Genomic DNA, 57,671 nt, shown 5'->3' on the forward strand with positions numbered 1-57,671 from the left:
TCTTTTCTACCAACACCTGATTTAAATTCTAATTCACAATTCAAAGAACTTATAACTTCTAAAACTCTTAAATATTTTTTTACTATATTTGACATAGATATTGTTTGTTTTACGACTTCAAGATACTCCATTTCAGTATCTTGACCAATATCTAATCAATTTATTTTACTTCAAATAATTACACCCAACGGGTAATTTTAATGAACATAAAAATTTCAAATAGTCACTTAACTGCAACTATAAATCTGAAAGGAGCTGAACTAACATCTGTAGTAAAAAATAGTTCAAAAAGAAATTATTTATGGGAAGGAAATCCTAAATACTGGGCAAAACACGCTCCAATTTTATTTCCAATAGTTGGCACGCTAAAAGATAATTGCTACACATACAAAGAAACTACCTACCAATTAAGCCGACATGGATTTGCTAGAGACATGAATTTTGAGTTAATTCATCACACAGAAAGTGAAGCACATTTTTCTTTACAATTTTCAACGGAAACGTTGCTAGTTTATCCTTTTGAATTCGAACTGCAAGTTAAATATACTTTAGTAGATAATAAATTGGTAATTGGTTATCATGTAACAAATAACAGTATATGCGAAATGCCGTTTTCAATTGGCGGACATCCAGCTTTTGCTTTAGCAAAAAACATTGAAAACTACTCTCTTTTTTTTAAAGACGATAGTAAACTAACGAGTTATACATTAAAAAATGATTTGTTGTCTGAAGAAAAGCAAGTAATTGAATTAAAAAATAAAAGCTTAGCGTTACACTACAATTTGTTTGTAAATGATGCTTTAGTTATTAAAAGTATGAACTCAAAATCGATAACCGTAATGGAAAATGAAAAACCAATTTTACATTTTAATTTTCAAGATTTTCCGAACTTTGGCATTTGGACAAAACAAAATGCACCTTTTATTTGCTTGGAACCTTGGCTAGGTTATGCAGATACTGACACCGCTTCCGGTAATATCAAGGAAAAAGAAGCTATCCAACTGCTTCAGGTTAATTGCAGCAAGGAATTCTGTTATAGTATTGAAATTTTATAAATTTACACAAATCCAGAATTATGCTAGTCATTAACTTTCACCCTTTTCAAAATTTAGAGACAGAGCGATTATTATTGCGCCGTTTACACGAAAATGATTTTGAAGAAGTACTTGCGCTTCGCGGCAATCCAGAAGTTATGAAATACATACCGCGACCACTGGCAAAAACTAAAGAAGATGCGCTTGCTCATCTTGTGCAAATTGAAGATAAAATACTAAATAATACGGGAATTAACTGGGGAATTACCTTGAAAGGAAATCCTAAAATTTTTGGCATCATCGGAAACTATAAAATTGACAATAAAAATCATCGTGCAGAAATAGGTTATACCTCATTACCCGAATTTTATGGTCAAGGCTATATCACTGAAGCTATTAAAGCTGTAGTTACTTATGGTTTTGAACAAATGAATTTACATGCTATAGAAGCTAATATTGATCCAAGAAACAAAGCTTCTGAACGAGTTTTACAAAAAAATGGATTTGTAAAAGAAGCGCATTATATTGAAAATGAGTACTGGGAAGGAGAATTTTTAGACACTGTGATTTATTCTTTATTGAAAAGAAATTTCAAGAAATAGCTATTTTAATTTTGGAAGCGTTTTAATGTATAATTCTTCTACTTTTTTTCTTGCCCAATCTGTTTTTCTTAAAAAGGTTAAACTTGATTTGATGCTAGGATTTTCATTGAAGCACTTTATTCTTATTAATTCTCCTAGCGTGTCAAAACCATAAAAGTCGACAAGCGTTTCCACTATTTTTTGAAGGGTTATACCGTGTAGAGGATTTTTTGAACTGTCGTTATCCATGGTGTAAATTTAGCGATTAAAACAATAAAAAAACCATCCGAATAAAACGGATGGTTTTTGATTTAAATTTATTTTTTTATTGAACCGCTAAAAATGCATTCACATTTCCAAAACCAAATTGAGAACTACGATTAGGAAATAAATTAGCCGATTGTCTCATTTTAGTTAGTACTTGCTCTCTAGTCCACGACGGGTTTTTAGACCAAACTAAAGCTGCAATTCCCGCAGTTGTTGCAGTAGCAACAGATGATCCGCCAACATAGTCGGTCTGATTTTCATAGTAACTACTGATGGGTACCGTGTTACCAGTAGAAGCTCTTTGCATAGCTACTGTAAATTCAACTTTACCGCCAGTATGGCAATTGCTACATGCTTGCAATGTGGTTCCTTCTCTAACGCCAGTTACAGCAACTGTTTCAGGCATCCAAGCTGGGAAAATAACCCCGACAAAAGTGGTAAAACTTGTGGAGGTTCCGGCAGCACAGAAAATTAGTTTTCCTCTTGCATGCGCAAATTTTATAGCGTCTTCTATTTTACCTACGGAAAACATATGTCCCATTGACATTGATATTATTCTTACGTTGGTATTATTACCTAAAGCGGTGAAAGCTTTTTTAACTGCTTCTTGCTCTTGAAATCCATCAATAACAACATTGGTAGCCGCGCGATAAGTCACTAAATTTGAATTATAGGCCACTCCAACAGGTAAACCTCGATCTTTTCGTGGTGCAGCAGCTACAGAAGCCATGCTTGTACCATGTCCGCATAAATCATTTACACCATCTGTTGTAGTGCTCCAAGGCCAAATCGAGTCGATGTAAACACCATTTTTTTGAATCGTCCTTCCAGTAGAAAGTCCATTATTAAAATTAGAACCCAACAGCGACTGGTTTGGAGAAACACCGGTATCAATTATTCCTATCGTAATACCTCTTCCTGTGCTAATATTCCATGCATTGGGTATGTTGTGTCTGGTAAATGTCCATGGCACTTTAGCATTTGGCGTTGTAGTAGTGAAGTCGGCAGTGGCTAAAACTTGTGACTCAAAACCACAACCAGAGCTTGATGAGGAGTTAGTTGAATTGGAAAAAGAACCTGTACGGTTTTCAGCATCGCGAACTTGTATATAACTGTAATCAGCTGGTTCGATATATCGTATAAATTTAGATTTTCTTAATGCGATTATTGTTTCTTGCTTTTCAATGATTACATCCATTAAATTTAAATCAATGTCTGCAGCAATTAGAATTTTGTCTACAGTAGATGTCTCATATCTCATTATGATTTCTAACAAATCACTTTGCATTTTAGTGTTATTAGTGGTTTTTAAACGTTCAAAATTGCTCTTAGTATTCCCAAAGCCAATTGTTACGATATTATTTCCGTTTACAATTGCGCTCCAGAGCAAATGAGACGATGCTTCACTCCAATTGAATACACCTTTTGTAGTAAGACTTTCATCAATTTTAGCATTAATTTGACTAGGTGTTAAAGGGTTTTTCTGGGACTCTTCGATTACAATAGCACTTTCACTTTGATCTTCTTCTCTTGAACAAGCTGTAAAAATCAGTAATAAAACTAGGGAAACTTTTAGTGTTTTTTTTAAGCATAGTGTTGGTTTTTATTGGTTTGATTACTGCAATTTAGAACTTTTTTTGCTACAACGTATAAAACGTGATATTATTTTATTTAAAACTTGAAAAGCAAATTTTAAAAAACATAGTTTCATCTTTAAAAATTTAATTGTTATATTGAAATTATACAATTGTTACTACATTTGCAATCCTATGTTAAAAACGGTCAACATCCTAAACAAAAGAGCACGATTTGATTATGAAATAATCGAAAATTACACTGCTGGAATAGTTTTAACAGGAACCGAAATTAAATCAATTCGACTTGGTAAAGCAAATATAACTGAGGGTTTTTGTGAATTCAACAATCATGAATTATTTGCCATTAATACTCAAATCGATGAGTATTTATATGGAAATCAGTTTAACCATAAAGCTAAAAGTGAACGTAAACTATTACTTAATAGAAGAGAGTTAAAAAAACTAGAAAGAGCTTTAGATACCAAAGGATTGACTATTATTCCATTACGCCTTTTTACTAATGAAAAAGGAATTGCTAAACTAGAAATCGGACTTTGTCGCGGTAAGAAAACATATGACAAGCGCGAGAGTTTGAAAGAACAAGATGTGAAAAGAGATATTGATAGAATAAAAAAAGCTTATTAGTTTTTATTTTCTAACAAAGGAACAAAACGACATTCTCCAAACTCATGTTTTTCAAATTGAGTTTCATTTTTTCGGATAAGCATGGTCATAATTTGTTTGTCTTTGCCCAATGGAATAACCAATCTTCCTCCTATTTTTAATTGCGCCATAAGTGCTTTCGGAATAATTGGCGCACCAGCAGTTACTATTATACTGTCAAATGGTGCGTAATCTGGTAAACCTTTATAACCATCTCCAAAAGACAAGAATTTAGGATGGATATTTAATTTAGGCAACAACGCTTTGGTAGTTTTAAACAATTCATTTTGTCTTTCTACAGAATACACTTTTGCTCCCATCGCCACTAAAACCGCTGTTTGATAACCTGAGCCTGTTCCTATTTCTAGGATTTTATCGCCTGTCTTTACCTGAAGTAACTGTGTTTGAAATGCCACTGTATAAGGTTGAGAAATAGTTTGATTTGCCGCAATAGGAAATGCTTTATCTTGATAAGCAAAATCTTCAAAACTAGAGTCCAAAAATAGATGTCGTGGAATCAACTTTATGGCTTCCAATACTCTTTTGTCCAATATTCCTTTTTCTTCTAGTTGCTTGGCTAATTGATTTCGAAGACCTTCGTGTTTACTTGTATTTTTCAATTTGGGCTGTTTTAAGTTCAGTAAAAATAAACGGAAAATATCAAAAAACAAATACCTTAGCTAAACTAACTTTTAAACCGAAGTTTCGGAACTTAAACTTTTAAAAATTAAACTAAAATGCTACTTTTGATAAAATTTATTTTTATGCTTAAAGTTGGCGTTTTAGGTGCAGGACATCTCGGAAAAATACATTTACGATTATTAAATCAATCAGATAAATACGAACTCGTTGGTTTTTATGACGAAAACCACGAAAACGGAGCGAAAATTGCTGCCGAATTTGGGTATAAACAATTTGATACCATTGCTAAATTAATTCATGCTGTTGATGTTATAGATATTGTAACTCCTACTCTTTCGCATTACAAATGTGCTAAAGTTTCCATCAAAAGTGGCAAACATGTTTTTATTGAAAAACCTATTTCTACAACTGTTGCCGAAGCTGAAGAAATTATTGCTTTAGCCAAAGAATACAACGTAAAAGGACAAGTTGGTCACGTAGAACGTTTCAATCCTGCCTTTATTGCTGTAAAAGATCAAATTGAAAACCCAATGTTTATTGAAACGCATCGTTTAGCAGAATTTAATCCTCGTGGCACTGATGTTCCTGTTGTTTTAGATTTGATGATTCATGATATTGATGCTATTTTGAGTGTGGTAAAATCAAAAGTCAAAGCGGTTCATGCCAGTGGCGTTTCGGTTTTGAGCCAATCTCCAGATATTGCCAATGCTCGCATTGAGTTTGAAAATGGCTGCGTTGCTAATATTACATCGAGTAGAATTTCCATGAAAAACATGCGTAAATCCCGTTTCTTTCAAAAAGACGCTTACATTTCAGTTGATTATTTAGACAAAATTTGTGAAGTAGTAAAAATGAAAGAAGCTCCTGAAGTTCCTGGCGATTTTGATATGATCTTGCAAAATGCCGAAGGCGAAAAGAAGCAAATCTATTTCAATAATCCCGAAGTAAGTCACAACAATGCTATCCTTGATGAATTGGAAACTTTTGCTGATGCTATCAATAACAATACAACTCCAATTGTAACTTTAGAAGATGGAACCGAAGCATTGCGTGTGGCGTATATGATTATTGATAGTATGAATGAAAAATAATTTTGTTTCAAGTTTAAAGTTTTATGGTTTTGTGTAAACCTGAAAACTGAAACTTTTAAAATTAGTAAATGAACCTTTCCCAAAATTTAATATATGAAATAAAAACTTTAATAGCTAATGCTAAGCAAACCGCTATTCGAAGTGTTGACCATCATAGAACGATTATGTATTGGCATATTGGCGAGCGAATTTTTAACGAAGAACAGCAAGGAAAAGACAGAGCAGATTATGGTAATTTTTTAATAAAGTATTTATCCGAACAACTGCAACCTGAATATGGAAGCGGATTTTCTGTAAGACAATTAGAACGTTACAGACAATTTTATAGAACTTTTCCAATTGCGTCCTCACTGCGGACGCAATTGAGTTGGACTCATTATAAATTACTTTTAAGTATTGATAATGAAGACAAAAGAGAATATTATATTGCAGAAACGGTAAAAAATAATTGGTCGGTTCGTCAAATGGAACGACAAGTAAATAGTCAATTATTTGAACGACTATTGTTGAGTAATGACAAAGAAAGTGTCTTGGCAGTTGCTCGAAATGAAGTTATTCCGACTAATCCAAATGAAATCATCAAAGATCCATTAGTTTTAGAATTTTTGAATCTAAAACGTGAAAGTGCTTATTATGAAAAAGATTTTGAACAAGCCATAATTACCAACCTTCATGATTTTCTTTTAGAACTTGGAAACGGTTTTTCATTTGTAGCACGTCAAAAACGAATTCATTTAGACGGTGATGAGTTTTATATAGATTTGGTTTTCTATAATAGATTATTGCAATGTTTTGTCTTATTTGAAATTAAAACACATAAATTGACACACGAAGATTTAGGACAACTTCAAATGTATGTCAACTATTATGATCGAGTTGAAAAAGTAGCTCACGAAAAACCAACCATAGGAATTTTACTTTGTGCCAATAAAAACGATGCTGTTGTAAAATATTCATTACCAGAAAATAACAATTCAATTTTAGCGAGTCAATACCAATTATATCTTCCAACCGAAGAACAATTACTGAAAGAAATTAGACGAGAAATAGAAATTTTAAAACATACAAACTAAACAAACATAATGAAAACAATAGCTGTAATAGGTGCAGGAACAATGGGCAACGGAATTGCGCATACTTTTGCCCAAAGCGGTTTTACCGTAAAATTAATCGATGTTTCTGAGAAATCGTTAGAAAAAGGAATGGCTACTATTGCGGCAAACCTTGATAGAATGGTTACTAAAGGAACAATCACCGAAGCAGATAAACACAAAACAATTGGAAATATAATCACATACACCGACATCAAAGATGGTGTTGTTGGATGTGATTTAGTGGTAGAAGCTGCCACAGAAAATGTAACATTGAAACTAAATATCTTCAAACAATTAAGCGAAGTTTGCAACCATAATGTGATTTTGGCAACCAATACTTCATCCATTTCTATTACTCAAATTGCAGCGCAAGTAGTTCATCCAGAAAGAGTAATCGGAATGCATTTTATGAATCCGGTGCCGATTATGAAATTAGTAGAAATTATTCGTGGTTACAATACTTCGGATGAAGTGACTAAAATCATCATGGATTTATCGGTAAAATTAGGAAAAATACCAACGGAAGTAAACGACTATCCGGGATTTGTAGCCAACAGAATTTTAATGCCAATGATCAACGAAAGTATTGAAACCTTATACAACGGCGTTGCTGGCGTTCAAGAAATTGATACCGTAATGAAACTCGGAATGGCGCATCCAATGGGACCATTGCAATTGGCTGATTTTATTGGATTGGACGTTTGTCTTTCTATTTTAAATGTAATGTACGACGGTTTCAAAAATCCAAAATATGCGCCTTGCCCATTGTTAGTCAATATGGTTATGGCTGGAAAATTGGGTGTAAAATCGGGAGAAGGTTTTTACGATTATTCCGAAAGTAAAAAAGCGGAAAAAGTTTCGAAGCAGTTTAAATAAAATTTTAACCACAAAGCGCACGAAGAAGGCACAAAGCACAAAAAATCTTCGTGACCTTCGTGAAAAACTTAGTAACCTTCGTGGTTAAGTAACATGAGCAAAATTATTCCCTTTAAAGCCGTTCGTCCAACTCCAGATAAAATTGGGTTAGTAACGTGTCGAAACTATGACGATTATAGTTCGGCTGAGCTTGCCGCTTGGTTAAGTTTTAATCCTTATTCATTTTTACACGTAATTCATCCTGCCTATATGCATTCGCAAAAAATCACTTTGGACAAACGTTTTAAAGGTGTTGCGCACAAATACCTAGATTTCAAAGAAGATGGCGTTTTTATGGAAGAAGAAAAGCCTGTTTTTTTTCTCTATGAAATTCAGAGTAAAAGCCAAACTTTCACAGGAATTGTTGCTGGGACTTCAATCGATGATTATAAAAACAATATCATCAAAAAACATGAAGATACGCTACAATATCGGGTGGAATATTTCAAAGATTATTTACATCAAACCCGTTTTAATACTGAACCAGTTCTAATCACTTATCCAGATAGTGATGTTTTAAACAATTGGATTTCTGAAAAGAAAAGAAGTCAACCTATTTACAATTATTCCACTACGAATAAAGAAAAACACCAACTATGGAAAATCGAAACCGATGAAGAAATTAATTGGTTAACAAAACAATTTGAAAACATTCCAGAATTGTATATTGCCGATGGACATCATCGTTCGGCTTCAGCGGAAATGTTATACGACCAAGATAGTCATTTAGGAAATGAGAATTTGAACTATTTTATGAGCTTTCTGATTGCTGAAAGTAATGTGAAAATATATGAATTCAATCGGATAATTCGCGATTTAAACGGCTATTCCAAAGACGATTTTCTCGAAAAACTTTCAGAACATTTTATCATCAAAGACAAAGAACAAGAATTATGGAAACCGCAAAGCAAATTCGAATTTGGAATGTATCTTGACGGAAGTTTTTATGCTTTATTTTACAAACAACAAAGTACTATTGAGCATATTTTAGACAATCTCGATGCACAAATTTTATACGATAAAGTTTTGCAACCACTATTGGGAATTGAAGATTTACGAAACGACGAACGCATTGAATACATTCCGGGAAAACAATCTATCGCTACGATAAAAGAATTGGTGGACGAAGGCGAATTTGAAGTTGGCTTTATGCTTTACCCAAGTGATATTTCAGAGATTAAGGCTTTGGCAGACAATGGATTGATTATGCCACCAAAGAGTACTTATATCGAACCAAAGTTCCGCAGTGGACTGATGGTTTATGAGTTGTAATTTTGATAAAATACATGAATTTATAGAAACACTGATATAAGAAGTTAGAGAAATTTTTAAAATTTTATGGATTTCTTAAATCAGTGTTCAAAAACAAATAGAATGAAATAAAATGCCAATAAAAGAAAATTTACTCCAAATAAAATCCCAACTTCCTAATCACGTAACACTTGTTGCGGTTTCCAAAACCAAACCTGTCGAAGATTTAATGGAAGCTTACCATGCTGGTCAGCGCATTTTTGGTGAAAACAAAATCCAAGAAATGACCGAAAAATGGCAGCAAATGCCAAAGGATATTGAATGGCATATGATTGGTCATGTTCAGTCGAACAAAGTAAAATACATGGTTCCTTATGTGAAACTCATTCACGGAGTTGACAGTCTAAAATTACTAAAAGAAATCAACCGTCAAGCTGTTCGTTGGCGAAAAAATGTAGATTGTTTATTGCAAATTCACATTGCTGAAGAAGAAACTAAATTCGGTTTAGATGAAAATGAATTAGAAGAATTATTAAATTCTGAAGAGTTTAAAAAAATGACAAATATCAACGTTATTGGTTTAATGGGAATGGCAACATTTACTGATAATCAAGAACAAATAAAACGAGAGTTTGACTATTTAAAATCATTATTTAACAAATATAAATCACTGAAAACTGACACGAGCGATAGCGAACTGGCGAAGCAAAACTGCCAACTGAATACTCTTTCTATGGGAATGTCTGGCGATTATCAATTGGCAATCGATTGTGGTAGTACTATGGTTCGCATCGGAAGTAGTATATTTGGCTCACGTTAAAACAACTTTAAACTTTTTAAACCTTAAACTTTAAACAAAATTTACTGTATACTCGACATAGAAACCACCGGAGGACAATTCAACGAAGAAGGAATTACAGAGATTGCTATCTACAAATTTGATGGACATGAAGTAATTGACCAATTCATCAGCTTGGTTAATCCTGAAAAACCCATTCAACCGTTTGTGGTGAAATTGACTGGAATTAATAATGCGATGTTGCGTTCGGCACCAAAATTCTATGAAATAGCTAAACGAATTATTGAAATTACGCAAGACTGCATTTTAGTGGCGCACAATACCTCATTTGATTATCGCATTCTGAGAACCGAATTCACTCGATTGGGATATGATTTTATAAGACCAACTCTCTGCACTGTAGAACTGTCTCAAAAACTCATTCCAGGACAAGTTTCCTATAGTTTGGGCAAACTAGTTCGAGCGTTGGGAATTCCGGTTACTGACAGGCACAGAGCAAGTGGCGATGCAATGGCAACGGTAAAATTATTTAAAATGCTGCTAGCAAAAGATGTCGCAAAAGAAATTTTGATTAGTTCTATAAAAGCAGAAATAAAAAAAGGATTGTCACCAAAATTACTGGATTTAGTAGAAAGTTTGCCAAGCAAAACTGGGATTTATTATATCCACAACGAAAAGGGTGACTTGATATACATCGGCAAAAGTAAAAATATAAAAAAGCGTATTAATCAACACTTTACAGGCACATCAAGAAAGTGTAAAAAAATTCAAGCCGAAGTATTTGCGGTTACCTATGAAGAAACTGGTAGCGAACTCATAGCACTACTCAAAGAAAGTGAGGAAATAAAAATAAATAAACCTATTTACAACAGAGCGCAACGCAAAAGCATTTTTCAATATGCATTGTATGCTGTGAAAGATGAAAAAGGCTACATCAACCTTAAACTGCTAAAAGCCGATGGTCGAAAAAAGGAAATCACATCATTTACTTCCATCAACGAAGCAAAAAATGCTATGTTCAGGATTACAGCGCACTATAATTTATGCCAAAAATATACCAACCTCTACGATACAAAAAACGAGTGTTTTCAATATAAAATAAAAGAGTGCGATGGCGCGTGTATTGGAAAAATTTCACCCGAAGAATATAACGAAAGAGTGGAAGAATTTATTCAAAAAAATAAATTTGAAAACGACAATATGGTCGTTATTGACAGAGGAAGAAGCATTGATGAACGCAGCGCTATTTTAATAGAAAACGGAATTTACAAAGGCTATTGTTTTTATGATTTAAACTATCAAATAAACAACATAGAAATACTCAAAAATATTATTATTCCCATGCAGAATAACCGCGATACGCGAACAATTATTCAAGGATATTTGCGACGAAATAAAGTCATGAAAATTGTAAAGTTTTAATTTTTTATTTGGAGCCAATCCAGCTTTCCGCTATATCTTTTATAAATTTGTAATCAGCAAACCGCTCATTACAAATTTATAAAAGGATGCCGCTACAATCTGGGCTAAAAAAATGCAGTAATTGAAAAAAAAATATCTCATAACCATTATTGGCCCAACAGCCATCGGGAAAACTTCCCTAAGCATTGCTTTGGCACAGCATTTCAATTGCGATATCATTTCTTGTGACAGCCGACAGTTTTTTAAGGAAATGAAAATTGGAACCGCTGTTCCAAATGAACAAGAATTAGCAAGTGTAACACATCATTTTATTCAAAACAAATCAATTTTCGATACTTATTCTGTTGGCGATTTTGAAAAAGAGGCTATTGCTAAGTTGGATGAATTATTTCTAAAAAATAATGTTCAAATTATGGTTGGCGGAAGCGGATTGTATGTTGATTCTGTCCTAAAAGGATTTGATGATTTTCCAGATATTGCCGAAGAAGTTAGAATAAAAATAAATACTGATTTTGAAAAATTTGGAATTGATTATTTACAACAAAAGTTGAAAGAATTAGACACTGACTATTATCAAAAATTGTCTGTTGACAATCCGCAAACATTACAAAATCCGCAACGGATGAAACGTTTTGTAGAAGTTTGTATTGGAACAGGAAAACCCTATTCAAATTTTATTGGTCAAAAGAAAAACCAGCGTAACTTCACTCCTATCATCATTGGTCTCGAAGCCGAAAGAGAAATTATGTACGATCGAATTAACCAGCGCGTTGAAATCATGATTAACGAAGGATTGTTAAAAGAAGTCGAAAATCTTATCCCAAATAAAAATTTAAATGCGCTTCAAACTGTTGGTTACAGAGAACTTTTTGACTTTTTTGAAGGAAAAACATCTTTGGAATTCGCCATTGAACAAATCAAAATGAATACACGCCGATTTGCAAAAAGACAATTGACTTGGTTTAAACGAACTGAAAATGCCATTTGGTTTGATTATTTAACGGATAGAAAAGAGATTGTTAATTCGATTGAATTAACCATAAATTGATACAACCATTTTGGAATTTTAGCATCTTTGAAATAAACTTACATGAAAAAATACTTTTTGCTAATTATATTTATCTCTTGTGTTTCTTGTACTATTCCTTATGATGCGGAAACAAGATTGGTATTTGAAACTAAATTGGTAGACTCGAACGATAATAGTTTGGAAGGAATTGACGTCGAAATTACTGTTAGTAATGGCAGTGGTTTTGGCTCTAGTAGTGAAATATTAAGCTTCGGGAAAACAAATAGTAATGGCGAGTTGCGATTAATTTTTCCTTCGCCAGAATTTGATCGTGGTTATGACCTTTCTGTAAACTCACCTTATAGTGATAATGAAAATTATGTTCCTTTTGAAATTAACAACATAGGTATCGAAAATTTTAATGGTTATAAATTAACTATTCCCAAAATTTATAGATTAACCTATGATGAAAGTGTTCAAGTTTATTTAGAATTTAATTCAATAAATAATTCAAATAAAATAACAAATGTATTTATTGATGGAATTAACTCGCCTTATAGTTCCTCTTTTTTAGACGAAGAAGAAACATTTTATATATATAATTTTTTTGCAAAAAAAAATCAAACAATTCAAATAAACTATACTGTAAAAAATATATCAGGTCAGTTACAAAATATATCTCAGGAATTGGTTATCAATGAGGAAAATATTAGTCAAATAATAAATTATTAAAATGGGAAATAAATTTTTAATTCTTTTGTTTTTATTTATTTTTCCTTTTTGTTTTTCGCAAGAAACAAAAGACAATAAACTCAACTTAAAAACATCGTTTTCAATTGGTTTTATTTACCCTATTGAATTTGGTTCAACAGCATTAGCTTAAGGTCATTCATCAAATTTAGGAGTAACAAGTTCACTAGGGATTTTAAAATATTCAAATTTTTCAGGTGGAATTGGGCTAGATTATATTTTCTACTCTGTTGAAGATAAACAGCTTATTGGAAACTATGGAAGCTCTAAACACAATTCTTATTTTTTTTACTTCAATTATGATTATCCTATTTCTAAAAAAATTTCATTAACTCCAAGTGTTGGTTACGGATATTCTGAATTGGTTATTAAAAAAAGTGGAAAAAGACGTGGCGCACAAGATGGAAAAGAATTTAGATTAGGCACATCAATCAATTATAATTTTGATAAACATAACGCTTTATGTTTATCAATTCTTTATGTAAATAATAAATATGATGTGAAAACGGAAGAAACTTTAGAAGATTTTTTTGGAAAATCAAATAGTATTCAAATTGGAATTATTTATATAACTAAATAGATCAAAAATTATAATTCATGCCCATTTCACACAACTTCAACTCTATTTTATACGAAGAAAAAGAAATCAACTTTCTTCAATGTTATCCAAACGGTTATTTGAAATACACTGATTTGTGCAATATTCTACAATTAACAGCAGCTAGACATGCTGAACTTGGCGGAATTAGTTTTAGCGATATGCAAGAATTTCATCAAGCTTGGGTTTTAAGTAGAATGCGAGTTGAGATAAAGCGTTTGCCTAAATGGCGAGATGTTATTACGATAAAAACTTGGATAAATTCATTGGAAAATTCACGCTCAACTCGTTGTTTGGAATTGTATCTTGATGACGAAAAAATAGTAGGATGTGAAACTTTTTGGGCTGTTTTTAACACACAAACTCGAAGACCCGAAAATTTAGCTTTACCTCATGAACATTTCGAAAAATATTCCAAAAGAGCAACATCTGAACCTTTCGGTAAAATAGATTTTCAACATGATATGACTACAGTAGCAAATCGTAGGATACAAATTTCTGATTTAGATATTGTCAATCACGCAAATAGTGTAAAGTACTTGGAATGGTGTATCGATTTAGTAGATTATGAAATAATTAAAAGTCAAAAAATTACCAGCTTTGAAATGAATTACCTCAAAGAACTATCATTAAAAGATGAAGTTGACATTAGTGAGAAAAATACTGAAACTGGTCTTATTTTTGTTGTTCACAGTAATGAGAAAGCTAACTTTGCTCTTCAAATAAATCTAAAATAAAATGGCTCCAATTTCTTGGAGCCATTTGCCTATTTTTTAACCACTAATCTAAAACCTTCGCCATGAATATTTAGGATTTCCACTTCTGGATCATCTTTTAAATATTTGCGAAGTTTAGCAATATAAACATCCATGCTTCGGGAAGTAAAATAATTATCTTCTCTCCATATTTTAGTCAAAGCCAATTCTCTTGGCATCAAATCATTTTCATAAATAGCCATCATTTTTAACAATTCAGACTCTTTTGGAGACAATTTTATTGGTTCGTTATCACCAAGTTTTAAGTAACGCAATTTTGAATTCAATAAAAACTTACCTATTTGGAATTCAAATTTGGCTGGCTCATTTTTAGTTTCAGTTGCTTTTCTTTGGATAATTGCTTTAATCTTCATCAATAACACATCAGAGTCGAATGGTTTATTCAAATAATCGTCAGCACCAACTTTATAACCTTTCAACACATCTTCCTTCATTGATTTAGCAGTTAAAAAAATCAAAGGAATATCTTTATTTTTTTCTCTAATTTCTTTAGCTAGAGTATAACCGTCTTTGTATGGCATCATGACATCGAGAATGCATAAATCAAAACTATCTTTCTTAAATTTTTCAAAACCTTCCATCCCATTTTTAGCCAAGGTTACCTCAAAATCGTTAAGTGTAAGATATTCCCTGAGGACAATTCCAAAGTTTTGATCGTCTTCAACTAGCAATATTTTTTTATTATTTTCCATAATTAATTAATTTATGAGTGGTATTTTTATTATAAATGTACTTCCTTTTCCTTTTTCGCTTTCGACGTAAATTTCACTATTGTGATCGTCTAGAATTCGTTTTACGTATGCCAAACCCAAGCCGTGACCTTTGACGTTATGTAGATCACCTGTATGCTCGCGATAAAATTTTTCAAATATTCTTTTTTGCGCCGCTTTCGAAATGCCAGTTCCATGGTCTTTTATCTTTATATAAATAAACTCCTTAACATTTTCAGTTAAAATTTCAATTTTGGGAGCTTCTGGTGAGTATTTTATAGCATTATCTAAAACATTAACAATTACATTTGTAAAATGAACATCATTTAAAAGAACTGTTGTTCGATTTGCCTTTAATTGTTTGGTTATTATTCCGCCTCTATCCTCTATGATTAGATGTACGTGCTCTATCGCGTCTTCAATAATGTCGTGAATATTACTTGACTCTTTTTTTATGTCTAGTTCTTTTTTCTCAAGTTTTGAAATTCTTAACACATTTTCAACCTGCGCATGCATTCGCTTATTTTCATCCCGAATCATCTGTAAATAACGCCTTACCTTTTCAGGATCATCAATAACTTTTGGATTTTTTATAGCATCTAAAGCTAAGTTAATTGTAGCAATTGGCGTTTTAAACTCATGCGTCATATTATTTATAAAATCGGTTTTAATTTCTGAAATCTGACGTTGTTTGATTAACTGACTTAATGCACTAGAATAAGCGATTATAATAATTAATGTAAAAATTATTGACAAAATACAAATTCCCATCAGTTCAGCAAAAAGAAACTTCTTTTTCTGAGGAAAGGTGATGAGTAATTGGTATTTATTATTGTTCTCATTATCAATAAAAATTGGAATTGAATAAGTTGAGGACTTGTCATATTTGAATCGCTCTGACTTTATTTTTGTGGCTAATCCGTTACTGTAAACACTAAATTCAAATGGAGTTTTCACACCATATTCGTTAAGTTCTTCCGTTAATAACTTTTGCAACAACTCATTAGAAACTCTTTCTTGTATTGACTTTAATGCGGCAATATCTTTATAAAAAATTTCGAATTGAGCATTATCTAATAAATCGAGTTTACCTGCTTTATCAATTTTTAAGTCTGGATTAATATTTTGTTTTATACTTGAATTATCAATGTTTTCATTGTAAACCTGTGTCTTCCGCTTGGAAGAGAAATTTTTTAGCTGCTTAACACTGTCAATTTTTTTATCAAAGAACGATGATGAAATTCCATAATCCTCGGAAATTATACTATTAGAGTAAATAATGGTTTCATTAGTTCTAGAGTCTCGCTGATAATAACCAAACTCCAAAAAATCACTTTTTTCAGGAATTTTGCCAGTGCTATCTTTTACCTTGTTGTATTTTTCATAAAAGGTATAAGCTTCATATTTTTGAACTTTATCGGCGACGTTTCCAAGTACTTGCTTAACATGATATTTAAACTGTTCTTCATTATTTTCGAATGATTTGTCAAACCAATAAACCTGTACAAGAATTATACCGATTAAAGATAAACTCATCAAAATTACTAATAATCGAAAAAACAATTTATTCATTAAGCAAATTTAATATTTTAACATTTATACTATAAATACATTAACCAAACATTAACATCTTATCAAAAAATTATTGATTGTTTAATTTTTTAAGAATTTCATCTACTTGATTTATAGTCTCTTTTTTAGTAATATTCCGAATAATAAAATGGCTTTTTGACATCTTTTCTTTATCAGTCCATTGGTTTTCTATTCTTTTCAAAATGCTTTCTCTATCTGTCTTATCACGCTTCAAAATTCTGTCAATTCTGGTTTCTAAAGGAGCTATTACTGTAATAATTGCGTCACATTTTTTAAAACTTCCACTTTCAAATAAGATAGCAGCTTCTTTTATTATAAAGGGGAAATCGCTATGCTTTTTTAACCATTCTTCAAAATGTGAAGCGACTAATGGATGTACAATACCATTAAGTTTTTGCAGCTTATCAGGATTATTAAAAACAAGTTTAGCGAGCATACTATTGTCAATATTGTCATCTTTTAAAACAGCATCTCCAAATTCACTACAAATTAACTCTTTCACTTCAGCTGATTTCATTATTTTTTTTGCTTCATCATCAGCTATGTAAACAGGGACTCCTTTCGACTGCATATAGTTTGCTATCATGGTCTTACCACTACCAATTCCGCCTGTCAATCCAATAATTTTAGTCATGATTTTACTTTAAAAAATAATTCAGGAAATGCAATTTCAGGCTTTTGTTTTAAAAGAATTACTTTGAAATAAGAGAGTAAAAAACCTGTTCCATATCCAAAAAATTGTATAGAAACGGCTACAACAGAAAGCAAACCTATTGTAACACTTTTATTTTGAATACCTGAAATTATTAATACACACAAATAGTAAAATGTAAAGCAAAAAACAGGAAATAATACTCCAAATAAAGCAAGTACAACCGATAGAAAAAAACCAATTATAAATAAAGATGGAAAGAAAAAAGTGAGTTTGCTGTATTGTGGATACCAATAATTTAGAATAGGTCGGGCTTTTCCAAATTTTGTAACTTGAACTGAAAACTTGTTCCAATCAATTCTCCTTTTATGATAAACAAAAACTTTTGGAAAAAGTCTAGTTTGAAAACCCAATTTCCATAATCGAATAGATAAGTCAGGATCTTCACCAGGATGAATATTCCCAAAACCACCTGACGCCTCGAATGCTCTCTTTGAAATTCCCATATTAAAGCTGCGAGGTTGAAATTTAGTAAGTTTTTCAGACTTACCACGAATTCCTCCAGTAGTCAAAAAGGAAGTCATTGCAAAGTTTATCGCCTTTTGGATATCTGAAAATGAAGGTAAAGCGTCATCAGACCCGCCAAAGCAGTCAACATAATTAATTTTAAGTTCGTTTCTAACTTCTGATAAGTACTGTTTAGGAATGATACAATCAGAGTCAAAAATGACAAAATATTCACCTTTAGCCTTCTTCATTCCATAGTTTCTAGAGTCGCCTGGTCCAGAGTTTTCTTTAAAGAAATAAGAAATAGTTAATACATCTCTAAATTTTTCAATAACATCTTGACATGGAATTGATGACCCGTCTTCTACAATCACTACTTCGAAAGCAGCACCATAATTTGAACAAGCTAAACTTTGAAGAAGCTCATAAATCTCATCTGGTCTATTGTAAACTGGAATAATTATGGAAAAAAACATAAATTAACTTTTAACAAAGATAAGTTTTATAAAAAAGAAAAACCACCTAAATTTTAGGTGGTTTAACAAGTAAAAAAGAGTAAAACTATTCTTTAATAACTCTGATAGTTTTTGACTGATTGTTGGAAAATACTTTAACTAAGTATACTCCGTTTGATAAGTTTGACATATCGACTTGCGCTTGATTAGCACCAACTGAATTAGCATTTACTTTTTGGCCTAATAAATTATAAATTTCAACATTTGAAATTTCTTGATTGAAAGATAAATTCAAAGTGTTTTTTACTGGGTTTGGATAGTATGTAAAATCATTGGTATCAAATATGTTAGTACTTAATGAAGCGTCAAATGCTGAAATACTGTATAAGCCTTGCGCACCATTATAACCGAATAATCTGATTAGCAAAGTGGCGCCAGGAGTTTGACCTGTTAAAACTAATCTCGATAATCCAAACGTGAACTCAGTAGCACCATCGTCATCACAACCAACTTGAGTTAATGATGTACAATTACCAGAATATACTGAAAATACTGTATCAACACCTGCTAGCGAAGAATGTGTACCTGTCTCTATTGTTAAAGATCCTGATGCAGGAACTACAACACTATACCAAACGTCTTTTGCCGTTGTAGCAAAATTGAGGTTTCCACAAGTTGGAATAGGAGTATTTGCGCTTAATGTAGCAGCAACATTGGTTCCATCTATATCAAAATCTGTAAAAACACCACCTGGAGTCAAAGCAATTGGTGCTGAACATTCGTCATTTGCAGGTGGTAAAGGCGCTGTAACAGTTAAAACACCACTTCCAAAAGTTGCTCCGTCCCAAAAGTTACCATTGTTTGGTGCACTCGCATTGATACCACCGTATACAAAAGCCCCACCATTTAATTGAAAACGAGTTGCATAGTAATATGTCCCTGGTGCTAAAGTAGTTCCAATTGCTAATTGATATTCGTCATTATTTCCAATACTTCCAGCATTCCATGTTGCAGGTGTCCAAGTTGTCCATGTATTTGGATTGGTATTAGTAGCATTAACTCCAACCCAAGCTTGAATTCCTGGAGCTTGACCAACGATATTTGGAGCTACATCTGTTAAACCAGCTTCGTAAACTTGACCAAAAACAGTCACATTTCCGCCTTGAGCAATTGTTGCTGTAGCTGGAAACTGTAAATTGACAAAATCTGGCAAATCAGTAGGCACAGCAGCCACAGCCAATGTATAATCCTCTGCTTGTCCAAAACCAGCACCTAAACATGGATCAGCGAAATTTGTTGTACCAAATATTTTTTTAACACGCATACGTGTAGTTCCAACAGTAGCACTTGGAGGTACTAGTAAAGATTGTGTCGCTTGCGCAGCATCAACACCTGTTGAATTTGTAATTGTTTGCGTAATTGGATATGATTCACCAGCATCAGCGAAATCACCGTCTTGGTTCCAGTCAGCAAAAACAATAAAACGATTCGTAAAATTTCCACCAGTATTTCCTTTCAAAGTAATTGTGTAAGACGAGCCAGCTGTAACATTACCTGTAATAGAGGTGAATACTTCATGACCTATTCCACCAGCTACTGACGCTGATGTTGCATTGTTGATTCCTGCAAAATTTACCAAAGTAATTGGTTCGACAGGATCAGTAGCCGCAGTAAATAACAACGGACCACAATATGGCGCAAAAGGATCAACAGAAGTAGTAAAACTGAATACAGAACAACCAGTTGCTTCACCAGCAACGTTTTTGGCAACTACTCTCCAATAATAAGTTGTTGTAGACAATAATCCCGTTACTGATCTTGTTAATGTAGCTTGATTACCAAGTAGAGTAGTTGGCGAAGGATTTGTATCTAAATAAACATCGTATGAACTTGCGGTTGAACCACTAGTTGCAGCAGTCCACGTTAAAGTCACAGATGGTGATGGACTAACTCCTGTTGCAGCGTTAAGTGGAGCTGTTAACACAACACAATTTGGTGCAGCAGTTGGCGCGGTATCATTTACAACATTGTCAAATAACAATCTGAATTTATCAGTTGATACTGCACGAAATCCAACAAAAATAGATTGCCCTAAATAAGGTGTTAAATCTATAGTAAATTGTGTCCAGTCATTTGGAGCATCTGCTTCGGGAGTTAAAACTACCGTAAAGGCCGCTGCAGTAGCCGTTGTATTTGACAACCTTACTTCATAAGCCTCAACAAAATTAGGATCTTGATTTTTAACGTAATACGTTAATCTGTCGTTCAGACCAGCAGTAACTGTAATTTGCGGAGTTACCAAATAATCGTCATGCGCTACAGCATCGAAATTAATCTGTGCTGCATTAGGAGCTGAAAATGCGGAACCTGGCGAACCAACACCAAAAACAAAAGTACTAGTCCCACCACCGTTTATAACAGACCAACCAGTCGGTGCGGTGGTGCCAGAGTCAAAACTTTCTGAAAACTGACCATACGAGGCCGTAATCATTCCTAAACAGGTTAAGAAAAAATAAGTAATTTTTTTCATTTAAATAAGTTTTATAGTTAATTGAGTATAAAAATAAGAAAATAAAAAAAAGCCACCTAATATTTAGATGACTTTTTATGAACGATTTTTAGTGAAATCCTAGATACTTGAAATCATAACCATTTCATTGGTATCAGCGGCGTAGTCAACGTTATCGAAACCAAATCCAAATAAGTTAAGAAAATCTTGTTTATAACCTGCTAAATCACCTATCTCAATAAGATTTTCTGTTGTAGCTTGTTCCCATAAACTTTTCACTTTCTCTTGGACATCTTTGCGCATTTCCCAATCGTCTATCCTAATTCTACCTTGTTCGTCCGTTGGAACGGCAGATCCAGTGTATAATCGTTGACTAAATAAACGCTGAATTTGCTCAATACAACCTTCATGAATGCCTTCTGCTTTCATTATTTTATACAGTAAAGAGATATACAAAGGAATAACAGGAATGGCAGAACTTGCTTGTGTTACTAATGCTTTGTTTACTGAAACATATGCTTTTCCATTTAACTCTTCCAAACTTGAAGTAATTTGAAATGCTGTGTCCTCAAGATGATCTTTTGCCTTACCAATTGTTCCTTTTCTGTAAACAGCTTCTGTAACCTCTGGACCAATGTAGGAATAAGCAATTGTTGTTGCCCCATTTGCCAATACACCATCATTTTTCATCGCTTCAATCCACATCGACCAATCTTCACCACCCATAACAACTACAGTGTTATCGATATCGTCTTGAGTGGCTGGTTCGATAGAAACCTGAGTAACATTACCTGTGTGGAAATCTACCGTTTTATTTGTAAAAGTTTTACCGATTGGTTTTAAAACGGAACGGTGCAAAACTCCTGTTTCTGGATGCAAACGAACAGGCGATGCTAAACTGTAAATAATTAAGTCGATTTGACCTAAATCAGCTTTGATTAAATCGATTGTTTTTTGTTTTATTTCTTTTGAAAAGGCATCTCCATTTATACTTTTAGCATATAACCCAACTTTTTGAGCTTCATTTTCGAATGCTGCTGAATTATACCATCCAGGTGTTGCAGTTTTTCCAATCGAGGGTTCCTTTTCAAAAAATACTCCAATAGTAGCAGCATCAGAACCAAAAGCACTTGTTATTCTTGATGCTAACCCAAAACCTGTTGAAGCTCCAATAACTAAAACTCTTTTGGGACCGTTAACATGACCTTTTGATTTAACATAATCAATTTGATTTTTAACACTTTTCGCACAACCATCAGGGTGCGCTGTCAAACAAATAAATCCTCGCATTCTTGGTTCTATAATCATATTCTCAATAGTTAATTAGTATAAATTTTAGTTATGTAAGAAAAGACAAAAGTAAAAAAATAAAGCAATTAGTTTAATAATGCTTTGGCATGGTTTAATGCAGACTCTGAAATTTGTTTGCCTGATAGCATTTCAGCAATTTCAATAATTCTTTCTTCTGGATTGAGTGATTTTAATTCTGATACAGTAGTTTCACCAATTATTGATTTATATACTTTAAAATGAGAGTTTCCTTTGGCAGCAATTTGTGGTAAATGAGTTATCGCAAAAACCTGCATTCTTTGGCTCATTGATTTCATGATTTCTCCCATTTTATTGGCTATATCTCCTGAAACACCTGTATCAATTTCATCAAAAATGATGGTTGGAAGTTTAGAATATTGAGATAAAATAAATTTTACGGCCAACATAATTCTTGACATTTCTCCACCAGAAGCTACTTTTTTTAAAGTGCCGAAATCAGTTCCTTTATTAGCAGAAAACAAAAATTGGATGTTGTCTTTTCCGTTGTAATGATAGTCGTTTGATGGTCCAATTTCAATTTTAAATCTTACATTTGGCATACCTAGTTGACCTAAAATCAAGATTAATTTCTCATTTAAAACCGGAATTACCTCTCTTCTACTATTGCTGATTTTAGCTGCAAAATCATCTAATTGAGTCTCTAGGGTATTAATTTCTAATTCTAAAGATGCTATCTCGTCTTCTAAAGACGTTAATGTATAGATTTTGTTTTGAAGTTCATTTTGAATTTCAATTAGTTCATCAACAGTTATGACTTGATGCTTTTTTTGCAAAATATAAATCAACTGTAACTTCTGATTTATAAGTTCAAGTTGCTCGGGGTCATTTAGCAAAGACTCTGACTCGCGTTCTAACTCTTTCACAACGTCGTCAAATTCAATTAAAATAGAATTCACTCTATCGGAAAGCAATTGATAATTGGCCGAAAAACTACTGTTTTTTAGAAGCACAGCTTTAAATTCTTTAAGATTTTTTATTAGGCCATATTCGTCCTCATTAGCCAAAACAAGTAACTTATCTAGATTTTCTTTGATGAATTCAACATTATTTAGCGCTTCATATGTTTTCTCTAAATGTTCTAAGTCTCCCGATTTCAGATTAGCAGCTACTAGCTCTTGATGTAAAAATTCATTATAATCCTTTTCTTTTAAAAAGTCAAAAAAGTTTGATTTTTTACTTTCTAATTTAGTCTTCTTTGTCTTGTATAATTTTAAAAGAGTATAAAAATCTGATAAAAGACTTTGGTTTCCTGCAATTGAGTCAAGAATATTGAATTGGAAATCATCATTTGACAACTCTAAAGTCTGATGCTGTGAATGAATATCAATTAAACGAAGGCTTAAATCCTGCAATTGTTGAAGGTTAACTGGACTATCGTTTACAAATGCTCTAGACTTGCCTGAAGGTAAAATCTCTCTTCTGATTATAGTTTCTTCTTCGAAGTCTAAATCATTAGCTTCAAATAAAGATTTCAAATTATACTTTCCAATGGAAAAATTAGCTTCAACAACACACTTTTCATCACAGTTCTTTAATGAAGACAAATCAGCTCTTTTACCTAAAACTAGTCCTAAAGCACCAAGTAAAATAGACTTTCCAGCTCCTGTTTCTCCAGTAATTATTGAAAAGCCGTCGACAAAATTAATATTTAATTTTTCTATCAGGGCAAAATTTTCAATATGGAGCGAAGTAATCATAAAAATAGGAAATGAAATAACTTTGTAAAAAAATAATCACTAAAGCTTAATTGCTGACCATTTACTCGAATTGAGTGGTGAAATTTTATTCAACGTATCAAGAGTTTTTGATAAAGAAATTTTTGGTCCACCAGACAAAATTGAAACCAGTTCGTCTGATTTAGCATCAAAAAATACTCTTGTTAAAAAAGCATTTGGCCTAACAGTATGTAGACCAGAAAGTATATCAATAGACTCCAAAATTTTACTTTTAGAAGTTTCTAAGTTAGAATTCATATTGTCTAGGCCTTCTCTATGATAGGAATACATTGTCTGTCTAAAAGCATCAAATGTTCCTGAAAGTAAATCTGATATAAGAAAAAAACGATTTTGATTTCCATCGTTCTGGTTCCATCCTTTGTATCCGCCTTGTTGCGCTACAGTCAGCACTTCAAATGCGGTTTGAAAGTAATTGGAACCACCGTTTAAAGAATAAGTATCAGCATCAAAACCAAGTATCATATAACTATAGAAAGCCAAAACCGACAATAAATTATTTTCATAGGTTGCAGGATTAAAAATCAAATTTTGAAACTCTACATAGTTGAAGCTGAAGTCACTATCATTATAATTAAAAACGGGTGAAGCATAAGTAGAATTGAAAACAGGTCTAGTAGATTGCACCTGTATCGTCGCTGAAAACTGATTTGAAGCATAGCTATTAACAATAATAACCATGGAACAATTAATCTTTTCGTTTTGTTTATATACTTCTCCTGTCCAATCTGTTTTGTTTACAAATTCTGAAATCGCTTTTTCCAGCGTTTTGAAAATTTGAATGTTTTCCATAGCTAACTGTTCGGTATTAACTTGAACCGTACAATTTAATTGCTGCGCTTGGGCAAATCCAAAAAGAAATAAGAAGAGAATACTAGCTATTTTTTTCATAATGCAAAATTACTTTATTCATAATATCATCTGCAACTTCCAACTTCAATTTTAGCGGCATTTTTTCTACAAGGAAATCTTTGGTTATAAAGGTAACCTTGTTTGTAGCAGCGGCAAAACCTGCACCTTTATCCTGAAGCGAATTTAAAACTATCAAATCTAAGTTTTTTTTCTGAATTTTTAACTGAGCGTTTTCAATTTCGTTTTCTGTCTCTAAGGCAAAGCCAATCAAAAATTGATTTTCTTTGATTTTTCCCAAAGAAGCTAGAATATCTTGTGTTTTTTCAAGTTCAACAGTTATAACTGCTTCGTCTTTTTTTATTTTTTGATTGAATGTAAATTTTGGTCTGTAATCTGCCACTGCTGCTGCACAAATGGCAACATCTACCGAATTGAAAAATTGATGACAGGCATCATACATTTCCTTTGCTGTGGTAACTCTTATTAATTGAATAGCAGAATTTGTGCTTTGTAGATGCGTTGGTCCTGAAATTAAAATTACTTCTGCTCCATATTTAGTTGCACTCTCAGCAATATCAAAACCCATTTTGCCACTAGAGTGATTACCAATAAAGCGCACAGGATCGATGGCTTCATAAGTTGGTCCTGCAGTGACAAGTAATTTTTTTCCTCTTAAAGGCAATTTATTACTAATGTCTCTTTCTATAAAGGATATAATATTTTCAGGTTCTGCCATTCTTCCTTCACCTGATAATCCACTGGCTAGTTCTCCGCTTTCGGCAGGAATAATGATATTACCAAACTGCTTTAGTGCATTAAAACTTGATACTGTAGACGGATGTTTATACATATCTAAATCCATTGCTGGAGCGAAATACACGGGACATTTAGCAGAAAGATATGTTGCAATTAATAAATTATCACAATTACCATTTGCCATTTTAGACAATGTATTGGCAGTTGCTGGTGCGATTAACATAAAATCAGCCCAAAGTCCTAGCTCAACGTGGTTATTCCAAAGGCCACTTTGTTTTGATTGTTCGCCATTTTGGCATAAATCATCTTCTTCATTGTAAAAGGTGGAATAAACAGGATTTTTCGAAAGCGTTGATAGTGTTAACGGCGTTACAAAATCCTTAGAAGCAGGTGTCATGATAACTTGAACATGTGCACCTGCTTTTATAAATAGTCTAACTAATGTTGCAGTTTTATAAGCAGCAATTCCTCCAGAAACTCCTAGTAGTATTTTTTTACCGCTTAAAACAGACATCTCGATTAGTCTTTGGTAGTATCTCTATAATATATTTTATCATCTAGCCATTCTTGAACCGCTAGCGCATGAGGTTTTGGCAATTTTTCGTAATATTTCGAAACTTCAATTTGCTCTTTGTTTTCAAAAATTTCTTCAAGACTATCATTATATGTAGCAAACTCTTCTAACTTTTCAGTTAATTCTTTTTTAATTTCTGAATTAATTTGGTTAGCTCTCTTGGCCATTATTGTTATTGCCTCGTAAACATTACCCGTGCGCTCTTCAATTGCCGTTTTATTGTAGGTAATTGTGTTTACCGGTGCATTTGTTTTCTTTAAATCCATGACGTTTTTTATTTAGAAAATTGTTTTAAATCGTTATCAATGCGGGCCAACATTTCATCAGCCTTTGGTTTATATTCTGAATTACTGTAATATTTAACTAAAGTGGCGTAGGCAGCTTTAGCTGAAAGTAAACGCTCTTCCATTTTTGATGGTATACTATTGATTGCCAAACTGTATGCTGACTCAAGCTTGTAAAACAAAGCTTTTTCTTTAAATGGTGTACCAGGATAATTAATTAAAAAGTTATCGAAAGCAACCATCGATGATTTATAATCAGAAATATTGTTATAAACCTTCGCATTTTCATAGGCTTTTAATTCTAATTTTTCTCTTAACTTTTTTGCAATAGCATTTGCCTCAGGTAAATTGGTAGATTCTGGATAAATATCTATAAAATCTTGGAGTTTCTCTATAGCTTTATACGTATCTGTTTGATCTAAAGTATATACTGGCGACAATTCTGAAAAACACTTAGCTCCACGAAAAGCCGACTCTTCAACTTTATCACTTTTTGGATAACTAGACACAAAAGATTCAAACTGATAAGCAGCTAGATAATATTGTTTAGTTAAATACAATGAATTGGCGTACATATAAAACATCCGTTCTGCTTGAGGCTTTCCTTTGTATGCTGGAGCAATCTGGTCAAATAATCTGATGGCATTTGTATATTTCTTTGCTTCATACATTTTAGTAGCTTCTACAAACTTAAAAGCAATATCTTCCGATTTTAAAGCCTTTTGATACTCGCTGCAAGACGAAAACAAAAATAGTATGGGTAATAAATATATAATGTTCTTCATTTTTCTTAGTAATTCGGCTGATTTATAAAGCATTAGTTATAATGTACATCCGAAGTTTGAGGTGCAAATTTAGTTATTAATTGTGGATTACAAAATATTATTTTTCTGTACAGAAAATCTACATGTTGGAAATTTTATTTGTAAAAATATTGAGCCTGTTCGCTAAATCTTCATTTACATTAACTAATGGTAATCGAACTGTATTTTCTGCTAAACCAAGCGCTTTGAATACTTCTTTAATTCCGGCAGGATTTCCTTGCTCAAAAATCATGTCAATAGAATCAGCTAGAAGGTAGTGCAGCTTGTAGGCTTCCTCTACTCTTTTATTCAAACCTAGATGAACCATTTCTGAAAATTGTTTTGGGAAACCTTCAGCAATGACCGAAATTACACCTGCACCACCAGCCAAGATCATGGGTAACGTAATCATGTCATCACCTGAAATGACCAAAAAATCTTTAGGTGCATTCTGAATCAATTTCATAGCTTGCACTATGTCGCCTGCAGCTTCTTTTACAGCTACTATATTTTTAAAATCACTAGCTAATCTTATAATTGTTGATGGCAACATATTACTAGCAGTTCTTCCTGGAACATTGTAGAGTATAACCGGAATTGGCGATGCTTCAGCAATGGCTTTAAAATGTTGATAAATTCCTTCTTGAGTTGGCTTGTTATAATAAGGCGAAACAGATAAAACAGCCACAAAATCAGAAAAATCTCTTATCCTTAACTCCTCAACTACTTCTTGAGTGTTGTTACTTCCCACACCAAGAACCAATGGCAATCGCTTATTATTTGTTTCGACAATGGTTTTTATAACCAGCTCTTTTTCCGCTTTTGATAATGTAGCCGTTTCGGCTGTCGTTCCTAATACTACCAAATAATCAATTCCATTATCAATTTGAAAATTTACAATAGCTTTTAGCGCTTGCACATCAACTGAAAAATCGTTTTTGAAAGGTGTTACCAGTGCAACTCCAGTTCCTATTAATGATTGCATTTTATATTTTGTTTAAAATTTTTAAATATTTGAAAAGTTCTTCTACAAATACTTTATAATTTTCAGCATTTGTATTAATCATAAAATGGTTTAATCGTTGGTCTATTGTAGCAAAACCAACCTTAAAACTTGCTTTTGATAGATGAGAAACGAGTAGTAATGCCACTTTTTCGGTATCGTAGTAGTTTATTAATAAGTCAAAATCTTCAGCAACAAAATCCTTAACTTCTTTTTTATCAACATTCGCATTCCATGTCAAATCTTTGTAACTAAAAATAGGATAATCGAAGGTTTCATTCTTCTTTATTTTATCTTTAAAAACTAGAATTTGAATGTTATTTTCTTTAATTCCATTTTGAATTAATTCTTGAACTAGCGACTCTCTTTCATAGAAGTAGGTTTCATCAAAAATAATCCCAACCTTTTTTATGATAGTATCAGTGGATAAATGTTTAACATTGGATAACCTATTTTTAACTATTTTTTTTGTTGAAAAATCCTTTAAAAAATTTAAAAACATAGTACTTTTACTTGATTTACAAATTTACTGAAATTAGTATCATAACCGATGGTAAAACTAAAAAACTATAACGTTGTAATGAAACTATTTGTTTTATTATTAACATTTCATATAGCAGTTTCCTGCGCAGAAAAAAAATATTTTGTTACCAAAATAGAAGGAAAACAAATAGGTGTCACGAAGGAATTTATCGAATCAATTCCAATTGAAGACATTATAAAACCTTACAGAAATAAAATTGATGCCGATTTAAATGCTGTCTTAGCAAACGCATCCGAAACTATTGATAAAAATGGCGAATGGCAAACTCCTATGGGTAACTTTTTATCTGATATCACTTTTGAAAAATCAAACAAGATCTTTCAATTGAGAGAAAAAAAATCAATCGATATTTGCCTATTAAATCATGGCGGCATTCGAACAATTATTCCAAAAGGCGATGTAACCGCTCGAAATGCCTATGAAATAATGCCTTTTGAAAATAGTGCGGTAGTCATTGCATTGAAAGGAGAACAAGTATTAGAAATGGTCAATTTTATTATATCCGAAAAAAAGCCACATCCGTTAAAAGGAATGACTTTTACAATTGATAATAATAATGCTCCAAAAAACATTTTGATTGGAGGAATTGCGCTAGACACGACTAAAACGTATTATGTTGTAACGTCAGATTATTTGGCAACCGGCAACGACAATATGTTATTTTTTACTAAAGGTGTTCAAAAATATGATTTAGAATATAAGTTGCGGAATATAATTATCGATTATTTCAAAGAAAATAAAGTTATTACGGCCAGTAATGATAAAAGAGTCATAAAGGAATAAAAAACCAATTCTGCCCACATGAAAAGAAGAGATTTTATTGAAAAAACAGTTGTTAGTTCAGCGTTTCTTGGACTTAGTGATTTAGCTCCACTTTATGCTAATTCTACCGAATTTTTGAATTCCAATTTCAAAACCCTTGACAAAAAGCACTTGACAATTCTACATACCAATGATGTGCACAGCTATGTTGACCCATTTCCTGCTAATCATCCAAAAAATCCCAATATGGGTGGTGCTGCTCGACGAGCTGCCATAATTGAAAGCATTAGAAAGGAAAATCCAAATGTGCTACTTCTTGATGCTGGTGATATATTTCAAGGAACACCCTATTTTAATTATTTTGGTGGAGAATTGGAATTCAAACTAATGAGTATGATGAAGTATGATATAGCCACCATAGGCAATCATGATTTTGATAATGGTATTGACGGATTATATGCACAGTTACCACATGCTACTTTTGAATTTGTTTCGGCGAATTACGATTTCAAAAACACCATTATGGATGGACACGTTAAACCGTATAAAATTTTAAATAAAAACGGAATAAAAGTGGGTGTTTTTGGTCTTGGTATAGTCCTTGAAGGATTGGTTGATAAAAAAAACTATAAAGAAACAGGTTATAATGATCCGCTTACAGTAGCTCAAGACATGTCGCGAATTTTAAAACACGAGCAAAAATGTGATTTGGTAATTTGTCTTTCCCACTTAGGTTACAAGTATAAAAATGAACCCGATAAAATTTGTGATACAAAATTAGCGACATTAACAAAAGATATAGACTTAATAATTGGTGGTCACACGCATACATTCTTAGATAAACCCACGGTATTAAAAAATAGTGAAGGCAACGATGTACTTGTAAATCAAGTGGGATGTTATGGTATCAACCTCGGCAGAATTGACTTTTATTTAAATAACGATAAAAGTGAAATAATGCCCAAAAAATCAATCATTGTTTGACTCTTCAGCGTTGATAACATATCTGTAAAAAGAATAAAAAGCAAACACATTAAAGGTCATTGCTAATGGTCGAAATAATTGTTGGTATTCATTGGTAAGAAAATATTTTTCGATAAAAACCACAAACTGCAACATAACAAATAATAACGCGCTAATGAATAAAATAGAATTTTGCTTATTATCATTCATAACATAACTTGACAAGGCAACACCAGCAAAAATTGAAATCAAAATATTCTGAAAAATAATAATGTAAATACTATTTTCAGGAATATCTGGTGTTTCAGTGAATAAGTAGGAAAAAATTAGTAAAAAAGGCGCTGTTGCAATAAGTAATGGCACGTAATCCTTAATTTTTTGTAAATAAAAGACAAGACAAATCGATAACATCCTGAAAATCGTAAATGAAATAATACCGTAAAACAAACACTTTTCGGTATTAGGTATGAACAAAATATTTGTAATAGCTGAGAATAAAACGGCCAGTATAAAAAAAGTATTTTTCTTTTCCGATGCTATCCAATACAACACTAAAAGAAGTACGGGAATTAAAGGTTTTAATACAAATAAGGCGGGTTTAAATAAAAAATACTCTGCAATTATTTCACCTAGTGCAATAACAAAATATAGTATTGTCAATAATTTCAAAATTTCACTCTTTCTCATCATGCCACTATTTTTGGATAAATAAATTTAGAACAAAAAAGAATAGGAAAAACAAAACCAGTAAAATATTTCATTTACAATCAAACAGATAACATTGTAATAAACTCGGTTTCTGAGAGAATTGGGATTTTTAAATGATTCGCTTTTTCCAGCTTTGCTGGTCCCATATTTTCGCCAGCGACCACATAATCCGTTTTCGTAGAAATCGAACTACCTACTTTTCCGCCATTATCTTCGATAGCTTTTTTCAAATCATCGCGCGAAAATTTTTCAAAAACACCCGAAACTACAAAAGTTTTTCCTAGTAATTTATCGGTAGCATTTGGATTGTATTTCTCTATAATTTCAAACTGAACTCCTACTTGTTTTAAACGTTGAATAATTTGGATATTTTCTTGATTTTCAAAAAACTCAACAACACTGTGGGCAATTTTTTCACCTATTTCATCAACTAAAATCAAATCTGTAATGGTTGCATTTTGAATTGCCTCAATAGATTTGTAGTGTTTTGCTAATTTTTTAGCCACAGTTTCACCTACAAATCGAATACCAATGGCATACAATACTCTTTCAAACGGAACTTCCTTGGATTTTTGCACTCCATTAACCAAATTTTCAGCCGATTTTTGTGCCATTCGTTCAAGTGGTAAAATTTGTTCCACTTTTAAATCATACAAGTCAGCGTAATTTTTCACTAAACCATTATGGTAAAGCAAGGCCACTGTTTCGCCGCCAAGCCCTTCAATATCCATTGCTTTACGAGAAATGTAATGTTGAATTCTACCAATAATTTGTGGTGGACAACCATAAAAATTAGGACAATAATGATTAGCTTCGCCTTGACTTCGAACCAATTCTGAAGTGCATTCAGGACAATGTGTGATATATTGAGTAGACTCCAAAATTGGATTTCTTTTTGAAAAATCTACACCAATAATTTTTGGAATTATTTCACCTCCTTTTTCTACAAAAACAGTATCACCAACACGAATATCTAATTTTTCTATTTGGTCAGCATTGTGCAGTGATGCTCTTTTTACCACTGTTCCTGCTAATTGAACCGGTTCCAAATTGGCAACTGGTGTAATCGAGCCTGTTCGTCCCACTTGATAAGAAATAGAATTTAATTTGGTTGCAACTTGCTCCGCCTTAAATTTATATGCCATTGCCCATCGTGGTGCTTTGGCTGTAAAACCCAATTCATCTTGATACTGGAAACTGTTCACCTTAATAACGACTCCGTCCGTTTCATAAGGCAATTGATGACGATGAATATCCCAATAATTGATATAATCAAAAACCTCTAATATTGAACCTGCTAGTTTTGCTTCTCTTGGCACTTTAAATCCCCAACTTCGCGCAGCTTCTAATCCTTCAAATTGGGAATTTATTTTTAAATTTTTGCCCACAATAAAATATAACAAACATTCTAAAGGGCGTTTAGCAACCTCTGAACTATCTTGTAGTTTCAAACTACCTGAAGCGGTATTCCGTGGATTAGAATACGGTGTTTCTCCAATCTCAATTAATTCCTGGTTCATCTTTTCAAATCCCTCAAAGGGCAAAATAATCTCACCGCGAATATCGAAACGCTCGGGGAAATCTCCTTTCAATGTAAGAGGAATAGATTTTATAGTTTTGACATTATTTGTTACATCATCTCCTTGAAAACCATCACCGCGAGTAACCGCTCGCTTCAATTTACCATCTTCATATGTTATTGAAATGGATGCGCCATCATATTTCAATTCACAAGTGTACTGCAACGTTACATTCCCCAATACTTTTTGAATTCTATTTTCCCAATCTAACAAATCTTCCTTCGAATAAGAATTATCCAAAGAATACATGCGATAATCATGAATTACCGTCTTAAAATTTTTAGTTATTGCACCTCCGACTCTCTGGCTTGGTGAATTGTCATCAAAAAATTCTGGATGCTGATCTTCTAATTCTTGGAGTTGTTTAAGTTTTTGGTCAAATTCAAAATCAGAAATTGTTGGCCTATCTAATACATAGTAATTATGATTGTGCTCATTAAGTTCTGCTCTTAAATTCTGAATTTTTTGTAAAATTTCCATAAAAAAATTGGCTAATATAGTCTCAAATTGTGAGTACTAAATTAGCCATTAATTTTGAAAATAATAACTCTTTAGGATTGAATTATACCATTAATTTGAAGATATAACTGTCCGTCACTCAAAATAGCGCCTTGTGTAATTAAATCGAAAATAGCAACATTGCGCTCTTTTTCATATTCTTTTCTTCCTAAATGTATTTCAACACTATCGGTAAACATATGATCACTAAGCCACTGTAAACCATCCTTAACCATAAAATCAACCTCAACATCAAGTGATTTTAAAACAATAGACTGAATTAACTTTTCTTGACAATGAAATAAAAATATATGATTTTTTGAAAAATGTTCTAAATATTGTGCATTGTTTAAAACACCTTCCCAAATCAAATCAGAAAAAACATCTAATTCCTGCTCGGCCACTTCAGGATTGTTGGCCTTTATTGAATCCCATTCTGCTTTATCTATTGTTTGCGTAGCTAAAAAATTACTAAACTCATTTTGTAACGCTTCAAATTGTTCTTTTGTAAGTCTTTTGTATTTCATTTATGCTGAATTTATTTCAGCATCTTTTCCTTCTAAGATGCTATTATTGATATTTAAGAACCTGAATTAAATAATAAAAAAAGAGTCTGAAACAAGTTCAGATTAAGTCAAAAAAAAATCCCAATCTCCTGCGAGTTGGGATTTTTAAAAATGTTTCAAAAATTATGCTTTTTCAGCTACAATTTCATAAGGCAATTCAACCACTACATCTCTGTGTAATCTGATAGAGGCAAAATACTTACCTGTACGTTTAACGACACCACTAGTGATAAATTTTCTATCGATTGATTGACCAGCAGCTTCTAAAGCCGAGGCGATATCGATATTAGTGATTGAACCGAATAATTTTTCACCACCAGCTTTTGCCGAAATTTTAATCTCTAAAGCTTTTAATGTTTCTGCTAATTTTTTAGCGTCATCAACAATTTTAGCTTCCTTAAAAGCTCTTTGTTTTAAATTTTCAGCTAAAACTTTTTTAGCAGAAGGAGTTGCTAATTGAGCATATCCTTGTGGGATTAAGAAATTACGACCGTAACCATTTTTTACTGTTACTACGTCATCTTTAAAACCTAAATTTTGAACGTCTTGTTTTAAGATCAATTCCATGTTGTTGTCCTTTATTATAGAAGTTAGTCTCTTTGCATCGCAAAGAGACAACAACTGAGTTTATATTATTTTAATAAATCGGCCACGTATGGCATTAAAGCTAAGTGACGCGCTCTTTTAACAGCAACTGACACTTTTCTTTGGTATTTTAAAGAAGTACCTGTTAATCTTCTTGGTAAAATTTTACCTTGCTCGTTAACAAATTTCAATAAAAAATCAGCGTCTTTATAATCAACATATTTAATACCTGATTTTTTGAAACGACAATATTTTTTAATTTTATTAGTTTCTATATTTAAAGGTGTAAGATATCTGATATCTCCATCTTTTTTTCCTGAAGCGGATTGTTGTAATGTTGCCATGATTAGTTTGATTTAGCTGCTTTAAGTTTTGCTCTTCTTCTTTCTGCCCATGAAATAGCATGTTTATCTAGACCTACTGTCAAGAAACGCATTACTCTTTCGTCACGTCTAAATTCAGTTTCAAAAGCAATAAGAGCTTCTCCTGATACTTTAAATTCGAATAAATGGTAAAAACCACTTTTCTTGTTTTGGATTTCATAAGCTAGTTTTTTCAAGCCCCAATCCTCTTTTGATACCATCTCTGCTCCTTTTGACGTAAGAAAATCTTCAAATTTGCTTACTGTTTCCTTTACCTGAACTTCAGATAAAACGGGATTTAAGATGAAAACAGTTTCGTAATGATTCATAATAAAAATGTTAAATTTTAAATTGGGCGCGAAGTTAATAAATACTTTTTACATCACAATCATATAAAGGGTGAAATCGTCTAAAAGTAAAAAAAATCGTTTAAAAGCAAAAAAAATCGACGAAATGTTAGGTGGATAAAAAAAAAGTTAATATTTTTACATCACCAAATCTATAATAAATAAAATTATGAAACTAAATTGTGTTGTCGTTGATGATAGTTCTATTCAAAGAATGATCATTGCAAAGTTAGTAAATAATCACCCAAACCTTCATTTAGTAGGTGATTTTTTTAATGCAATTGAAGCAAAAAATTGCATGTCGGTTCATACTGTTGACCTTATTTTTCTCGATATCGAGATGCCAGTCATCAGTGGTTTTGATTTTCTTGATGGATTGAAAGCAAAACCTCAAATTATCTTTATTACTTCGAAAGCAGAATATGCTATGAAGGCCTTTGATTATGATGCTACAGATTACCTACAAAAACCTATAGCACTTGATCGGTTTAATGCTTCTGTAAGACGAGCAATTGATTTCCATATGCTCAAAAAAGAAAATAATGAAGAAGATGGTGAACATATCTTTATTAAAAGTAATCTTAAAAAGCTGAAAATTTATACTAATAAGATTAAGTGGATTGAAGCTTATGGTGATTATGTGAAAGTGGTAACTGATGAAGATAGTAATCTTGTATTATCTACGATGAAATCATTTGAAAATGATTTATCTAAAGATAAATTTATTAGAGTTCATAAATCTTATATCATTAACATTGATAAAGTTGAACGCTTCAATAGTAAGTTTGCCGAAATCGGAGTTACAAAAATTCCATTAAGCAGAAATAAAAAAGAAGATTTAATAAGAGCACTCGCGATAGCCTAGTGTGATTTAATAAAAATCAACATTTACAGCTACTTTAATAGCTCTGTATTGCGAAATAACTTCAAAACTATTCAGAACCTTCTGAATAGTTTTTTTTGTGTTTTGCAAATTCGTTTCGTTTGGTATTTTCACCATTATCGTTCTGATGTATTCATTTCGAATTCGGCTGATGGCTGGTTCTTCTGGACCAAGAACAGGAACAGTTAGGTGTTGTTGCAAAACCTGATATAACCACATCGAACCTTCTTTTAATTTTTCAAAATCGCGATGCTTCAGAGTCAATTTAATTAATCTGAAAAATGGTGGATATTTATAAATTTGCCTTTCATATAGTTGTTCTTTATACATTCCTTCATAATCAGTAGTTGTTACTTGCTGAATGATATTATGTAATGGATTATAGGTTTGGATAACAACTTTTCCTCTTTTTTCACTTCTACCAGAACGACCAGCGACTTGTGTCAACATTTGATAACTTCTTTCAAAAGCGCGAAAATCAGGATGATACAGCATATTATCGGCATTCATAATACCAACGAGTGAAACATTATCAAAGTCTAAACCTTTGGCAAGCATTTGAGTGCCGACCAAAACATCGATTTCTCGATTTTTAAATCCGTCGATAATTTTTTCAAAACTATATTTCCCACGAGTTGTATCCTGATCCATTCGCTTTATATTTTTTGTAGGAAACAATTCTGCTAGTTCCATTTCTATTTGTTCCGTACCAAAACCTTTTGTTTCTATATCCACACTTGAACATACATGACAATTTGTTGGCTTAGCCATACTGTATCCGCAATAATGACAACGCAGTTGGTTTTTAAATTTATGATAGGTCAAACTCACGTCACATTGCTGACATTGAGGAACATGTCCACAAGTTAAACACTCTAAAACAGGAGAAAATCCTCTTCTGTTTTGAAATAAAATAACCTGTTCGCCGTTAGAAAAAGCTTCGGTAATTTGTTCAATTAAAGTCAAACTGAAATGACCTTTCATTTTCTTTCTGAAATAACTCTCTTTTAAGTCAACCAGTTCAATTTCGGGCATTTGCACATTTCCATATCGCTCTGTTAAAGTAACTAAACCAAACTTTCCAGAAGTTGTATTGTAAAAGGTTTCAATACTTGGTGTAGCCGAACCTAATAAAACTTTTGATTGATGCGCATTTGCTAAAACAATTGCCGAGTCTCGTGCATGATATCTTGGCGCTGGATCTTGTTGCTTGAAAGTAGTTTCATGTTCTTCGTCAACAATAATTAACCCAAGATTTGAAAAAGGCAAAAATAAAGCCGACCTTGCTCCTATTACTATTTGTGAAGTTGAAGATTGGTTTAAAACATTTTGCCACACTTCTACCCTTTCATTATTACTGTATTTTGAATGAAAAACAGCTACTTTATTACCAAAATATTGTGTCAAGCGAGAAACTAGCTGTGTTGTCAGTGCAATTTCGGGTAAAAGATATAAAACCTGTTTTCCTTCCTTAATAAAGTGTTCAATAAGTTTAGTATAAATTTCAGTTTTTCCGCTGGAAGTTACTCCGTGAAGAAGACAAACATCTTTTTCTAAAAATGATTTTTCAATTTCGTTAAAAGCTACTTGTTGGGCTTTGCTTAAAATTAATTTAGTATCATTTTTATTTTTATCAAAATTTACTCGGTCTTCCTGAATGTGATATTCCTCAAAAATATTTTTTTCAACTAATCCTTTTACGATTGAGACGGAAACATTAGCTTTCTCAGTCAATTGTTTTACAGAAATAGGATTACTCTGTTGTGCTTTTAATTGAAAATATTGCAAAACCAGATTTTTTCTTTTATCCGATTTTAAACTATCTAAAAGTGCAACTAATTTGCTTTCATCTTTAAAATTAGAATGCAAACGAATATATTTTACTAATTTAGGTTTGTATTCTTCTTGAATTTCTTCTTGAAGAGAAATTATTTTTTTATCAATTAATTTCTTGATGATAGGTAAAACTGTTTTTTTATTGAGAATGTCAATAACATTTTGAATTTTCAAAGAACTTTGATGTTGCAAGGCTTCATAAATTAAAAACTCATCATCGGACAATTCAGCTTCATTAACAAATGTTGTAGTGTCTTGCGAAATTATAGTTTCACTTTCTAACAATAATGCGGACGGCAAAGCACTTCGATAAACATCTCCAATAGTACACATATAGTAAGAAGCAATCCAAAACCAATGATTGATTTGAAGTTGATTAACAATTGGCTTTTCGTCAAGAATTTGATGAATTTCTTTGGCTTCATATAGTGTTGGCGATGTCTGATGCAAATCAATAACCAAAGCAGTATAGATTTTGTTTTTCACAGGAACTGCAACCCGAAAACCTTTCTTAAGATAATAGAATTCAGCTTCTGAAACTCGATACGTAAATGTTTTTGGTAATGCTAACGGAAGTATAACCTCAACGAAAAAATTCATTAATTAATTGATTATTTGTGTCTAATCCAGTTTTGTGATCTTCCAAAAAGCGAAATACCAATAAATCCTCGAACTACTATTTTATCTTTACCTTCCATAGTAATTTTACAATTATAAGAACTTCCGTTTTTTGGATCGGTTATTTTTCCACCTTCGTAGCTGTTACCACTTTTCTTCATTCCTTTCAAAATGGTTAATCCTAAAATAGGTTTGTTTTTATCTTCACCTTCGCATTTTTCGCATTTGCGATGTCTATGTTCGGCCTCAAAAATCTCTATGATTTTGCCATAAAATTTTCCTTGCTTTTCAAAAATTTCAACAATACTTTTTTCTACTCCTGTTTCATCATCAATAGTTTTCCATTTACCCAATATAGTTTGTGAAAAACTCATTTGGCAACCAAAAAATAGCAAAATGTAAAATATTCCCGATTTCATAACGAATCAATTTCTAAGTGTTTTTCTCTTTTAATTTTATTTATCGCAGCATTTAAATCAAACCCTAGTAAAAGTATCATACAATTAATCCAAAGATAAAACATTACAATAAGCAAAGTACCTATTGAACCATACAACTCATTGTATTGTGAAAATTTCACAACCCAAATCCCAAAGAAATAAGAGGAAAAAATAATTAAAATTGTTGTAAAAACAGAACCTATTGAGATAAAAGCTCTGTTCTTCTCTCTCTTTATACCAAATTTAAACAACAAAGAAGTGGAAATTAAAATCATAAGAATAACAAAACTGTAACGTCCAATTTCGATTAAATGAATTTTATCTGATAGCACATCTTGAATTTTTGTCATTTGAATAAAAACCTCGAAAATCACAATTGCTGCAACTGTAATAATGAGCAGTAATGAAAGTAAAAGAGAAAGCGCTAAGGAAACTAAATACTGTCTTAAAAATTTCCTTTTCAACGAAACGTGAAAATAATGTGACGTTTCAAAACCTCCTAGAACAGCATTAATGCCATTAGTCATTAAAAAAATGGCCATCAAAAATCCGGTGGAAAGTAAACCACTATGACTGTTATTTAAAATATCACTAATTATTTTATAAATGGCATCATAGGTTGTTGGTGGTACACTTTGTTGCACAAAACCTAGAAAATCTTCCTGAAAACCTTCAATTGGAATGTAAGGAATTAAATTTAAAATAAATAATGCAAAAGGAAACAGCGCCATAAAAAAGCTAAAAGCAATAGCTGCTGCTCTATACGAAATAGCACCTTCGATAATACCTGTGATATATAAATAAAGTAAATCATAAAACGATAAGCCATGAAGCCAAGGCAACTTTATTTTTTTTAGCAAAAAAATAAGCTGTTTAATTACAGGTAAATTATTTATTTTCTGTTGTGTAACTTCAAACATTTGATGATTATTAAAATGCTTTCAAACTCAAATCCATGTTATAAACCGAGTGAGTTAATGCTCCAGATGAAATATAATCAACACCGCAATTGGCATATTGTCTAATGGTTTTTTCATTAATGTTTCCAGAACTTTCTGTTAAGCATTTATTTCCAATTAAAGCAACTGCAGCTTTGGTGTCTTCAAAATTGAAATTGTCAATTAAAATTCGATAAACACCTTCATTTTCAAGAATTTCTTTGATTTCATCTAAATTTCTAGCTTCCACAATAATTTTTAAATCGAGATTATTATGCTTTAAAAAATCCTTCGTTTTTATTATTGCTTTAGAAATTCCACCCGCAAAATCGTTGTGATTGTCTTTCAACATAATCATATCATACAATGCAAAACGATGATTTTCGCCACCACCGATTTTTACAGCCCATTTTTCGCAAGCACGAAATCCAGGAGTTGTTTTTCGTGTATCTAAAATTTTAGTTTTTGTTCCTTCCAAAAGTTGTACAAAATGATTGGTTTTTGTTGCAATTGCTGACATTCTTTGCATAGAATTCAAAACTAATCGTTCTGCTCTCAATATTGATTGTGAACTGCCCGAAACGTGAAAAACAACGTCACCATGCTTCACTTTTTCGCCATCATTAATAAAAACTTCCATCTCTAAAGTTGGATCAACGTTTTCAAAAATCATTTTTGCAAAAGAAACTCCTGCAATTATTCCAATATCTTTCACTAACAATTTGGCTTTTCCATTGGCATCAGTTGGAATACAAGCTAGCGAACTGTAATCGCCCGAACCAATATCTTCTCTTATACCATTTTGGATTATTAAATCAAGTTCTCTTTGGAATTGTTCTTTTGAAATCATTACTATTTAAATTGATTGGCTAATGTACCATTTAATTTACTGATTAAAAAATGAAAAATGAATTTGAATTTCTACTTTTGTAACACAACAACACAATTCATGTACAAACTACTCATTCGCCCAGTTTTATTTTGGTTTGACCCCGAAAAAGTGCATTACTTCAGTTTTTCTGCTATTCGTTTTTTATCAAAAATTCCTTTTTTTTCAAGTATTTGTAATTCATTGTTTGAAGTAAAAGATAAACGATTAGAAACCGAAGTTTTTGGTTTAAAATTTAAAAATCCAGTGGGATTAGCGGCAGGTTTTGACAAAGATGCCAAGCTGTATAAAGAACTTTCCAACTTTGGATTTGGCTTTATCGAAATAGGAACATTAACACCAAAACCGCAAGAAGGAAACCCAAAAAAACGTTTGTTCCGATTGAAAAAAAACAATGCCATCATCAACCGAATGGGTTTTAATAATGGTGGCGTTCAAGAAGCTATTGAACGTTTGAAAAAAAATAAAAATGTGTTAATTGGCGGAAATATTGGTAAAAATAAAATTACGCCAAACGATGAAGCGGTGAATGATTATCTAATTTGTTTTGACGCTTTATTTGATTATGTTGATTATTTTGTGGTGAATGTCAGTTCGCCAAACACTCCAAATCTTCGCGAATTGCAGGATAAAAAACCTCTAACAGATTTATTAACAAAACTCGAAACCCGAAACTCTGAACACGAAACTAAAAAACCAATCTTACTAAAAATCGCTCCAGATTTGACTGATGAACAGCTTTTGGATATTATTGCTATTGTAAACGAAACCAAAATTGCCGGAGTTATTGCTACGAATACCACCATTTCAAGAGAAAATTTAAAGTCCGAAAATAATCCTGAAGTTATGGCAGAAATTGGCGGATTATCTGGAAAACCATTAACAAAACGTTCCACAGAAGTTATTCGTTTTCTTTCGGAAAAAAGTAATAAAGCGTTCCCAATTATAGGTGTTGGCGGAATTCACACTGCCGAAGATGCCATCGAAAAACTAGAAGCTGGAGCAAGTTTGGTACAACTTTATACTGGATTTATTTATGAAGGACCAAAATTGGTAAAAGAGATAAATCAAGCGATTTTAAAACGGAAATCCTAAACTTAGTTGTACCAAAAGTCCAATTAGAAGTGCAATACCAAAACTTAATAACGTTCCAATTAAAACATATTCGGTTAGTTTTCGGTCTTTGGCTTCTTTCAAATCACCAAAACGAAAAATAGATTTTGCTGCCAATAAAAATCCTATGGCTTCAAAATGACCTGTTAGAATAAAGCAAAACACAAAAAGACGTTCCAAAATTCCGATGTAATTTCCAGCATTTTGAAGTGAATTATCTTTGGTTTTATTTTCGGGTGTCCAAATTGAAATGATGTTTTTAATAATTATTGATGTTGGTTTTGTTAGCAAAACAATTCCTGTTAGGACAATCCAGAATTGACTACTTAAATGATCCAATTCTATTTTTGTATCCGTATAAATCAATGTAACTATAACTATTACAAGTAAATGTAAAATTTGGTCAATTGAAAACCAAATTCGTTTTGTTTTCTTGGTTTGAAAATATAATTTTAAAAAGTCGATTACACCATGAAGAAACGCTAGTAAAACGGCAAATCCAAAAAATGCTTTTTCTCCAACTAAAATCCACGCAATCGCACCGTGAAGAAAAATATGCAAATACAAATAGAGACTTTTTTGTTTATTCTTTTCTTTATCTTCAACCCATGAAGTTGGTTGCAATAAAAAATCACCAATTAAATGTGCCAAAAGAAGCTTTACGAAAATAATCATACTTCAAGTGATTTCACTTTTTTTCTAAAATAACGTTCTACTTGCAATAGTAATTCATATTGAGAACGTTTTTGTCTTCGACTGACTGCGGCTTGATTTATTCCTAGTTTCAAACCAATTTCTTCTTGAGAAAGTGTTGGATTTTGAATGGCAACCAAAACAAATTCAGCAGATTGCTGCAACCAACTATCCATAAAAGACATGCTTAACTGTACTATTAAATTGAATTCTTCATCAAAATCGGGATTTCCAGAATTGACAGCTAGGTTGATTTTTTGCTTTTTTAAAGTTTCAAATAATTCTCCTGAACGAATAAAAGCACTTCCATTACTTTCGGTTATTTTTTTGGTTTTATATGTTTTATCACCAAAACCCAAACTCATTCTAACATCTAAATTAATCAATTTAAAAAAAGCTTTTAGCTGAAACGCAATCAAAAAAGCGTCTTCTGGATTTTTAATTTCCAACTGAAATTCATCCCCACGATAGATTTCCCAATCGTTTGGCGACTTTCCAAAACTATTGAGTAATTGCTTGAAATCATTCATCCATTTTTTAGAAGAAAGCTTTCTTGAGTTGATTATATCAGCTGTAAGTATCACAATCATAGTTCAAATATAGAAAAATATTTTAAAAAATTACAAATTATTACCAAAAAGCGTAATATTTTTAATTATTACCAAAAAGCGTAATATTTTTAATTATTACCAAAAAGTGTAATATCTATAAAATAATCATCCTAAAAAACGATTTCGTAAAAAGATAATTCTTTAGTATATTTGGCAACCAATGAAAAAAATCAAAATCATAGAATGTCCGCGCGATGCCATGCAAGGTATCAAAACGTTTATTCCCACCGAAACTAAAGTGCAATACATTCAGTCATTGCTTCGAGTTGGTTTTGACACGATTGATTTTGGAAGTTTTGTATCGCCCAAAGCTATTCCACAAATGCAAGATACTGCCGAAGTTTTGGCACAATTGGATTTGACTAAAACCGAAAGTAAACTACTAGCTATCATTGCTAATACTAAAGGTGCAGAAATGGCTTCGGTTCATCGAGAAATTCAATATTTAGGCTTTCCATTTTCGATTTCGGAGAATTTTCAAATGCGAAATACTCATAAAACCATAGCAGAGAGTTTAGTGACTTTACAAGAGATTTTAGATATTGCAAATAGCACAAACAAAGAAGTTGTCGCCTATTTATCGATGGGTTTTGGAAATCCCTATGGCGATGTTTGGAATGTAGAAATCGTTGGTGAATGGACAGAGAAATTGGCAAAAATGGGCGTAAAAATCCTTTCACTTTCTGATACTATTGGAAGTTCTACACCTGAAGTTATTGATTATTTATTCTCGAATTTAATTCCAAAATATCCCGAAATTGAATTTGGCGCACATCTTCATACAACGCCAGACAAATGGCACGAAAAAGTAAATGCCGCTTTCAAAGCTGGTTGTACACGATTTGATGGCGCAATTCAAGGTTTTGGCGGTTGTCCAATGGCAAAAGATGATTTGACTGGAAATATGCCTACCGAGAAACTTCTCTCCTATTTTACAGCCCAAAAAGCCGAAACTAATTTAAGTGCCATGAGTTTTGAAAGTGCTTATAATGAAGCTTCTAAAATATTTAAATCTTATCACTAATTGCTCTTTTTCTTTTAAAGATTTTATAAATTTCCATCCAAATTACAGAAATAAATCCTACCAAAATACTACATCCAATTTGAAAGATAGTTACTTTTTCAAATAGAAAGAATTTTGAAAAAACGGGAACAAATAATAGCAAAGTTGTAATCAATATTGTAATTCCAATTATAACTAAAACCAAATTGTTTTTATATCGAATTGTTGTAAAAATAGAATAGTAAAACGACCTGTTTTCTAGAGTTAAAAAAACATTTGACGAGATTAATGTCAAGAAAATGCATGTTCTAGTTACACCTTCCGTAAAATCGGATTGTATGCAATATTGATACATAAAAAGTAATCCTAATGCGATTATTAATCCTTGAATAATGCTAATTGTTATTTCTTTTAAATTAAAAAAAGTAGTAGTAAAAGGTCTTGGTTTTTGTAGCATCAAATTTCTTTCCATTGGCTCATTTTCATAAATAATTGAACATGTTGGTCCCATGATTATTTCTAAAAAAATAATATGTACTGGTGTAAAAATGTTAGGATAAACCCAACCTAAAACCAAAGGAATAAAGACAATAAGAATAATTGGAATATGAATAGAAATAATGTACTGAATGGCTTTTTTAAGGTTAACGTAAATTTTTCTTCCCATAGCAATGGCATCAACCATTTTATCAAAATTATCATCAATCAAAATTAAATTAGCGGCTTGTTTTGCTATTTCGGAACCTTTCTTACCCATTGCAATTCCTATGTGAGCCGATTTTAATGCTGGCCCATCATTGACACCATCGCCAGTCATGGCTACGATTTGATTATTATCTTTTAATGCTTGAATGATTTTCAATTTAGCTTCTGGAAACATTCGGGTAAAGATGGTTGTTTCCATCACTTTTTCTTTTAAAGTGATTTCATCCATTGCCATTAAATCGTCTCCATTTAGCACAATGTCAGGATTTTTAAAACCTATTTGTTTCGCAATCGTAGAAGTTGTTGCAGCATTATCGCCTGTTATTATTTTAACTTGAATTCCTGCTTTATAAAATTTTTCAAAAACGTTTTGAATATTTGCTTTTGGTGGATCATAAAAAGCAATTAATCCAACGAAATCAAAGTTGAATTCTTGCTGTGTTTTAGGATAATTTTGATTTACATCAATAACTTTTCCAACCCCAAGAACACGATAACCTTTACTTGCCATTGTGTTCATTGCTGATAATATACTTTCTTCCTCGTTTTTAGTCAAATCACAAACGGCAATCAAAGCTTCAGTTGCACCTTTTGCAGCTATTATTTTATTACCATTTGAATTTTCAAAAATATGCGTCATCATTGGTGGTTTTCCTTTTAAAGGATATTCATGGACTAATTTAAAATTAGGTCGCTCATCCCTTGAACTTATTTTAGTGTATGAATCGTGAATGGCTACTTCCATTGCATCAAAAGGAATCGGTTCGCTTGACCACATCGCATAATTTAAAACCTCTTGAGATTCTTCATTAAACTTTTCGTCACTATTAATAATTGCGTTAGATTTAAAAACATACAGTTGCGCCAAACTCATCTTATTTTCGGTTATCGTTCCAGTTTTGTCTGTACAAATAACAGTCGCGCTTCCGAGTGTTTCCACCGTTTTTGTTTGTTTAGCAATAATTCCAATTTTCATTAATCGCCAAGCTCCAAGTGCCATAAAAGTGGTAAAAGCAACAGGTATTTCTTCGGGAATGACACTCATTGCAATGGTTAATGCTTTCAATAAACTATCTAATACATTTTGGGAATGATAGTAATTTATAGCCCAAACAATACCGAAAATAAGCAATCCAATGACTGACATCTTCCTAACAAAATTGTTGATTTGAATCTGAAGTGGTGTTTTTTCAACAACAACTTGTTCTAAACTCTTACCTATTTTTCCTAAATTAGTTTGATTGCCAATTCGAATGACTTCACAAATTGCCATTCCTGTAGCTACAATTGTTCCTTGAAAAACTTCATTATCATCTGAAGTTTCATTTTTTGCAACCGATAATGATTCTCCAGTTAATATTGATTCATTGACCATAAAATCACTCGACTGAATTATTTTTGCGTCCGCTGGAATAAAAGAACCTTCCTCAATTTGAATACAATCGCCTACAACAATTTCTTCACTAAAAATTTCAATAACATTTCCGTTTCTGATAACTTTATTTTTGGGTTGAGATAGTTTTTTTAAATCATCAATTGCATTTCTACTTCTCGCTTCTTGAAATAAGGAGATAGCAACAACTAATAAAATTGCAATTGACATAAAAATTCCATCGCCATAATCGCCTGTTACAAAATAAATACTCGCAGCGGCAACTAAAAGCAAAAACATTGGCTCTTTCAGAATATCAAATAAAGAATTTAGAAAATTATTTTTCTTTTGATGCTCTAGCGAGTTTGCTCCATTTATATTTCTTGAAGCGATAACTTCATTATCCGAAAGTCCAATTATAGTTTTATGTACCATTTAATGAAATTACATGTTATACTAAGGTAGCGATTTTATATGACATAGAACTCCTTTTTTTTGCATTAGATTTATTATATTTGCACGCAATTTAACTACAACTACAAATTGCAATGTACACACACAATTCAAAAATCATCAGTGAAGGATTAACTTATGATGATGTTCTTTTGGTTCCTAATTTTTCAGATGTTTTACCAAGAGAAGTTTCTATCCAATCTAAATTTTCAAGAAATATTACTTTAAATGTCCCAATTGTTTCAGCTGCAATGGATACCGTTACCGAAAGTGCTATGGCAATTGCTATGGCGCAAGAAGGCGGAATTGGTGTTTTACACAAAAACATGACCATCGAACAACAAGCTGCAAAAGTTAGAAAAGTTAAACGTGCCGAAAGCGGAATGATTATTGATCCAGTAACTCTACCGCTAACCGCTTTGGTTTCAGATGCTAAAAATGCTATGAAAGAATTTGGTATTGGCGGAATTCCAATTGTAGATGAAAACAAAACTTTGAAAGGAATCGTTACTAATCGTGATTTACGTTTTGAAAAAAACAATTCAAGGCCAATAGTTGAAGTGATGACAAGTCAAAATTTGGTTACCGTTGCTGAAGGAACATCTTTAGAACAAGCCGAAGTAGTTTTGCAAGGACATAAAATCGAAAAACTTCCTGTAATTAATTCCGAAAATAAATTGGTAGGCTTAATCACTTTCAGAGATATTACCAAACATACTCAAAAACCAATTGCCAACAAAGATTCTTTTGGTCGATTGCGAGTTGCTGCAGCCATTGGTGTTACTGCCGATTCGCTGCAAAGAGCTGAAGCTTTAGTAAATGCAGGTGTTGACGCCATTATTATTGATACTGCTCATGGACATACCAAAGGTGTTGTTTCGGTTTTGAAAGAAGTAAAAAATAAATTTCCTCAAATTGACATTGTAGTTGGAAACATTGCCACACCAGAAGCGGCTTTGTATTTGGTAGAAAATGGTGCCGATGGCGTAAAAGTTGGAATTGGTCCAGGTTCAATTTGTACCACACGAGTTGTTGCTGGAGTTGGATTTCCACAATTTTCAGCAGTTTTAGAAGTTGCTGCAGCATTAAAAGGTACAGGAATTCCAGTAATTGCTGATGGCGGAATTCGTTATACTGGCGATATTCCAAAAGCTGTCGCAGCTGGTGCAAGTTCGGTTATGTTAGGTTCATTATTAGCAGGAACAAAAGAATCTCCTGGAGAAACTATCATTTTTGAGGGAAGAAAATTCAAGTCTTATCGTGGAATGGGTTCAGTTGAAGCAATGCAAGAAGGTTCAAAAGACCGTTATTTTCAAGATGTGGAAGATGATATTAAAAAATTAGTTCCTGAGGGAATTGTTGGTCGTGTTCCATACAAAGGCGAATTAAACGAAAGTATGCAACAATTTATCGGCGGACTTCGTGCCGGAATGGGATATTGTGGAGCAAAAGATATTCCAACATTACAAGAAACTGGACGTTTCGTTAGAATCACATCTAGTGGAATTACGGAAAGTCATCCACACAACGTTACAATTACGAAAGAAGCTCCGAATTATTCGAGGTAATTTTTTGAACCACCAAGTTCACTAAGAATGCACAAAGCTCACAAGTTTTTAATCACTTCGTGAGCTTTGTGTTTTTATTTTAGTGTTCTCTGTGGTTAAATTTTTATCTTTTCTTTTTAGTTTATACTTTCAAAAACTCTGCAATTTTTTTCTTTTCTCCTGCAATCCATAGAATATCGCTGTCTTCTAAAACTAAATGCGATTCTGGATTTAGAATACGTTTTCCATTACGCTCAATACCTACAATAATTCCATGGGTTTTCTCTCGAATTTGCGACTCACGAATGCTTTTACCAATGCAAACTCTATTTTTAAGTTCCACTTTTTGAAGTATAATGTCGGCTTTCTCCATTTGTTCTGGAACATCAATTTCATTTTTATCCAAAAATATTTTGAATTCCTTTACTTGATCATCCGTTCCAATTACACTAATTTCATCGCCAGGAAACAATCTTTCGGTTCTTATTGGAATATTTATCAAAACTTCACCTCTTCTGATTGAGGCAATATTAATTCCAAATTGTTCGCGTATCGTTAATTCCTCCAATGTTTTTCCAGCCAAATTAGATTCTTTTGCAATTTCAAATTCTGCCATGTGTCCATCCCAAGGCGACAAGGTGTTTTGACGCTTATTCTCTTTTCGAATTTCTCTATCATTAAAATTGCTCAAAAAGTGGCTTTCGATTTTATGGTAAAAAGCTTGAACTCTTTTTGGAAATAAAATATAGGCACCAATAGCAAGCATAAAGGTAATAAATGCGACTCCTGATGAGAAAAAAGTATTTAAAATAAAACCAATATAAAATAACGTTAGTACAATTCTAAAAATCACTAGCATAATAATTGGACCTTGATGCTTTTTTTCTTCCATCAGAATTGACACTTCTTTTACAGCCACGCGACGTAATGACAAAGCCCATAAAAATGGTGACAAGAAAATTAAAGTGATTAAAGCAGCTGTAGCATTTCCAAATCTTGATCCTTGAACTAATGGTAAAATAAAATTTGAAGAAAGCAAAATTACAGCAACTATAATTATTGAGTGAATTATTACTTGAGTTAAATAACTCCTTAAAACTATCTGCCAATTGCTAATCGATTTAATTTCCTCGGTATTGGCGCTGTAGAGTTGAATGCGTTTTACCCATTTTCGAGGTAATTTCTTTTCTATATAACCTGAAAATGGCACAGCAAATTTTACCATATAAGGTGTGGTAAAAGTGGTAACTGCCGAAACAGCAACTACAATTGGATAGAGAAAATCACTCGTCACTTTTAAGGTTGTTCCCAATGTTGCAATTATAAATGAGAATTCGCCAATTTGTGACAAACTCATTCCGGTTTGAATGGATTGCTTGAGCGGTTGACCTGATAATAATGCGCCAATTGTAGAACTTAACGATTGTCCAAAGATTACTACTAATGTTAAAATTGCAACAGGAAATGCGTATTCAACCAAAGTCTCTGGATTGATTAGCATTCCAACCGACACAAAGAAAACCGCTCCGAATAAATCTTTTACTGGCTTTACAAGATGTTCAATATGTTCTGCTTGTGTAGTTTCTGCAATGATTGAACCCATAATAAATGCTCCTAAAGCTGGTGAAAATCCAACTCCTGAAGCAAAAATTACCATCAACAAGCAAAGTGCTAAGGAAATAATTAGTAACATTTCATCGGTTAATAAATGTTTTACTTTTTTTAGAAGTGTTGGAATAAAAAAGATACCCACAACAAACCAAATCGTTAGAAAAAACAACAGTTTCAAAACTGAAAAAACCAATTCCATTCCAGAAAACTGCTGACTTACTGCAATTGTCGATAGTAAAACCATCATTAAAATAGCTATAACATCTTGAACAATTAGAGAACCAATGACATTTCCAGCAAACTTTTGGGATTTTACACCAAGTTCATCAAAGGCTTTTAAAATAATAGTTGTGGATGAAATAGATAAAATTACACCTAAGAATATACTATTCATTTTATTCCAACCCATCAATTGGCCTACAAAAAAGCCAATAGTAATCATTGCAATAATTTGAGTAAAAGCAGTTATTGAAGCCGTTCCGCCTACTTTCATCAGTTTTTTAAAACTGAAATCTAGTCCTAAACTGAATAATAAAAAGATTACCCCAATTTCGGCCCAAACCTTTACACTTTCTATATCTTGAACGGTTGGCAAAAACTCAAAATGACTTCCCGAAAGAAATCCTGCTACTAAATAACCTAACACCAGTGGTTGCTTCAAAATTCGAAAAAGTAAAACCGAAATAGCAGCAGTGATAAGAATTACACCAAGGTCTGTAATCAAATCGGGTAAATGAACATTAACTGATGCTAAAAATAACGACATAAAAATTAGTTTGTACCAATATAGTAAAATTCTGCTCTACATGAGTTTTAAATAACCGTTAAAAATTATGTTGCTTGCGAAAAAAAAGCAAATTCTCAAATCGATCTTGACGACTAATAGCTTACGTCAATAAACTAATGCTAAATAGTGAAAACAATCAATTACCCTATAAAAAAACAGGGTTAAGAATTAAAAAAATATAAAATATTTGTAGTTTAGCACTTTTAAATATGGGTAATTGTCAAATATTTATATTTTTGCAAAAAAGTCAATCCAATGAGAAAAATTGTTTTAAGCATAATTTTAACCCTTTTAATTATATTAACTTTCTTTTCTAACTCACTGCTGCCCGAAAATGCTGCTTCGAAGGCTGTTATAAAATTTGATACCGGCGATACAGCTTGGATGATTGTAGCCACAGCGCTGGTATTGCTGATGACACCAGGTTTAGGCTTTTTTTATGGTGGAATGGTTGGTAAAAAAAATGTGATTAGTACGATGCTTCAAAGTTTTATGGCGATGGTTATTGTCAGTGTTTTATGGATAGTTATCGCGTATGGCTTATGCTTTGGTCCATCTATAGGTGGAATTATTGGAAATCCTATTTCGAATTTATTTTTCAATAATGTTGGTACATCTTCAACGTGGTCATTGGCACCAACAATTCCTTTGCTTCTTTTTGCCCTTTTCCAAGTTAAATTTGCCATCATTACGCCGGCGCTTATTACTGGTGCTTTTGCAGAGCGAATTCGTTTTTGGTCCTATCTTTTATTCATGGTATTATTCATTTTGCTTGTTTACACGCCACTTGCACATTGCACTTGGCATCCGGATGGAATTTTCTTTAAAATGGGCGTTTTAGATTTTGCCGGAGGAACGGTGGTTCACATGAGTGCAGGCTGGGCAGCATTAGCTGGAGCAATATTTTTAGGAAAAAGAAAAAGTCAAAAAGTTAATCCCGCTCGAATTACTTACGTTCTATTGGGAACAGGATTATTATGGTTTGGCTGGTTTGGTTTTAACGCAGGTTCGGCAATGGGTGCTAATGGACTTGCTGTTCAAGCACTAGGAACAACGACCGTTGCCGCAGCTGCAGCATCAATGGCATGGGTATTTTTAGATAAAATTTTAGGACACAAACTTTCAGCCATGGGCGCATGTATTGGTGCAGTGGTAGGTTTAGTGGCAATAACTCCTGCTGCTGGTTTTGTGAGCATTTCACATGCAATTACCATCGGAATTGTATCGAGTATTGTTAGTAATTTCGCTGTGAGTAAATTTCCCAAAGGTAGAATTGACGATGCGCTTGATGTTTTTGCCTGTCATGGTGTTGGCGGAATGACGGGTATGGTTTTGACAGGTGTTTTTGCTTCGAAAGCTATAAATCCCGCTGTTGTAGATCAAGGATTGTTATTTGGCGAAACAAAACTCTTCATCAACCAAATTAGTGCTTTAATTATAGTTTCTGTTTTTGCTTTTACTGCTTCCTATGTTCTTTTCTTTATTACCAATAAAATCTCAAGATTGCGGGTAAGTGAAGACAAGGAAGAACTAGGATTGGATATTACACAGCATGGGGAATATTTGTAATTAAATCCCCAAATAATTACTTGGACTTATTTGCATTAGCTCATCTTTAATCTCATCAGAAACCTCTAAAGTTCCGATAAATGCATGAATCGATTCTTTAGTGATAGCAGCATTGGTTCTCGTCAATCCTTTCAATGCCTCATAAGGATTTGGATACCCTTCACGACGCAAGATTGTTTGTATAGCTTCGGCAACCACTGCCCAGTTTTTTTCTAAATCTTCCGCAAATTTCGGTTCGTTTAAAAGTAGCTTATTCAAGCCTTTTAAGGTTGCTTCAAATCCAATGATGGTATGACCAATTGGTACACCAATGTTTCGTAAAACCGTACTATCAGTTAAATCGCGTTGCAACCGTGAAATGGGTAACTTTGCCGAAAGATGCTCAAAAATAGCATTGGCAATTCCTAAATTCCCTTCCGAATTTTCAAAATCGATTGGATTTACTTTGTGTGGCATAGCCGATGAGCCTATTTCGCCTTCTTTTATTTTTTGCTTGAAATAATCCATCGAAACATAAGTCCAAATGTCTCTATCTAAATCAATTATGATGGTATTAATTCTTTTTAACGCGTCAAAAAAGGCTGCAAGATGGTCGTAATGTTCAATCTGTGTCGTCGGAAACGAATGTTGCAATCCTAAAACTCCTTCGACAAAATTAGTTCCAAATTTTTTCCAATCTATCGTTGGATAGGCTACATGATGTGCGTTGAAATTTCCAGTAGCACCACCAAATTTTGCGGCAAACGGAATATTAAACAGTAATCGCATTTGCTCTTCTAGTCGCTCTACAAAAACCAATATCTCTTTACCTAACCGCGTTGGTGAAGCCGGTTGACCGTGTGTTCTAGCTAACATTGGAATGTCCTTCCATTCTACACTTAACTCCTTCAACTTGGCAATTAATGCCACTAAATTGGGTAAATAGACTTGTTCAAATGCTTCTTTGGTAGAAAGTGGTATCGCCGTATTATTGATATCTTGAGAGGTTAATCCAAAATGGATAAACTCTTTATATCGCGAAAGTCCGAGCGTTTCAAACTTTTCTTTGATGAAGTATTCAACCGCCTTTACGTCGTGATTGGTTGTTTTTTCGGTTTCTTTTATGACTAAAGCATCTTCGGTAGAAAAATTTTTATAGATACTTCTTAAGTCATCAAAATTACTTTTAGTTATTCCTGATAATTGGGGTAAATTAAACTCGCATAAGGTAATAAAATACTCTACTTCTACTAAAACTCTGTATTTTATTAAAGCTTCTTCTGAAAAAAAAGACGCCAAAGATTTTGTACTTTTTCTATATCTTCCATCTATGGGTGAAATGGCATTTAAAGTAGTTAGTGACATTTATTGTGTTGTTTTTGTTGTAGTGCAAAAATAGTGATTAGTAATTAAGAATACAGAAAATAGAATGCAGAAAGTAGATATAAATAAACTAAATTCTACATTCTAATTTCTATCTTTAACTCTCTTTTAGTAGCTTTCCTTTCAGAAACGGAATGCCATCGGTTGCATTCATCGGAATAATTTCCAACGGATTTGATAAATCATAAATCGTTGTAGGTTTTGGATCGATATAAAATACTGGGACATTTAGTTTTGTATAATGCAACAAGCCAGCTGCTGGATATACCTGTAACGATGTTCCTATAACAGCAAAATAATCAGCAGTAGTAGTAATTGCAATGGCTTCATCAAATGCCGGCACCGCTTCTCCAAACCAAACAATATGTGGTCGTAGTTGATTTCCATTTTCGTCAACATCGCCAATATTCAAATCATCATACCAATCAAGAACATGGTTTCCTCTCGATACTTCGGAAATGGCACTTCGCACTTTGAACAATTCACCATGCAAGTGCAAAACCTTTGTACTTCCAGCTTGCTCGTGAAGATTATCGACATTTTGAGTAATAATATGAATATCAAAATCTGACTCTAATTCCGCTAAAGTATAATGACCTCGATTGGGTTTTACTTGATGCAATTGTCTTCGTCTTTGATTGTAAAAATCAAGAACTAGTTTCATGTTTTTATGCCAGCCTTCAGGCGAAGCTACATCCATTACATTATGACCTTCCCAAAGTCCATCGGCATCACGAAAGGTTTTGATGCCGCTTTCTGCAGAAATTCCTGCACCTGTTAAAACCACTAGTTTCTTCTTCATAATTATAATTTGGATTTAAAACTAAGCATTTTTGTTATTTTTGGCAAAAACTATTATCATGATTGACCTAGATTATCTGAATTACCTCGAAGGATTTTTGACAGACAATCGCAAAGAACGATTTGAAAACGTGTTGAATAATCGAACCAAGCACTTCACAATTGCAGTTGAAGATGTTTTTCAGTTTCATAATACTAGTGCTGTGATGCGCAGTTGTGAGGTTTTTGGCATTCAAGAAATCAATATCATCGAACAACGTTTTGGAAAAAATATTGATAAAGAAATTGCCATGGGCGCACAAAAATGGGTAGATATCAATAAGTTTGAAAACATTACAAATTGTATTGCAGCTCTAAAAAGCAAAGGATACCAAATCATTGCCACCACACCACATAATGACTCGTGTTTGCTTCATGAATTTGATGTAACTAAAAAAAGCGCACTATTTTTTGGCACCGAAAAAGAAGGTCTTTCAAATGAAGTACTGCAACAAGCCGATGGTTTTTTAAAAATCCCAATGGTAGGTTTTACTGAAAGTTTGAATATTTCGGTTTCTGCAGCGATAATTATTCAAGATATCACTACACGATTGCGACAGTCGAATGTTAATTGGAAACTTACTGAAGACGAACTACTTGAAAAAAGACTGGCTTGGGCAAAAAATAGTATAAAAGATATCAATAGGATTGAAGAACGGTATTATTCTACAAAAGATGTAACCTAATTCTTTTTTAAAACCTTATACTGCTCATAACATTCACTAATAGCATCCATAATCTGAAGGTCATTGGCCGTTTTAATAAACGACTCTGAATAGTTGCAACGTTGCAGAATTTCGGCAATTTCTTTTTTATCCACACCTAGAAGAACCGCGATGGTTTCTCTGTCAAACTTAGATTCCAAAAGATTTCGAACCGTATCATCTTTCTTCATCGATTTTAATCGTCGTAACTCCGTGGGTTTGTTGCCAAAAAAATTATACAACATATCAGCGGGATTAAAGATGGAACCCAAGACTCGGGTAAAGGCATTAGGCGAACTTTCACCAGCTTCATAAGCTTGTGGCAAACCAGAAATACTGTATCGGAAGTTTTCTTTTTCTGGAATCAGCTTTGAATCAATTTCGAGGTAACCCGTCAAATCGTACTTCTTTACAATTATTTCTTCCAATGCAATGGCTTTTTCGGTTAAATAAATTTTTGCAGTGCCATTTTTAATCCAGTCATTAGTAACTCTAACTCTTAAAGATTGATAACCCAAGGAAGAAATATGAAGCGTGTCACTCACACTAACTTCAAGTTCAAAAAAACCGCTCGCATTGGTTACAATTCCTTTCACTTTATTGATATTAATAACATTTACATTAGCAATGGGTAACAAATTATTATCATTAATGATAGTTCCAGAGACTTTTTGAGCTGATGTAGTAGTTTGCGCTTTGGTGCTAATTGCAAGAAAAAAAAATAAGAAAACTGTAAAATATTTCATAGCCACTTTTGATGGTTTAAAAGTATGAAACTCTTTTAAGATATTTTGCAGTTTGCAATTAGAATTAGAACAAAATTAACAAAACTTTGTATTTTTATAAAAAGCAAATTCCAAATTCCAACACTAAATTGATGGAATTTGGAATTTTAAATATGATTGATATATTTTTAGCTTTTTCGAGGTCTTCTCGCTTTCGCATCATCAAAAGAACGACCAGCTGGTCTATCGGAATTGCTTTCAGAACGTCGTGGTGCGTTGCCTTCTCTTTGTGATGAACCTGGTTCTCTCCGCGGCGCTGATGACCTTTCACTTCTAAAACCACCTTCACGTCGCGATGATGCGCTTCGTTCGCGGCTATCTGATCTCGATCCGAAACTTCCACCACTTCTTGGTGCGCTGCTTCTTCCGCCAAATCCACCTGAACTTCTTCTTTCGCCGCCACCACTTCTTCCATTGTGGTCACGTCTATCGCGGCTTCCACCGTCGTTTTTAGAAATTTCTACGTTAATTCTTCTACCGTTCATGTCATATCCATTTAAGATGGACATTACTTTCTCCGTATGCTCACCATCAGTGTTGAAAAAAGAAAAACCTTCCTTAACATCTACTTTGAACACATCATCTCTGCCTAAATCGAGTGTTTCTTTTAAGAAATCTTTTAATTGCATCCAGTCAAAGTCATCACGCGAACCGATATTCACAAAATAACGAACTGGATCTCCAGCTCTAATCTCTCTTGGTTCTGAATTGCGTTCGCTTCTTTCCCCTTTCTCCCCCGATAAATCGCGTTTCTTTTTATAATAATTGATAAATCGATTAAATTCTACCGATACCATTTTCTTAATCAATTCTTCTTTAGAAAGTCCATCTAGTACTTCGTTTATCGCTGGTAAATAGCTGTCTATTTCGTGGTCAACTTCGGTGTCTTTAATTTTATTAGCAAGGTGAAGCAACTGTATTTCACAAATTTCAATGCCAGATGGTATTGTTTTTTCTTCAAATTTTTGCTGAATAATTCTTTCGATTGCCGAAATTTTACGGATTTCACTTTTAGTAATAATCACGATAGAAGTACCTAATTTACCGGCACGACCAGTTCTTCCTGAGCGGTGATTGTAGGTCTCTATTTCATCTGGTAATTGGTAGTTTACCACGTGAGTAATATTATCAACATCTATTCCGCGTGCTGCAACATCGGTGGCAACAAGCATTTGGATTTGCCTTCCACGGAACGATTTCATCACGCCATCGCGTTGCGCTTGTGATAAATCACCGTGTAAAGCTGCAGCGTTGTAACCGTCTTCAATTAGTTTTTCCGCAACGGCTTGTGTGTCTCGTTTAGTTCTACAAAAAACAACTGAAAAAATATCCGGATTAGCATCGGCTAGTCTTTTCAGCGCTTCGTAACGATCGCGAGCGTTCACACAATAAAACTCGTGCGAAACCGTAGCCGAACCTGAATTTTTCGTTCCTACTGTAACTTCGGCAGGATTGTGCATAAATTTCTTTGCAATTCTAGCTACTTCAGTAGGCATTGTTGCAGAGAATAACCACGTCCTTTTTTCGTCTGGAGTATCTGACAAAATGGATACAATATCTTCATAGAAACCCATATTTAACATCTCATCGGCTTCATCAAGAATACAATAGTTGATGTTTTTAATGTTTACCAATCCACGATTAATCATGTCTTGCATTCTTCCTGGCGTTGCCACAATAATTTGTGCGCCACGTTTTACTTCCCTAGCTTGCTCAGTAATACTCGCACCACCATATACTGCCACTGTGTGTAATCCTTTTACAT

The 57,671-nt window shown here is 32.8% G+C and carries 55 protein-coding genes and 1 pseudogene (1 of these 56 running past the window's edge); 21 read left to right on the plus strand and 35 right to left on the minus strand.

All coding sequences use genetic code 11. From position 1 onward, the window contains the following. Nucleotides 1-95: pseudogene (locus tag WFZ85_RS16555) on the minus strand (IS982 family transposase); the annotation flags it as partial. A 105-nt stretch (nucleotides 96-200) separates the two neighbouring features. Between WFZ85_RS16555 and WFZ85_RS11975 the strand changes: the two are divergent. Next, on the plus strand, nucleotides 201-1,055 hold the full coding sequence (locus tag WFZ85_RS11975; RefSeq protein ID WP_342696534.1) for an aldose 1-epimerase family protein: 855 nt from the start codon (nucleotides 201-203) through the stop codon (nucleotides 1,053-1,055). Nucleotides 1,056-1,075: 20 nt separating this feature from the next. Next, nucleotides 1,076-1,636: a GNAT family N-acetyltransferase gene (locus WFZ85_RS11980; RefSeq protein WP_342696535.1), complete on the plus strand. Its 561-nt coding sequence runs from the start codon at nucleotides 1,076-1,078 to the stop codon at nucleotides 1,634-1,636. Here WFZ85_RS11980 and WFZ85_RS11985 read toward each other — a convergent pair whose 3' ends face one another. Next, a complete protein-coding gene (locus tag WFZ85_RS11985) occupies nucleotides 1,637-1,864 on the minus strand; it encodes a VF530 family protein (RefSeq protein ID WP_342696536.1) in 228 nt (75 codons plus the stop codon). It abuts the gene before it with no gap. A gap of 76 nt (nucleotides 1,865-1,940) precedes the next feature. Continuing rightward, nucleotides 1,941-3,170 carry a S8 family peptidase gene (locus WFZ85_RS11990; protein WP_342696537.1) on the minus strand — a complete coding sequence of 410 codons (1,230 nt, stop codon included), beginning with the start codon at nucleotides 3,168-3,170 and terminating at the stop codon, nucleotides 1,941-1,943. Nucleotides 3,171-3,651: 481 nt separating this feature from the next. Here WFZ85_RS11990 and smpB point away from each other — a divergent pair, with 481 nt between their 5' ends. Continuing rightward, a complete protein-coding gene (gene smpB / locus WFZ85_RS11995) occupies nucleotides 3,652-4,104 on the plus strand; it encodes an SsrA-binding protein SmpB (RefSeq protein WP_342696538.1) in 453 nt (150 codons plus the stop codon). Here the strand turns inward: smpB and WFZ85_RS12000 are convergent. Then, nucleotides 4,101-4,742 carry a protein-L-isoaspartate(D-aspartate) O-methyltransferase gene (locus WFZ85_RS12000; RefSeq protein WP_342696539.1) on the minus strand — a complete coding sequence of 214 codons (642 nt, stop codon included), beginning with the start codon at nucleotides 4,740-4,742 and terminating at the stop codon, nucleotides 4,101-4,103. The genes smpB and WFZ85_RS12000 overlap by 4 nt on opposite strands. Before the next feature lie 144 nt (nucleotides 4,743-4,886). Here WFZ85_RS12000 and WFZ85_RS12005 point away from each other — a divergent pair, with 144 nt between their 5' ends. The 10 genes from WFZ85_RS12005 (at nucleotide 4,887) to WFZ85_RS12050 (ending at nucleotide 14,430) form a co-directional block, all read left to right on the plus strand. Next, nucleotides 4,887-5,855: a Gfo/Idh/MocA family protein gene (locus WFZ85_RS12005; RefSeq protein WP_342696611.1), complete on the plus strand. Its 969-nt coding sequence runs from the start codon at nucleotides 4,887-4,889 to the stop codon at nucleotides 5,853-5,855. A 68-nt stretch (nucleotides 5,856-5,923) separates the two neighbouring features. Continuing rightward, nucleotides 5,924-6,928, plus strand: coding sequence for a PDDEXK nuclease domain-containing protein (locus WFZ85_RS12010; protein ID WP_342696540.1), 1,005 nt, complete (start codon nucleotides 5,924-5,926; stop codon nucleotides 6,926-6,928). Nucleotides 6,929-6,937: 9 nt separating this feature from the next. Beyond that, entirely contained in the window at nucleotides 6,938-7,825 is an 888-nt protein-coding gene (locus tag WFZ85_RS12015) for a 3-hydroxyacyl-CoA dehydrogenase family protein (RefSeq protein WP_342696541.1), read from the plus strand. A 93-nt stretch (nucleotides 7,826-7,918) separates the two neighbouring features. Next, nucleotides 7,919-9,136 (plus strand): DUF1015 domain-containing protein, encoded by a 1,218-nt coding sequence (locus WFZ85_RS12020; protein ID WP_342696542.1) that lies wholly within the window; start codon nucleotides 7,919-7,921, stop codon nucleotides 9,134-9,136. Nucleotides 9,137-9,248: 112 nt separating this feature from the next. After that, entirely contained in the window at nucleotides 9,249-9,935 is a 687-nt protein-coding gene (locus WFZ85_RS12025; protein WP_342696543.1) for a YggS family pyridoxal phosphate-dependent enzyme, read from the plus strand. A 39-nt stretch (nucleotides 9,936-9,974) separates the two neighbouring features. Further along, a complete protein-coding gene (locus WFZ85_RS12030; RefSeq protein ID WP_342696612.1) occupies nucleotides 9,975-11,336 on the plus strand; it encodes an exonuclease domain-containing protein in 1,362 nt (453 codons plus the stop codon). Nucleotides 11,337-11,457: 121 nt separating this feature from the next. Beyond that, the gene (miaA, locus tag WFZ85_RS12035; protein WP_342696544.1) at nucleotides 11,458-12,384 is read left to right on the plus strand and encodes a tRNA (adenosine(37)-N6)-dimethylallyltransferase MiaA; all 927 of its coding nucleotides are present in this window, start codon (nucleotides 11,458-11,460) and stop codon (nucleotides 12,382-12,384) included. A gap of 42 nt (nucleotides 12,385-12,426) precedes the next feature. Then, complete coding sequence (locus tag WFZ85_RS12040) at nucleotides 12,427-13,077, plus strand: hypothetical protein (RefSeq protein ID WP_342696545.1); 651 nt, start codon at nucleotides 12,427-12,429, stop codon at nucleotides 13,075-13,077. A gap of 379 nt (nucleotides 13,078-13,456) precedes the next feature. Continuing rightward, nucleotides 13,457-13,675: a hypothetical protein gene (locus tag WFZ85_RS12045; RefSeq protein WP_342696546.1), complete on the plus strand. Its 219-nt coding sequence runs from the start codon at nucleotides 13,457-13,459 to the stop codon at nucleotides 13,673-13,675. Nucleotides 13,676-13,692: 17 nt separating this feature from the next. Then, nucleotides 13,693-14,430: an acyl-[acyl-carrier-protein] thioesterase gene (locus tag WFZ85_RS12050; protein ID WP_342696547.1), complete on the plus strand. Its 738-nt coding sequence runs from the start codon at nucleotides 13,693-13,695 to the stop codon at nucleotides 14,428-14,430. A 29-nt stretch (nucleotides 14,431-14,459) separates the two neighbouring features. On the opposite strand, the gene WFZ85_RS12055 is transcribed toward WFZ85_RS12050, so the two are convergent. The 13 genes from WFZ85_RS12055 to WFZ85_RS12115 all read right to left on the minus strand — a co-directional run bounded on the left by WFZ85_RS12055 (nucleotide 14,460) and on the right by WFZ85_RS12115 (nucleotide 28,734). Then, nucleotides 14,460-15,161, minus strand: coding sequence for a response regulator transcription factor (locus tag WFZ85_RS12055; RefSeq protein ID WP_342696548.1), 702 nt, complete (start codon nucleotides 15,159-15,161; stop codon nucleotides 14,460-14,462). Between the two features lie 6 nt (nucleotides 15,162-15,167). Beyond that, entirely contained in the window at nucleotides 15,168-16,751 is a 1,584-nt protein-coding gene (locus tag WFZ85_RS12060) for a sensor histidine kinase (protein WP_342696549.1), read from the minus strand. A gap of 70 nt (nucleotides 16,752-16,821) precedes the next feature. Next, nucleotides 16,822-17,406, minus strand: a complete 585-nt coding sequence (coaE, locus tag WFZ85_RS12065; protein WP_342696550.1) for a dephospho-CoA kinase — start codon at nucleotides 17,404-17,406, stop codon at nucleotides 16,822-16,824. Beyond that, the gene (locus WFZ85_RS12070) at nucleotides 17,403-18,407 is read right to left on the minus strand and encodes a glycosyltransferase family 2 protein (RefSeq protein WP_342696551.1); all 1,005 of its coding nucleotides are present in this window, start codon (nucleotides 18,405-18,407) and stop codon (nucleotides 17,403-17,405) included. Before WFZ85_RS12070 ends, coaE begins: the two co-directional genes overlap by 4 nt. Before the next feature lie 85 nt (nucleotides 18,408-18,492). Further along, nucleotides 18,493-20,916, minus strand: coding sequence for a T9SS-dependent choice-of-anchor J family protein (locus WFZ85_RS12075; protein WP_342696552.1), 2,424 nt, complete (start codon nucleotides 20,914-20,916; stop codon nucleotides 18,493-18,495). 99 nt (nucleotides 20,917-21,015) lie between these two features. Continuing rightward, nucleotides 21,016-22,203: an enoyl-ACP reductase FabV gene (gene fabV, locus WFZ85_RS12080; RefSeq protein ID WP_342696553.1), complete on the minus strand. Its 1,188-nt coding sequence runs from the start codon at nucleotides 22,201-22,203 to the stop codon at nucleotides 21,016-21,018. Between the two features lie 68 nt (nucleotides 22,204-22,271). Continuing rightward, the gene (recN, locus tag WFZ85_RS12085) at nucleotides 22,272-23,924 is read right to left on the minus strand and encodes a DNA repair protein RecN (RefSeq protein ID WP_342696554.1); all 1,653 of its coding nucleotides are present in this window, start codon (nucleotides 23,922-23,924) and stop codon (nucleotides 22,272-22,274) included. Nucleotides 23,925-23,963: 39 nt separating this feature from the next. Next, nucleotides 23,964-24,851 carry a type IX secretion system protein PorD gene (porD, locus tag WFZ85_RS12090; protein ID WP_342696555.1) on the minus strand — a complete coding sequence of 296 codons (888 nt, stop codon included), beginning with the start codon at nucleotides 24,849-24,851 and terminating at the stop codon, nucleotides 23,964-23,966. Then, nucleotides 24,835-26,082 (minus strand): bifunctional phosphopantothenoylcysteine decarboxylase/phosphopantothenate--cysteine ligase CoaBC, encoded by a 1,248-nt coding sequence (gene coaBC, locus WFZ85_RS12095; protein ID WP_342696556.1) that lies wholly within the window; start codon nucleotides 26,080-26,082, stop codon nucleotides 24,835-24,837. The genes porD and coaBC overlap by 17 nt, the downstream gene beginning before the upstream one ends. Before the next feature lie 5 nt (nucleotides 26,083-26,087). Continuing rightward, complete coding sequence (locus tag WFZ85_RS12100; protein WP_342696557.1) at nucleotides 26,088-26,408, minus strand: DNA-directed RNA polymerase subunit omega; 321 nt, start codon at nucleotides 26,406-26,408, stop codon at nucleotides 26,088-26,090. Between the two features lie 8 nt (nucleotides 26,409-26,416). Next, nucleotides 26,417-27,211, minus strand: coding sequence for an outer membrane protein assembly factor BamD (locus WFZ85_RS12105; protein ID WP_342696558.1), 795 nt, complete (start codon nucleotides 27,209-27,211; stop codon nucleotides 26,417-26,419). Between the two features lie 118 nt (nucleotides 27,212-27,329). Then, the gene (gene dapA, locus WFZ85_RS12110) at nucleotides 27,330-28,214 is read right to left on the minus strand and encodes a 4-hydroxy-tetrahydrodipicolinate synthase (RefSeq protein ID WP_342696559.1); all 885 of its coding nucleotides are present in this window, start codon (nucleotides 28,212-28,214) and stop codon (nucleotides 27,330-27,332) included. Nucleotide 28,215: 1 nt separating this feature from the next. Beyond that, nucleotides 28,216-28,734, minus strand: a complete 519-nt coding sequence (locus WFZ85_RS12115; RefSeq protein WP_342696560.1) for a DUF6913 domain-containing protein — start codon at nucleotides 28,732-28,734, stop codon at nucleotides 28,216-28,218. Nucleotides 28,735-28,812: 78 nt separating this feature from the next. On the opposite strand from WFZ85_RS12115, the gene WFZ85_RS12120 reads away from it, so the two are divergent. Then, the gene (locus tag WFZ85_RS12120) at nucleotides 28,813-29,559 is read left to right on the plus strand and encodes a 5'-nucleotidase (protein WP_342696561.1); all 747 of its coding nucleotides are present in this window, start codon (nucleotides 28,813-28,815) and stop codon (nucleotides 29,557-29,559) included. An 18-nt stretch (nucleotides 29,560-29,577) separates the two neighbouring features. Then, entirely contained in the window at nucleotides 29,578-30,522 is a 945-nt protein-coding gene (locus tag WFZ85_RS12125) for a bifunctional metallophosphatase/5'-nucleotidase (RefSeq protein WP_342696562.1), read from the plus strand. On the opposite strand, the gene WFZ85_RS12130 is transcribed toward WFZ85_RS12125, so the two are convergent. From WFZ85_RS12130 to rpsF, 6 genes are all read right to left on the minus strand, one after another. Beyond that, complete coding sequence (locus WFZ85_RS12130) at nucleotides 30,508-31,191, minus strand: lysoplasmalogenase family protein (RefSeq protein ID WP_342696563.1); 684 nt, start codon at nucleotides 31,189-31,191, stop codon at nucleotides 30,508-30,510. The genes WFZ85_RS12125 and WFZ85_RS12130 overlap by 15 nt on opposite strands. 77 nt (nucleotides 31,192-31,268) lie before the next feature. Next, on the minus strand, nucleotides 31,269-33,269 hold the full coding sequence (gene ligA / locus WFZ85_RS12135) for an NAD-dependent DNA ligase LigA (RefSeq protein ID WP_342696564.1): 2,001 nt from the start codon (nucleotides 33,267-33,269) through the stop codon (nucleotides 31,269-31,271). Nucleotides 33,270-33,340: 71 nt separating this feature from the next. Continuing rightward, nucleotides 33,341-33,814: a DUF6495 family protein gene (locus tag WFZ85_RS12140; protein ID WP_342696565.1), complete on the minus strand. Its 474-nt coding sequence runs from the start codon at nucleotides 33,812-33,814 to the stop codon at nucleotides 33,341-33,343. Between the two features lie 162 nt (nucleotides 33,815-33,976). Next, nucleotides 33,977-34,420, minus strand: a complete 444-nt coding sequence (gene rplI, locus WFZ85_RS12145; protein WP_342696566.1) for a 50S ribosomal protein L9 — start codon at nucleotides 34,418-34,420, stop codon at nucleotides 33,977-33,979. Between the two features lie 65 nt (nucleotides 34,421-34,485). After that, nucleotides 34,486-34,782, minus strand: coding sequence for a 30S ribosomal protein S18 (gene rpsR / locus WFZ85_RS12150; RefSeq protein WP_342696567.1), 297 nt, complete (start codon nucleotides 34,780-34,782; stop codon nucleotides 34,486-34,488). Between the two features lie 2 nt (nucleotides 34,783-34,784). After that, on the minus strand, nucleotides 34,785-35,129 hold the full coding sequence (gene rpsF / locus WFZ85_RS12155) for a 30S ribosomal protein S6 (RefSeq protein ID WP_342696568.1): 345 nt from the start codon (nucleotides 35,127-35,129) through the stop codon (nucleotides 34,785-34,787). A gap of 187 nt (nucleotides 35,130-35,316) precedes the next feature. Here rpsF and WFZ85_RS12160 point away from each other — a divergent pair, with 187 nt between their 5' ends. After that, the gene (locus WFZ85_RS12160; protein ID WP_342696569.1) at nucleotides 35,317-36,012 is read left to right on the plus strand and encodes a LytR/AlgR family response regulator transcription factor; all 696 of its coding nucleotides are present in this window, start codon (nucleotides 35,317-35,319) and stop codon (nucleotides 36,010-36,012) included. A 6-nt stretch (nucleotides 36,013-36,018) separates the two neighbouring features. Here the strand turns inward: WFZ85_RS12160 and priA are convergent, their stop codons facing one another. The 4 genes from priA to nadC are packed head-to-tail and all read right to left on the minus strand — an operon-like array spanning nucleotide 36,019 to nucleotide 40,712. Then, nucleotides 36,019-38,466, minus strand: a complete 2,448-nt coding sequence (gene priA, locus WFZ85_RS12165) for a replication restart helicase PriA (RefSeq protein ID WP_342696570.1) — start codon at nucleotides 38,464-38,466, stop codon at nucleotides 36,019-36,021. Between the two features lie 11 nt (nucleotides 38,467-38,477). Beyond that, the gene (locus WFZ85_RS12170; protein ID WP_342696571.1) at nucleotides 38,478-38,903 is read right to left on the minus strand and encodes a DUF2147 domain-containing protein; all 426 of its coding nucleotides are present in this window, start codon (nucleotides 38,901-38,903) and stop codon (nucleotides 38,478-38,480) included. Further along, the gene (locus WFZ85_RS12175; RefSeq protein ID WP_342696572.1) at nucleotides 38,900-39,844 is read right to left on the minus strand and encodes a YihY/virulence factor BrkB family protein; all 945 of its coding nucleotides are present in this window, start codon (nucleotides 39,842-39,844) and stop codon (nucleotides 38,900-38,902) included. Before WFZ85_RS12175 ends, WFZ85_RS12170 begins: the two co-directional genes overlap by 4 nt. Nucleotides 39,845-39,854: 10 nt before the next feature. Continuing rightward, nucleotides 39,855-40,712 carry a carboxylating nicotinate-nucleotide diphosphorylase gene (nadC, locus tag WFZ85_RS12180; RefSeq protein WP_342696573.1) on the minus strand — a complete coding sequence of 286 codons (858 nt, stop codon included), beginning with the start codon at nucleotides 40,710-40,712 and terminating at the stop codon, nucleotides 39,855-39,857. Nucleotides 40,713-40,811: 99 nt separating this feature from the next. Between nadC and WFZ85_RS12185 the strand changes: the two genes are divergently transcribed. After that, entirely contained in the window at nucleotides 40,812-41,846 is a 1,035-nt protein-coding gene (locus WFZ85_RS12185) for a quinone-dependent dihydroorotate dehydrogenase (protein ID WP_342696574.1), read from the plus strand. Here the strand turns inward: WFZ85_RS12185 and WFZ85_RS12190 are convergent. Both WFZ85_RS12190 and WFZ85_RS12195 read right to left on the minus strand, forming a co-directional pair. Continuing rightward, nucleotides 41,829-42,539 (minus strand): DUF3307 domain-containing protein, encoded by a 711-nt coding sequence (locus WFZ85_RS12190; RefSeq protein ID WP_342696575.1) that lies wholly within the window; start codon nucleotides 42,537-42,539, stop codon nucleotides 41,829-41,831. The genes WFZ85_RS12185 and WFZ85_RS12190 overlap by 18 nt on opposite strands. Continuing rightward, nucleotides 42,536-43,147: a SatD family protein gene (locus WFZ85_RS12195; protein ID WP_342696576.1), complete on the minus strand. Its 612-nt coding sequence runs from the start codon at nucleotides 43,145-43,147 to the stop codon at nucleotides 42,536-42,538. The genes WFZ85_RS12190 and WFZ85_RS12195 overlap by 4 nt, the downstream gene beginning before the upstream one ends. A gap of 181 nt (nucleotides 43,148-43,328) precedes the next feature. Between WFZ85_RS12195 and WFZ85_RS12200 the strand changes: the two genes are divergently transcribed. Then, nucleotides 43,329-44,192 (plus strand): hydroxymethylglutaryl-CoA lyase, encoded by an 864-nt coding sequence (locus WFZ85_RS12200; RefSeq protein WP_342696577.1) that lies wholly within the window; start codon nucleotides 43,329-43,331, stop codon nucleotides 44,190-44,192. Here the strand turns inward: WFZ85_RS12200 and WFZ85_RS12205 are convergent. Then, nucleotides 44,176-46,683 carry a cation-translocating P-type ATPase gene (locus WFZ85_RS12205; protein WP_342696578.1) on the minus strand — a complete coding sequence of 836 codons (2,508 nt, stop codon included), beginning with the start codon at nucleotides 46,681-46,683 and terminating at the stop codon, nucleotides 44,176-44,178. The genes WFZ85_RS12200 and WFZ85_RS12205 overlap by 17 nt on opposite strands. Nucleotides 46,684-46,796: 113 nt before the next feature. Here WFZ85_RS12205 and guaB point away from each other — a divergent pair, with 113 nt between their 5' ends. Continuing rightward, nucleotides 46,797-48,269: an IMP dehydrogenase gene (gene guaB / locus WFZ85_RS12210; RefSeq protein WP_342696579.1), complete on the plus strand. Its 1,473-nt coding sequence runs from the start codon at nucleotides 46,797-46,799 to the stop codon at nucleotides 48,267-48,269. Nucleotides 48,270-48,390: 121 nt separating this feature from the next. On the opposite strand, the gene WFZ85_RS12215 is transcribed toward guaB, so the two are convergent. Further along, entirely contained in the window at nucleotides 48,391-50,625 is a 2,235-nt protein-coding gene (locus WFZ85_RS12215) for a cation:proton antiporter domain-containing protein (protein WP_342696580.1), read from the minus strand. 276 nt (nucleotides 50,626-50,901) lie between these two features. On the opposite strand from WFZ85_RS12215, the gene WFZ85_RS12220 reads away from it, so the two are divergent. Then, nucleotides 50,902-52,215: an ammonium transporter gene (locus WFZ85_RS12220; RefSeq protein WP_342696581.1), complete on the plus strand. Its 1,314-nt coding sequence runs from the start codon at nucleotides 50,902-50,904 to the stop codon at nucleotides 52,213-52,215. On the opposite strand, the gene purB is transcribed toward WFZ85_RS12220, so the two are convergent. Both purB and WFZ85_RS12230 read right to left on the minus strand, forming a co-directional pair. Then, nucleotides 52,216-53,559 carry an adenylosuccinate lyase gene (gene purB, locus WFZ85_RS12225; protein ID WP_342696582.1) on the minus strand — a complete coding sequence of 448 codons (1,344 nt, stop codon included), beginning with the start codon at nucleotides 53,557-53,559 and terminating at the stop codon, nucleotides 52,216-52,218. A 115-nt stretch (nucleotides 53,560-53,674) separates the two neighbouring features. Beyond that, nucleotides 53,675-54,379, minus strand: a complete 705-nt coding sequence (locus tag WFZ85_RS12230) for an SIR2 family NAD-dependent protein deacylase (protein WP_342696583.1) — start codon at nucleotides 54,377-54,379, stop codon at nucleotides 53,675-53,677. A gap of 58 nt (nucleotides 54,380-54,437) precedes the next feature. Here WFZ85_RS12230 and WFZ85_RS12235 point away from each other — a divergent pair, with 58 nt between their 5' ends. Continuing rightward, entirely contained in the window at nucleotides 54,438-55,103 is a 666-nt protein-coding gene (locus WFZ85_RS12235; protein WP_342696584.1) for a TrmH family RNA methyltransferase, read from the plus strand. On the opposite strand, the gene WFZ85_RS12240 is transcribed toward WFZ85_RS12235, so the two are convergent. Both WFZ85_RS12240 and WFZ85_RS12245 read right to left on the minus strand, forming a co-directional pair. Next, nucleotides 55,100-55,867, minus strand: a complete 768-nt coding sequence (locus tag WFZ85_RS12240) for a carboxypeptidase-like regulatory domain-containing protein (RefSeq protein ID WP_342696585.1) — start codon at nucleotides 55,865-55,867, stop codon at nucleotides 55,100-55,102. The two genes, WFZ85_RS12235 and WFZ85_RS12240, sit on opposite strands and share 4 nt — an antisense overlap. A gap of 167 nt (nucleotides 55,868-56,034) precedes the next feature. Continuing rightward, a protein-coding gene (locus WFZ85_RS12245) for a DEAD/DEAH box helicase (RefSeq protein ID WP_342696586.1) crosses the window boundary here: on the minus strand, nucleotides 56,035-57,671 show its 3' portion. 289 nt of this gene lie beyond the right edge of the window; the window shows 1,637 of its 1,926 coding nt (coding positions 290-1,926); its start codon lies off the right edge, out of view — the gene reads right to left on this strand; the stop codon is at nucleotides 56,035-56,037.

The organism is Flavobacterium aureirubrum (assembly GCF_038739835.1).
Taxonomy (GTDB): domain Bacteria; phylum Bacteroidota; class Bacteroidia; order Flavobacteriales; family Flavobacteriaceae; genus Flavobacterium; species Flavobacterium aureirubrum.

Bases quoted from the DNA above. Each gene is read 5' to 3' on its own strand.
- WFZ85_RS12055 (WP_342696548.1), bottom strand. From the start codon at position 15,161: ATGGAAAATAATAAAAAAATATTGCTAGTTGAAGACGATCAAAACTTT.
- WFZ85_RS12010 (WP_342696540.1), top strand. From the start codon at position 5,924: ATGAACCTTTCCCAAAATTTAATATATGAAATAAAAACTTTAATAGCT.
- WFZ85_RS12075 (WP_342696552.1), bottom strand. From the start codon at position 20,916: ATGAAAAAAATTACTTATTTTTTCTTAACCTGTTTAGGAATGATTACG.
- WFZ85_RS12060 (WP_342696549.1), bottom strand. From the start codon at position 16,751: ATGAATAAATTGTTTTTTCGATTATTAGTAATTTTGATGAGTTTATCT.
- priA (WP_342696570.1), bottom strand. From the start codon at position 38,466: ATGAATTTTTTCGTTGAGGTTATACTTCCGTTAGCATTACCAAAAACA.
- WFZ85_RS12025 (WP_342696543.1), top strand. From the start codon at position 9,249: ATGCCAATAAAAGAAAATTTACTCCAAATAAAATCCCAACTTCCTAAT.
- WFZ85_RS12140 (WP_342696565.1), bottom strand. From the start codon at position 33,814: ATGAAATACAAAAGACTTACAAAAGAACAATTTGAAGCGTTACAAAAT.
- dapA (WP_342696559.1), bottom strand. From the start codon at position 28,214: ATGCAATCATTAATAGGAACTGGAGTTGCACTGGTAACACCTTTCAAA.
- porD (WP_342696555.1), bottom strand. From the start codon at position 24,851: ATGAAAAAAATAGCTAGTATTCTCTTCTTATTTCTTTTTGGATTTGCC.
- WFZ85_RS12235 (WP_342696584.1), top strand. From the start codon at position 54,438: ATGATTGACCTAGATTATCTGAATTACCTCGAAGGATTTTTGACAGAC.
- WFZ85_RS12220 (WP_342696581.1), top strand. From the start codon at position 50,902: ATGAGAAAAATTGTTTTAAGCATAATTTTAACCCTTTTAATTATATTA.
- WFZ85_RS12015 (WP_342696541.1), top strand. From the start codon at position 6,938: ATGAAAACAATAGCTGTAATAGGTGCAGGAACAATGGGCAACGGAATT.
- WFZ85_RS12040 (WP_342696545.1), top strand. From the start codon at position 12,427: ATGAAAAAATACTTTTTGCTAATTATATTTATCTCTTGTGTTTCTTGT.
- coaE (WP_342696550.1), bottom strand. From the start codon at position 17,406: ATGACTAAAATTATTGGATTGACAGGCGGAATTGGTAGTGGTAAGACC.
- WFZ85_RS12105 (WP_342696558.1), bottom strand. From the start codon at position 27,211: ATGAAGAACATTATATATTTATTACCCATACTATTTTTGTTTTCGTCT.
- WFZ85_RS12160 (WP_342696569.1), top strand. From the start codon at position 35,317: ATGAAACTAAATTGTGTTGTCGTTGATGATAGTTCTATTCAAAGAATG.
- WFZ85_RS12215 (WP_342696580.1), bottom strand. From the start codon at position 50,625: ATGTCGTTATTTTTAGCATCAGTTAATGTTCATTTACCCGATTTGATT.
- WFZ85_RS12050 (WP_342696547.1), top strand. From the start codon at position 13,693: ATGCCCATTTCACACAACTTCAACTCTATTTTATACGAAGAAAAAGAA.
- rplI (WP_342696566.1), bottom strand. From the start codon at position 34,420: ATGGAATTGATCTTAAAACAAGACGTTCAAAATTTAGGTTTTAAAGAT.
- ligA (WP_342696564.1), bottom strand. From the start codon at position 33,269: ATGGAAATTTTACAAAAAATTCAGAATTTAAGAGCAGAACTTAATGAG.
- guaB (WP_342696579.1), top strand. From the start codon at position 46,797: ATGTACACACACAATTCAAAAATCATCAGTGAAGGATTAACTTATGAT.
- WFZ85_RS11975 (WP_342696534.1), top strand. From the start codon at position 201: ATGAACATAAAAATTTCAAATAGTCACTTAACTGCAACTATAAATCTG.
- WFZ85_RS12125 (WP_342696562.1), top strand. From the start codon at position 29,578: ATGAAAAGAAGAGATTTTATTGAAAAAACAGTTGTTAGTTCAGCGTTT.
- WFZ85_RS12005 (WP_342696611.1), top strand. From the start codon at position 4,887: ATGCTTAAAGTTGGCGTTTTAGGTGCAGGACATCTCGGAAAAATACAT.
- WFZ85_RS12190 (WP_342696575.1), bottom strand. From the start codon at position 42,539: ATGATTATTTTCGTAAAGCTTCTTTTGGCACATTTAATTGGTGATTTT.
- rpsF (WP_342696568.1), bottom strand. From the start codon at position 35,129: ATGAATCATTACGAAACTGTTTTCATCTTAAATCCCGTTTTATCTGAA.
- WFZ85_RS12230 (WP_342696583.1), bottom strand. From the start codon at position 54,379: ATGAAGAAGAAACTAGTGGTTTTAACAGGTGCAGGAATTTCTGCAGAA.
- WFZ85_RS12170 (WP_342696571.1), bottom strand. From the start codon at position 38,903: ATGAAATCGGGAATATTTTACATTTTGCTATTTTTTGGTTGCCAAATG.
- WFZ85_RS12120 (WP_342696561.1), top strand. From the start codon at position 28,813: ATGAAACTATTTGTTTTATTATTAACATTTCATATAGCAGTTTCCTGC.
- WFZ85_RS12130 (WP_342696563.1), bottom strand. From the start codon at position 31,191: ATGATGAGAAAGAGTGAAATTTTGAAATTATTGACAATACTATATTTT.
- WFZ85_RS12185 (WP_342696574.1), top strand. From the start codon at position 40,812: ATGTACAAACTACTCATTCGCCCAGTTTTATTTTGGTTTGACCCCGAA.
- WFZ85_RS11980 (WP_342696535.1), top strand. From the start codon at position 1,076: ATGCTAGTCATTAACTTTCACCCTTTTCAAAATTTAGAGACAGAGCGA.
- fabV (WP_342696553.1), bottom strand. From the start codon at position 22,203: ATGATTATAGAACCAAGAATGCGAGGATTTATTTGTTTGACAGCGCAC.
- rpsR (WP_342696567.1), bottom strand. From the start codon at position 34,782: ATGGCAACATTACAACAATCCGCTTCAGGAAAAAAAGATGGAGATATC.
- smpB (WP_342696538.1), top strand. From the start codon at position 3,652: ATGTTAAAAACGGTCAACATCCTAAACAAAAGAGCACGATTTGATTAT.
- WFZ85_RS12100 (WP_342696557.1), bottom strand. From the start codon at position 26,408: ATGGATTTAAAGAAAACAAATGCACCGGTAAACACAATTACCTACAAT.
- recN (WP_342696554.1), bottom strand. From the start codon at position 23,924: ATGATTACTTCGCTCCATATTGAAAATTTTGCCCTGATAGAAAAATTA.
- WFZ85_RS12205 (WP_342696578.1), bottom strand. From the start codon at position 46,683: ATGGTACATAAAACTATAATTGGACTTTCGGATAATGAAGTTATCGCT.
- WFZ85_RS12070 (WP_342696551.1), bottom strand. From the start codon at position 18,407: ATGTTTTTTTCCATAATTATTCCAGTTTACAATAGACCAGATGAGATT.
- nadC (WP_342696573.1), bottom strand. From the start codon at position 40,712: ATGATTTCAAAAGAACAATTCCAAAGAGAACTTGATTTAATAATCCAA.
- coaBC (WP_342696556.1), bottom strand. From the start codon at position 26,082: ATGTCTGTTTTAAGCGGTAAAAAAATACTACTAGGAGTTTCTGGAGGA.
- WFZ85_RS12020 (WP_342696542.1), top strand. From the start codon at position 7,919: ATGAGCAAAATTATTCCCTTTAAAGCCGTTCGTCCAACTCCAGATAAA.
- WFZ85_RS12200 (WP_342696577.1), top strand. From the start codon at position 43,329: ATGAAAAAAATCAAAATCATAGAATGTCCGCGCGATGCCATGCAAGGT.
- WFZ85_RS12115 (WP_342696560.1), bottom strand. From the start codon at position 28,734: ATGTTTTTAAATTTTTTAAAGGATTTTTCAACAAAAAAAATAGTTAAA.
- WFZ85_RS12240 (WP_342696585.1), bottom strand. From the start codon at position 55,867: ATGAAATATTTTACAGTTTTCTTATTTTTTTTTCTTGCAATTAGCACC.
- WFZ85_RS12195 (WP_342696576.1), bottom strand. From the start codon at position 43,147: ATGATTGTGATACTTACAGCTGATATAATCAACTCAAGAAAGCTTTCT.
- WFZ85_RS11990 (WP_342696537.1), bottom strand. From the start codon at position 3,170: ATGCAAAGTGATTTGTTAGAAATCATAATGAGATATGAGACATCTACT.
- WFZ85_RS11985 (WP_342696536.1), bottom strand. From the start codon at position 1,864: ATGGATAACGACAGTTCAAAAAATCCTCTACACGGTATAACCCTTCAA.
- WFZ85_RS12175 (WP_342696572.1), bottom strand. From the start codon at position 39,844: ATGTTTGAAGTTACACAACAGAAAATAAATAATTTACCTGTAATTAAA.
- purB (WP_342696582.1), bottom strand. From the start codon at position 53,559: ATGTCACTAACTACTTTAAATGCCATTTCACCCATAGATGGAAGATAT.